The organism is Klebsiella michiganensis (assembly GCA_000963575.1).
Lineage (GTDB): Bacteria > Pseudomonadota > Gammaproteobacteria > Enterobacterales > Enterobacteriaceae > Cedecea > Cedecea michiganensis_A.
In genome coordinates this window covers 1,266,968-1,324,638 of the sequence record CP011077.1, presented here as the reverse complement: position 1 = coordinate 1,324,638, position 57,671 = coordinate 1,266,968, and the positions used below count along the sequence as shown (strand labels likewise).

The window sequence follows — 57,671 nt, the reverse complement described above, 5'->3', positions numbered from 1 at the left end:
CTGGGCTTTGCCGTCCGGCAGCAGCTTGTAGTAGTGCTGCGGTACCGGGTTACGCTCGTTCTCAACAAATTTCACGCCCTTAACGGCCTTCTTCTCCAGCGGCGGATAGTTGATACTTAGCCCAGACCCCGCAGGCAGAACCGACTGGCCCGGCTGCCAGGTTTTTGCCAGCGTATCCACGAGGCCCACCACATAATCGACGGAATCCGGCCAGTATTTATGGGTACTTGGCCAGCCGGACTTCATCTCCTGCTCGCTGAGAATATAGCCAATACTGGCGGCAATCGACGGGTAACCATAGCGAACCGCGCGAGCGGCGGCGCCGATGGTGCCGGAGTTAAGCTGCGCCACGCCGGTGTTAGGGCCATCGTTAACGCCGGAAATGACCAGGTCCGGCGGCGTCTCTTTCATTACGCCCAGCACGCCAAAATCAAGTGCGTCCGCTGGCGTACCCGGGAAGCAGTAGCGCTTATCAGCCACTTTTTTGACGTCGAAAATTTTATTCGGCTTGAAGGTAATGGCGGAGCCAATACCGCTTTGATTGGTGGCAGGGGCAACCATCCAGACATCATATCCTTTCGCCGCCAGCTTCTCCTGTAATGAGGTTGTGCCCACGGACTGGCAGCCATCGTCATTGACCAGCAGAATGCGCATTGGGCGCTCTGCGGCAAAGGCAGAGCCCGCCATTAACGTAAGCAGCAGCCCGGCGATAATGTTCTTTTTCATGTTCACTCCTTATTTATAACGTCATCAGAATAAATTAAACCGATATTCAACGCGCACGGTTCCCCCCACGCCTTTCGCGCGACGGAAGCTATGGTTATTCTCATCGAGAGAAGGCATTTTGGCAGAGGTTAATTTCCAGCTATAGCTCGGCCCAAACCCGGCGAATACGTTCAGGCCTTTTAGCTGCGGGCTATGCCAGAGGAAATAGCCGCCATATTCCCACTCCTTTAAACTCACACCTTTATATTCCATGCCAAAGCCGTAATTGCCATACAGGCCAATTAATAACTCAGGCATAAACTGGTACTGGCTGTATAAATACAGCATCTGCTCACCGTCATTGATATAATCGTTGCCTTCACCGTCGGCTTTGCTATTAAATGCGCCGCGGGTGTTTTTACCAAAGTGCCAGTAAAAATGCCCCAGACCGCTGTCCAGAGGCGCTCGCGTATGCGACCAGCCAACCCCGGATTCAGACCGCCCGGACTGATAGCCGACCAGGGCAAACAGGTGCTGTGCGCTGCGGCTAAACCCACGAGCGCCCTCCCATTCGCTGAGCCCACGGGCGTAATAGTAGGTGCTTCTTGCCAGCAGATTGACATCTTCGCCCAGCGGCACGACGGCATTGGCCTCGACCCCATGGCGAAGGAGATAGCTGTCACTTTCGGCGGCGATATAGCTGATTTTACTGCCCTGAGCGGGCACCCAGCTCAGCTCGCCGGTCGCGATATAGTCAATCTGCTTGTTGGATTTCAGGGTTCTGAAACGGCGTTTTTCCGGCTCATCTCGTTCCGAAAAGCGGTTAACGACGGCCACCCTGGCACCAAAATCATCCCAGGCAAGTTCAGAGCTGATCCCTTCCCAGGTGCTTGGTGCCGCGCGGCTACGGGTCACATTTAGCGCTGCAAATTTATAGAGCTGCCGCCAGCCAGCCCAAAGGAACAGGTGCCGCTGCGGATCGCCCCAGCGCGCTTTGGCATACCACTGCCCAAGCTTGTTGAAGCCCTGCGCTTTGCCGTTTTTATCCCGCAGTAAGTCTCTGCCATAAAATGCATCGTTGGCATACAGCTTCGCTACGCCATACCACGACGCATCGACGCCAACGTGATCCCACAGCCAGCCGCTTTGCCAATCCAGATGGAGCGCCTGAGCCCAGGCATTCTGATCGCCAATGCCCTGGTCTGACATAGCATCCGTGGTATTGAGCATCCAGACATTTTTCAGCGTGGCATCAAGATGGCTGTCCGTGAGCAGCCCGCCGTCATAACGGGAATCATCCGCCAAAGCATCGGAAATGCCTGCAAAACTCAGCAGCAGTATCACGCCGCCTGTTATTTTTGTGTGTGAGTACATGGTAAAAGTCCCTTGTTTTAATAAAAAACAAGCAAAAAAAAACCTAAGTTTCACCCCCGACAACCGGAGAGAAAACTTAGGTTTTGCCTGTTAGACAGTAACAATCCTTTATGTAATTTATGCCGTCATACTGTCATCACTCGGAAATAAGCTCCAGCTTTAAATAATAGAAAGATTAAAAATTGTGAAGCTGATTCAGAATTGAATGCAAGAAAGGAAATAGCTCAACAAAAAAACCGTCAATTAAAAGATAAATTAACGGTTTTTGTCGAAAACTTTATTTTAACGCGCCAATAACATTGGCGATTTCACCGGAGGTTTTTAATGTACGAACAACAGTAAACAGCGCCGTTGCTTCAACGTATTCTTTACGCAAATAACCGAGCCACTGTTTAATCCTCGCCACGTGATACAGCCCGGTATCGCCCTGTTTTTCCAGGCGGCTGTATTTTTGCAATAACGTAACGACATCGGCCCACGGCATCCGCGCTTCGTTGTATTTAATAACCCGGCTCAGGTTCGGCACATTCAGCGCCCCACGCCCAATTATCACCGAATCGCACCCGGTAGCCGCCAGGCAATCCTGCGCGCTTTGCCAGTCCCAGATTTCGCCGTTAGCGATGACCGGAATCGACAGCCGCTGGCGAATTTCTCCGATGGCGCCCCAGTTAATCAGCTCGGCTTTGTAGCCGTCTTCTTTTGTCCGCCCGTGAACCACCAGCTCTGTAGCCCCTGCCTGCTGTACTGCATCCGCAATTTCAAACTGCCGTGCCCCACTGTCCCAGCCGAGGCGAATTTTTACCGTGACCGGTAAATGCGCGGGCACAGCTTCACGCATGGCTTTCGCGCCGCGGTAAATGAGCTCGGGATCTTTGAGCAAAGTCGCACCGCCGCCGCTGCCGTTGACCAGTTTTGACGGGCAGCCGCAGTTTAAGTCCACCCCCCAGGACCCCAGCTCGACCGCACGAGCCGCGTTCTCAGCCAGCCACTGTGGGTACTGTCCCAGAAGCTGGACGCGTACCAGCGTTCCAGACTGTGTGCGGCTGGCGTGATTAAGCTCGGGGCAAAGTTTGAGAAAGGATTTAACCGGTAAAAGCTGATCGACCACGCGAAGAAATTCGGTGATACAGAGATCGTAGTCATTAACCTCGGTAAGAAGTTCGCGGACTAAAGAGTCGAGAACGCCTTCCATCGGGGCAAGAAGAACACGCATGACGCATCCGATAATATTTGTGTTGTTATCCCCTCACCCCGACCCTCTCCCCTAGGGGAGAGAGGGAAAACATGGGACTCAGCTAATTCCCGCCCCTAACGGGGAAGAAGAAATACAGGGCGCCTTTAATCCCCTCTCCACTTTCAGGGAGAGGGTTAGGGTGAGGGTATGAAACTTACTGCGCAGCCGCTGGTTTACGCGGTGGACGGCGGCGACGGGCATTATCCCCTGCCGGCTTCGCTGCGCCTTCACCTTGCGGTTTACCGCTGCGGCGCGGAGCGTTGTTACGTTCCCCGGCGGCATTTGCGTTCCCGCCGTTACCACCGCGACGCTGGCCCTGGCCCTGGCTTTGACCGCCGCGACCGCCCTGACCACCACGACCACCGCCGCCACGCTGCTGACGGCCATTCACGATTGGCTCAGCCGGAATTGACGGATCAACATCAAAACCAGGCAGGGCGATACGTGGGATCTCGCGCTTCAGCAGACGCTCGATGTCGCGCAGCAGCTTATGCTCGTCCACGCACACCAGAGACAGTGCCTCGCCGGTGGCCGCCGCACGACCGGTACGGCCAATACGGTGCACGTAGTCTTCCGGTACGTTCGGCAACTCATAGTTAACAACGTGCGGAAGTTCTTCAATGTCCAGGCCACGAGCCGCGATATCGGTCGCCACCAGCACGCGAATACCACCGCTTTTGAAGTCAGCCAATGCACGCGTACGGGCGCCCTGGCTCTTGTTGCCGTGGATAGCCGCCGCGGTAATACCGTCTTTTTGCAGCTGCTCCGCAAGGTGGTTAGCGCCGTGTTTGGTGCGGGTGAACACCAGCACTTGCTGCCAGTTACCTTCGCCAATCATCTGCGACAGCAGTTCCCGCTTGCGCTTTTTGTCCACAAAATGAACATGCTGGGTGACCTGCTCAGACGCCGTGTTGCGGCGAGCCACTTCCACTTCTTCCGGGTTATGCAGCAGCTTTTCGGCCAGCGCTTTAATGTCGTCGGAGAAGGTGGCGGAGAACAGCAGGTTCTGGCGGCGCGCAGGGAGTTTAGCCAGCACGCGACGGATGTCATGAATGAAGCCCATGTCCAGCATACGGTCGGCTTCGTCCAGCACCAGGATCTCGATTTGATCGAGTTTTACGGCGTTCTGGTGTTCAAGATCCAGCAGACGACCAGGGGTTGCCACCAGCACATCCACGCCGCCGCGCAGCTTCATCATCTGCGGGTTAATGCTCACGCCGCCGAAAACAACCAGCGAGCGGATATTTAAATATTTGCTGTAGTCGCGGACGTTCTCACCAATCTGCGCCGCCAGTTCGCGGGTTGGGGTGAGGATCAGCGCACGCACAGGGCGACGGCCCTTCTGGTGAGGTGCGCTGTCGGTCAGACGCTGTAACAGCGGCAGGGTAAAACCTGCGGTTTTGCCGGTACCGGTTTGGGCACTGGCCATCAGGTCACGGCCTGATAAGACTACCGGGATTGCCTGCCGCTGGATTGGGGTAGGCTCACGATAACCCTGCTCTTCCACCGCACGCAAAATATCGGCATTCAGGCCGAGAGAATCAAAAGACATAGGAACTCCAGAACCGCCCTGACCGCATTGTGCGGTGTAGTTTCCAGGGGGAACATCACGCGCCAGCGCTAAGCTGGCGAAGAGAGGAGGCGCAAACCACGGCGCCGTTCGCGAGCAGTGTAGCAGTTTTTGTGATCTTCCGCATAAATTCTCACTTTCTGTGCCACCGGCAGAATAAAGCCTCGCGCTGGACAGGGTTGATAACTTTGCTTACTCTTAATCAATCGATTGATTAATATTTTAAGAGGTCGGTATGACACCTTCGCCGACGCCCGTCACCAGCCGGGGCGAACAGGCTAAAAATACGCTAATCAGCGCCGCCATTGCGCAATTTGCCGAGTACGGCTTGCACGCCACAACGCGAGATATCGCCGCACAGGCCGGGCAAAACATAGCCGCGATAACCTATTACTTTGGCTCCAAAGAAGCGCTTTATATGGCTTCCGCGCAGTGGATTGCTGACTTTATCAGCGGTAACTTTCACGAGCATGTTGCGGCCGCAGAAGCCTTGCTGTGCCAGCCCGCCCCCGACAAAGAGAAAATACGGCATCTGATCCATACCGCGCTCGGGCAAATGCTAGCCCTGTTGACCGCAGACGATACCCTCAACCTGAGTAAATTTATTTCCCGCGAACAGCTTTCCCCCACCGCCGCTTATCAGCTTATTCACCAGCAGGTTATCGACCCGATGCACTCCCTGCTAACCACGCTGGTGGCGCATTACACCGGGCGGGATCCTTTTGATACCGACACCATCTTGCATACCCACACGCTGCTCGGCCAGGTGCTGGCCTTCCGGCTTGGGCGAGAAACCATCCTGTTGCGTACCGGCTGGCCTCAGTTTGACCAGGCAAAGGTGCAGCAAATAAGCCGCGTGGTGCTGAGCCACGTTGATTTCATCCTGCAGGGATTATCCGTAAACAGAGGAAACGCTAGTGATGAACAATAAGAAGCCGGTGATTGCCGTCATTGTGATAATAGCGCTCGTGGCCGCGGCGTTTGGCGGCTGGAAGTGGTATCAGAGTCAGCAAAACAGCGAGCTAACGCTTTACGGCAACGTGGATATTCGCACCGTTAACCTCAGCTTCCGCGTGGGAGGTCGACTCGCGGCGCTTGAGGTCGATGAAGGCGATGCTATCAAAACCGGTGAACCCCTTGGGCTGATAGATAAAGCGCCGTATGAAAATGCTTTGCGTCAGGCCGAGGCCAACGTTGCGGCCGCCCAGGCCAAATACGATTTAATTATTGCGGGCTACCGCGACGAAGAAATAGCCCAGGCAGCGGCGCAGGTTAACCAGGCGCAGGCGGCCTATGATTATGCGCAAAACTTCTATCAGCGCCAGCAGGGACTGTGGGCGACCAAAACCATCTCGGCGAATGATTTAGCCAACGCCCGTTCATCAAGCGACCAGGCAAAAGCCACGCTGAAAGCGGCCCAGGATAAGCTCAGCCAGTACCGCAGCGGCAATCGCCCGCAGGAAATTGCTCAGGCGCAGGCCAGCCTTCAGCAAGCCAAAGCGCAGCTGGCTCAGTCGCAGCTTGATCTGCAGGACACCACGCTGCTCGCCCCTTCTGACGGCACGTTGCTCACCCGGGCAGTTGAGCCAGGCAGCATGCTTAATGCGGGCAGTACGGTGCTCACCCTTTCACTCACTCGCCCGGTGTGGGTTCGCGCCTATATTGACGAAACCAATCTGGGGCAGGCCAAACCCGGCAGCGAACTGCTGATTTATACCGATGGCCGCCCGAACAAGCCTTACCACGGCAAGGTGGGCTTTGTGTCCCCGACGGCGGAGTTCACCCCCAAAACTGTTGAAACCCCGGATCTGCGCACCGATTTAGTCTATCGCCTACGCATTATTGTTACCGATGCAGATGACGCACTGCGTCAGGGCATGCCCGTTACGGTGAAATTCAACGGTGGAACCCAGCATGAGCAGCAATGACGCAGTCATTCGCCTGCAGGGGCTGGTTAAGCGTTTCCCTGGCCTTGAAAAACCGGCCGTCGCCAGCCTGGATTGCGAAATTCACGCCGGGGCTGTCACCGGACTGGTAGGCCCAGACGGCGCGGGGAAAACGACGCTCATGAGGATGCTTGCCGGGCTGCTGCAGCCGAGCGAAGGCACCGCCTCAGTTATCGGCCTCGATCCGATTAAAGACGATCGTGCCCTGCATGCCGAACTGGGCTACATGCCGCAGAAATTTGGCCTGTACGAAGATTTAACGGTCATGGAAAACCTCACCCTCTATGCGGACCTGCGGGGCGTTACCGGAGAGCAACGTAAGAGCACATTTGCCCGGCTGCTGGAATTCACCTCACTGGGGCCATTTACCGAACGGCTGGCGGGCAAGCTCTCGGGGGGGATGAAACAAAAGCTAGGCCTCGCCTGTACCCTTGTCGGCCAGCCGAAAGTACTGTTGCTGGATGAGCCTGGTGTGGGCGTAGACCCTATATCCCGGCGAGAATTGTGGCAAATGGTGCACGAGCTGGCGGGCGAAGGCATGCTGATCCTCTGGAGCACATCGTATCTCGATGAAGCCGAGCAGTGCCGGGAAATTCTGCTGATGAACGAAGGCGAGCTGCTTTACCACGGGGCGCCGAAAGCGCTGACGCAGAAGATGGCCGGGCGTTCGCTGCTGGTCAGCCATGAGCAGGAGAATAACCGCCAGCTTCTTCAGCGCGCTCTGAAGCTACCGCAGGTCAGCGACGGCGTGATTCAGGGGCGCTCGGTGCGGCTGATCCTTGCCAAAGAGGCAAGCGTGAGTGACCTGGCTACCGCCCTGAACGTGCCCGAGTCTGGCCTGAAAGAGACCGATCCACGCTTTGAAGACGCCTTCATTGATTTGCTGGGAGGGGCCGCCGCGAACGAATCTCCGCTCGGCGATATTCTTCATACCATTGACGGCGAGTCCGGGGAGACGGTGATTCAGGCCGAAGAGTTAACCAAAAAATTCGGCGACTTTGCAGCAACCGACCACGTTAACTTTGCCGTTAAGCGGGGAGAAATCTTCGGACTGCTTGGCCCCAACGGGGCCGGCAAATCCACCACCTTCAAGATGATGTGCGGTTTGTTAGTCCCCACTTCGGGCAAAGCGCTGGTGCTGGATATGGACCTGAAGACCAGTTCCGGAAAGGCGCGCCAGCGTCTGGGCTATATGGCACAAAAATTCTCCCTCTACGGCAACCTGACGGTGGCGCAAAACCTACGTTTCTTCTCCGGGGTGTATGGCCTTCGCGGACGTGCTCAGCAGGATAAAATTGCCCGCATGAGCGAAGCATTTGCGCTGAAGCCTATCGCCAATAGCACCACGGATTCGCTGCCGCTGGGCTTTAAGCAGCGGCTGGCGCTTGCCTGCTCGCTGATGCACGAACCGGATATTCTGTTTCTCGACGAACCCACTTCCGGCGTGGACCCTATTACCCGCCGTGAATTCTGGCTGCATATCAACAGTATGGTTGAGAAAGGCGTGACTGTGATGGTGACCACTCACTTTATGGATGAGGCCGAATACTGCGACCGCATCGGGCTGGTGTATCGCGGCAAGCTGATTGCCAGCGGCACGCCGGACGATCTGAAGCAGCAGGTGGCGGATAGCGAGACGCCAGACCCTACCATGGAGCAGGCGTTTATTGGGCTGATTCACGAATGGGATAAGGAACACAGCGATGAGCGAACATAGCCCAGGGATATCGTGGCGCCGCGTGCGCGCCCTGTGTGTGAAAGAAACCCGGCAAATCGTGCGCGATCCCAGCAGTTGGTTAATCGCCGTGGTTATCCCACTTCTGTTGCTGTTTATCTTCGGCTACGGCATTAACCTTGACTCCAGTCGCCTCCACGTCGGCGTGCTGATTGAGCAGCAGAGCGAAGACGCGCTGGACTTCACCCACGCCATTAGCGCCTCGCCGTTTATTGAGCCCACCATCAGCGATAACCGTGAGCAGTTGATTCAGCTGATGCAGGCCGGAAAGATTCGCGGCATGGTGACTATCCCTCCCGATTTTGCGCAGAATATGGCTCGCCCCGGCGCAACGGCCCCGATTCAGGTGATCACCGACGGCAGCGAGCCCAATACGGCTAACTTTGTTCAGGGGTATATGCAGGGGATCTGGCAACTTTGGCAACAGCAGCGGGCAGAAGATCGCGGGGAGCATTTTGAACCCTTAATCGACGTGCAGCTGCGCTATTGGTTTAACCCCGCCGCCATCAGCCAGCACTTTATTATTCCCGGCGCGGTGACCATCATCATGACGGTCATTGGCGCGATACTGACTTCTCTTGTGGTGGCTCGGGAATGGGAGCGCGGCACCATGGAGGCTCTGCTTTCCACCCAAGTTACGCGGGCTGAACTGCTGCTCTGCAAGCTGGTGCCCTATTATGTGCTGGGGATGTTAGCCATGCTGCTTTGCATGCTCGTGACGGTGTTTATCCTCGGTGTCCCCTGGCGCGGCTCGCTGGTGCTGCTGTTTCTGATAACCAGCCTGTTTTTACTCAGCACGCTGGGCATGGGGCTGCTGATTTCCACCATTACGCGTAACCAGTTCAACGCCGCCCAGGTCGCACTGAACGCCGCATTTTTACCTTCTATTATGCTGTCAGGCTTTATTTTCCAGATAGACAGCATGCCGGCCATTATCCGGGCAGTGACCTACGTCATCCCGGCGCGCTACTTCGTCAGTACCCTGCAAAGCCTGTTTCTGGCGGGGAATATCACCTCAGTGCTGATCGTCAATACGCTGTTTTTGATTGCCTCGGCGGTGATGTTTATCGGCCTCACGGCGCTGAAAACCAAACGCCGGCTCGATTAAGGGAGAAAGCATGTTTTATCGTTTATGGACGTTAATTCGCAAAGAGCTGCAGTCGCTGCTGCGCGAGCCTCAGACCCGCGCCATTCTGATTTTGCCGGTGCTGATTCAGGTGCTTTTGTTCCCGTTTGCCGCCACGCTTGAGGTGACCAATGCCACCATCGCTATCTATAACGAAGACAACGGCAACCACTCGATTGAGCTAACCCAGCGCTTTGCTCGCGCCAGCGCCTTCAGCCACGTACTGCTGCTAAAAAGCCCTCAGGAGATACAGCCGACTATAGACAACCAAAAAGCGCTTCTGCTGATTCGCTTCCCGGCGAACTTTTCGCGGGATATTGCCAGTCAGAATCCGGCGAAACTGCAAATTCTGCTCGACGGGCGTAACTCAAACAGCGCGCAGATTGCCGCGAATTACCTCCAGCAAATCGTCAATAACTATCAGCAAGAGCTGATGGCCGGCATGCCTGAACCCAACAACAGCGAGCTGACAATCCGCAACTGGTATAACCCTAACCTCGATTACAAATGGTTTGTGGTACCGTCGCTGATTGCGATGATAACCACCATCGGGGTGATGATTGTGACCTCCCTCTCGGTGGCTCGCGAACGCGAGCAAGGCACGCTCGATCAGCTGTTGGTTTCCCCGCTGGCTACCTGGCAAATTTTTGTTGGCAAAGCGGTTCCCGCCCAGATTGTCGCGCTGGTACAGGCCACCATTGTGCTGGCGGTGGGTATTTGGGGTTATCACATCCCCTTCTCCGGCTCGCTGCTGCTGTTTTACTTCACGATGATTATCTATGGGCTGTCGCTGGTGGGGTTTGGGCTGCTGATTTCCGCCCTCTGCGCAACCCAGCAGCAGGCGTTTATTGGCGTGTTTGTCTTTATGATGCCGGCGATTCTACTTTCCGGCTATGTCTCACCGGTGGAAAACATGCCGGTGTGGCTGCAGGATTTAACGTGGATAAACCCCATTCGTCATTTCACCGACATTACCAAGCAGATTTACCTGAAGGATGCGAGCTTTGGGATTGTCTGGCAGAGTCTGTGGCCGCTCCTGGTCATTGCGGCCACAACGGGATCAGCGGCGTACTGGATGTTTAGGCGAAAGATTGCGTGACTTGTCTTTCGCGAGCAGGGAGAAGATAGCCGGTCCGGCGAGCATTGCCAGGCCGGCGAGCGCCAGAATCAGGTGACTCTGCACCACGCGTGACAGCAGCCACAATGCAATCATCGCGTTGCCAAAATACCAGGTGGTGGTCAACTCTTCGAGGAAATCACCAATGTCGCGCAGCAGGCCGGTGTGAAAACGCTGGAAGATAAACATCATCACCACGGTGGCAACATAAAGCAGGCACAGCCCCACGCCCACGGGGATCAGGGTCGCGGTTTTCCAGCCAACGAGCAGCGCAGCGACCACCGCAAGATGCAGCATAATCTGCCAGCAACCCAGTCCGGTTCTCACTCTTACACGTTGTTGCCACTTCATGCTTTATCTCCTGGAATATTTCTTCCTGTTAATCAGAGTACGCAAGTGTACGGAAATTTCCTCAATACGCCCCCTTTTTGTGACAGATATTGCAATATATTTCCGTTCAGACAGGCAAAAGTACCGGGAGGAAATGCAAAACTGCGGGGAAAACCCCTCTCCCGAAGGAGAGGGAGGGGCATATTAACGGCGATTGCCAAAGATACGCAACAGCATCAGGAACAGGTTGATGAAGTCGAGATACAGCGTCAGGGCACCCAGAATCGAGTACTTCCGCAGCATTTGCGCGTCGCGGGTATCAATTTGCTCGCCGATGTTTTTCAGTTTCTGCGTGTCATAAGCGGTTAAGCCCACAAACACCACCACGCCGATGTAGGTGATGGCCCACATGAGCGCATCGCTTTTCAGCCAGAAGTTAACCAGCGAAGCCAGAACAATGCCGATCAGCGCCATAAAGAGCATGTTGCCGAAGCCGCTCAGGTCACGTTTGGTGGTATAGCCGTAGAGGCTCATAGCGCCAAACATCCCACCGGCCACCACAAACGTGCTGGCGATAGACGAATAGGTGTACACCAGGAAAATGCTCGCCATGGTCAACCCGGTCAGCGCCGAGTAAAGCATGAATAGCGAAGTCGCCACGCCGGCGCTAAGCTTATGCACCATGCCGGAGAGCACAAAAACCAGCCCCAGTTGAACGATAATCAAACCAAAGAAGGTGATTTTGCTGGAGAAGACAAATTCCATAACCGCCGGGGTATTCGCCGCGTACCACGCGATAAAGGCGGTTAAAAGTAGACCGCAGGTCATCCAGCCGTATACTTGCGCCATAAAGGTCTGAAGACCCGTATTGGCGCGCTGTACGATAGTCTCATTGGGACGCGGGAATCGGTCCATGATGCTTCCTCTGTGTTGTGAATTAAGCTTCTAACGCGAGCTGTTTGGCTCACCCGCTTTAAGATTAACACATCCCACAAACCGCGTAGACTACCAGCGTTTAGCCGCCTGCTTATCGCTGTCTCTGGCTTCGACCCAGCGATCCCCTTCGGCGGTCGCCTCACGTTTCCAGAACGGGGCGCGGGTTTTCAGGTAATCCATGATGAACTGGGCGGCTTCAAACGCCGAGCTACGGTGCGCGCCCGTCACGCCCACAAAGACGATTTCATCCCCAGGCCACAGCTCACCGATGCGGTGAATCACCGTCACACGCTGCAGCGGCCAACGGCTTCTGGCCTCGGCCACAATTTCCGCCAGCGCTTTTTCGGTCATTCCCGGGTAATGCTCAAGCGTCAGGGCACTGACGCTATCGCCGAGGTTATGATTGCGAACTTTACCGGTGAAGGTCACGACCGCGCCATCTTCATCGCACTGCGAAAGCCACTGATACTCTTCGCCGACGTTAAAATTCTCGCGGCCAACAATGATTCGGGTGCTGTCCATTTAACCTCCGGTCACCGGTGGGAAAAAGGCCACTTCGTCGCCCTTCGCCAGCGGATGATCGAAGCTCACCAGCGTTTGATTGACCGCGGCCAGCAGCTTGCCGGACTCCAGCGCCAGCGCCCAACGGCTGCCTTTGTCGGCCAAAGCCGCGCGCAACTGCTCCACATCGCCGTAGGCTTCATCCAGCGTCAGGCTGTCGCAGCCAACCAGTTCACGTACCTGGGCAAAAAACAGGACATTAAGCATGGTTTTCCACCTTAAAATCGCCGGATTTTCCGCCGCTTTTTTCAAGCAAGCGTACCGGGCCGATGACCATGTCTTTTTGCACGGCCTTGCACATGTCATAAATGGTCAACGCGGCGACGGAGGCCGCAGTCAATGCTTCCATTTCTACACCGGTTTTTCCCGTCAGGCGGCATACGGACTCGATGCGAACGCGGCTGTGCTCGGTCTGAGCCTCGAGCTGTACTTCTACTTTGCTTAGCAAAAGCGGATGGCAAAGCGGGATCAGTTCCCAGGTGCGTTTAGCGGCCTGGATCCCCGCGATACGCGCGGTGGCAAAAACGTCACCTTTGTGGTGGCTGCCATCTACAATCATCGCCAGCGTGTCCGGGAGCATGGTGACAAACGCTTCGGCGCGGGCTTCACGTACCGTTTCAGCCTTGGCGGACACGTCCACCATGTGCGCTTCCCCGGCGGCGTTAATATGGGTCAAGTGCGACATAACTTACTTCTTAATATGTGGGTGGAAATTGCACGGGCGCTGACGGGCATCCAGCTGAGGCTGAATGATATTTTCCCAGGCCGTTCGGCAGGCCTTGGTTGAGCCCGGCATGGCAAAAATCAGCGTTTTGTTAGCCATGCCCGCAACGGCGCGAGACTGCAGTGTGGATGTGCCAATCTCTTCAAAGGAGAGCATACGGAACAGTTCGCCAAAACCTTCAACTTCTCGATCAAAAAGCGGAAGAAGCGCCTCAGGGGTCTGGTCTCCGTCGGTAAATCCGGTGCCGCCGTTAATCAACACCACCTGAACCTGCTCATCGGCAATCCACTGTGAAACTGCGGCCCGGATGGCATACCGGTTTTCTTTGACGATAGCTTTGTCTACCACCTGATGCCCCGCTTCCGTGGCAACCTCACTCAGGTAGTGGCCCGAGGTGTCGTCATCTTCACCACGACGGCTGGACACCGTCAAAATAGCAATACGTGCCGGGATAAACTCTGCGCTTACCTGACTCATCGATATTCTCCTTGTGGGCAGGCTCTAGCCGCCGATATACGACAGATTTTGGGTGATGCCGGTATTACCGTCATGCAGGAAATGGGTTTGCTTTTTCTGCGCCAGCGCGGAAGAAATACGCCCTTCCAGCTCGCTTTGCTGGGCGTCATCCGCTAACAGATCGCGAAGCGCAATCCCCTGCTCGCCGAACAGGCAAAGATGAAGGTTGCCGATGGACGAAACGCGCAGCCGGTTACAGCTGGCACAGAAATCTTTCTCATACGGCATGATGAGCCCGATTTCCCCTTTATAGTCGGGGTGGCAGAAGACCTGGGCGGGGCCATCGCTACGCTGGCGAAGCTGATGCACCCAGCCGCGTTCAAGCAGCTGGTCACGAATCGTTTTGCCGGAGATATGGTGTTTACGGAAAAGCGTGCCGCCATCGCCGGTTTCCATCAGCTCAATGAAGCGGAGCTGAATAGGACGAGGTTTAATCCAGGCGAGAAAGGTCTCGAGCTGATTGTGGTTTACGTCGCGCATCAGCACGGTGTTCACTTTTACTCGCTCAAACCCCACGCTAAAAGCGGCGTCAATCCCTTCCATCACCTGCCGAAATTTATCCTGGCCGGTGATGGCGTGAAACTGGCGGGCATCCAGGCTGTCGACGCTCACGTTAAGGGCGGTAAGCCCCGCATCACGCCATGCGTTCACATCCCGGGCCAGGCGATAGCCGTTGGTCGTCACTGCAAGCTGGCGAATCGACGCGTTTTCGCGCACCGCGGCGATTATCTCGGTAAAGTCGCGGCGCAAAGAGGGTTCCCCGCCGGTCAGGCGCACCTTTTCTGTTCCCAGGGCGGCAAAAGCCCGGGTTATGCGGCGGATTTCATCGACGTTGAGGAAGCTTTTATTGGCCACACCGTGTGGCTTGTAGCCGTCGGGCAGGCAATAGCTGCAGCGAAAGTTGCAGACGTCGGTAATTGATAAGCGCAAGTAATAGAACTTACGCGCAAAAGCATCGGTAAGCTGGGACACTGAATACACCTTTCCAAATACGGGAGATGCAGTCATTTCTTCCTGCACCCTGGCAACCTCAAGGGCTGCGGCCAGGGCACCTTATCTTGTGACTTAGGTACCAGGGCTTGAGTGTGTGTTACTGCGATAGTAGCGCGACATCTTGCTTCGCGCTATATCAGTTTTCGCTATATAAATCCATACATAACGAGATGATTGCTTAATTTCGCTACAGAGTACTTAAAAAGCTAACTTTTACTTTGATATGCATCATTATCCACAGAGCAAGAATCGTCTTTTTGGCACTTTTACGCTACCTTAAGCGCCTGTATGCCTCTTAAGGATTATCTTTTCTATGCGTAATCGCACGCTTGCAGATCTTGATCGGGTTGTCGCGCTGGGCGGCGGGCACGGCCTGGGTCGCGTAATGTCATCCCTCTCCTCTCTTGGCTCACGTTTAACCGGCATTGTCACCACTACCGACAACGGCGGCTCAACCGGACGCATTCGACGCTCTGAAGGTGGGATTGCCTGGGGAGATATGCGCAACTGCCTGAACCAGCTAATCACCGAACCAAGCGTGGCATCAACAATGTTTGAGTACCGTTTTAGCGGTAACGGCGAACTTTCAGGACATAACCTCGGAAACCTGATGTTAAAGGCGCTGGATCACCTCAGCGTGCGCCCCCTGGAGGCAATCAATTTAATTCGTAATCTGCTGAAGGTGGATGCACAGCTGATTCCAATGTCGGAACATCCGGTCGATTTAATGGCTACCGACGATCAGGGCAACACCGTTTACGGCGAAGTGAGTATCGACCAGTTGCTCAATCCACCACAGGATCTGGCGGTCTACCCGAAAGTTCCCTCCACGCGTGAAGCCTTAGAGGCCATCGCCGAGGCCGATTTAATTCTGATTGGTCCCGGCAGTTTTTACACCAGCCTGATGCCGATACTGCTGCTGGAAGAGATGGATCAGGCGCTGCGCCGCACGCCAGCCCCAATGGTGTATATCGGGAACCTGGGCAAAGAGCTCAGCCCGGCTGCAGCCAGCCTTTCCCTGCGCCAAAAACTTGAATTAATGGAACAACACATCGGAAAACGCGTTATCGATGCCCTGTTGGTTGGCCCGCAGGTAGACGTCAGCGAAGTGGGCGACCGGCTGGTAATTCAGCAGCCGCTGGAAGCCAGCGACATCCGGTATCGCCACGACCGCCAACTGCTGCGAGCGGCCCTCGAACAAGCCGTGCAGCAGCTCGGTTAAGCTTTGTCGATTATGACGCGGCGATAAACAGTTCGCGCAGCTTGTGGAGTTGGTCGCGAATCTGCGCCGCCTCTTCAAACTCCAGATTCTGCGCGTGCTCCAGCATTTTGGTTTCGAGCTGGTGAATTTTCTGCTGCAGCGCTTTCGGCGTCATCACTACTTCATCATCTTCAATCACGCTGCGCGCTTTGGTTTTAACCCGCCCTTTGGTTTTCGCCATGCCTTCGCCAAGCTGCAGGACGTCCACGACTCGCTTATTGAGGCCCTGCGGCGTAATGCCATTTTCTTCGTTATAGCGCTGCTGCTTCTCACGGCGGCGTTCGGTTTCACCAATCGCTTTCGCCATCGACGGCGTTATTTTATCGCCGTAGAGAATCGCCTTACCGTTAACGTTACGCGCCGCACGGCCAATGGTCTGAATAAGCGACCGTTCGGAGCGCAGAAAACCTTCTTTATCGGCATCAAGGATCGCGACCAGCGACACCTCCGGCATATCAAGACCCTCTCGCAGCAGGTTGATCCCCACCAGGACGTCAAACTCACCGAGGCGTAAATCGCGGATAATCTCCATGCGCTCCACGGTGTCGATATCCGAGTGCAGGTAGCGCACGCGCTCACCGTGCTCTTCCAGATATTCGGTCAGGTCTTCCGCCATCCGCTTGGTTAAGGTCGTCACCAACACACGTTCATTGATTGCCACACGCTTGCGAATTTCTGAAAGCAAATCGTCTACCTGCGTTGCCACCGGACGAACTTCAATCACCGGATCAAGCAGCCCCGTCGGACGAACAACCTGGTCAACTATGTCACCGCCGGATTTCTCCAGCTCGTAGTTACCCGGCGTCGCTGACACGTAGATGGTTTGCGGCGCCAGTGCTTCAAACTCTTCAAATTTTAACGGCCGGTTGTCCAGCGCCGACGGCAGGCGAAAACCGTATTCCACCAGCGTTTCTTTGCGGGCGCGGTCACCGCGATACATGCCGCCAATTTGCGGAATGGTGACGTGAGACTCATCAACCACCAGCAGGCCATCGGCCGGAAGATAGTCAAAAAGCGTCGGAGGCGGTTCGCCAGGCCCTCGCCCGGACAGGAAGCGAGAGTAGTTTTCAATCCCCGAGCAGTAACCCAGCTCGTTCATCATCTCAAGATCAAACTGAGTACGCTGCGTAATACGCTGCTCTTCCAGCAGCTTGTTGTTGGCCAGCAGCACTTTGCGACGGTCCGCCAGCTCAACTTTGATGTCTTCCATCGCCTGCACAATACGCTCGCGCGGCGTCACGTAGTGCGATTTAGGGTAGATGGTAAAACGCTGAATGGTCTGATCGATTTGCCCGGTAAGCGGATCAAACAGCGACAGTCTTTCAACTTCTTCATCAAACAGCTCCACGCGCAGCGCAAGATCGTCTGATTCTGCCGGGAAGATATCGACCACTTCCCCTCGGACGCGGAACGTACCGCGCTGGAACGCCTGATCGTTACGCGTGTATTGCAATTCAGTGAGGCGACGCAGGATCGAACGTTGATCGATGATCATGCCCTTCGTCAGGTGAAGCATCATCTTCAGGTACAGATCAGGATCGCCCAGACCGTAGATAGCCGACACGGATGCCACCACGATGACGTCCCGGCGTTCGAGCAGCGCTTTGGTCGCCGACAAACGCATCTGCTCGATGTGTTCGTTCACCGAGGCATCTTTTTCAATGAAGGTGTCAGAGCTGGGCACATAGGCTTCAGGCTGATAGTAGTCGTAATAGGAGACAAAAAACTCAACCGCATTGTCCGGGAAGAACTCTTTCATTTCGCCGTAAAGCTGCGCCGCCAGGGTTTTGTTCGGCGCCAGCACCATCGTTGGACGCTGGAGGTCGGCTATTACGTTTGCCACGGTGAAGGTTTTGCCTGACCCCGTTACACCCAGCAGCGTCTGGTGTGCCAGCCCATTTTCTAGCCCGTCTTTCAGGCGAAGGATTGCTTCCGGCTGGTCGCCAGAAGGTTTAAATGCGGAATTCAGTTTGAACGCTTTACTCATGAACGGGCTACCTGATGAAGAAACGAGCGGGCCGGAGAGTAATTTTACCCGGCAGCACGATTTTTGCCAGTAGAAAACTGTATAAAACACCAGTTATCATTTTTACTACGCCCGCTAACGACCGTTTTTACCGCGTTGTTTGCCCACAATTTGCTCCTTAGGCAGATAAATCTCCAGCCGCTAGCGGTTATCCCCAAATTTTTTCGTCTTTTAACATTTGTCAAGCGAGGTAAGGAAACCTCTGGCTAATGTTTGACAGTTTTATTGCAGTGGTTGCTTTTATTTAACAACTTGAATTTAAATGAATATTTCGCAAAGACCGGTTTCGCGTCAATTTGCCCGCAGGCCGCGTCCGCTCTCGCTTTCTTCAAGTTTTCTAACTCTAATACACAAGGTTATCCACAGGAATGGTGGATAACTGCATCAAGCCCTTTTGCTTAGCCACTCGGAAAAATCCCTGATCTTTCTGTGTTGGGGGCAAAAAAAAAATTTTGCTAAATTTTTTGCTTTTATTCATTCGATTTCGCTATACCCCGGCGCTTTGAGCAAGATCCCGAAATGAAGATATATCCTGAGGTTAAACGGCGTTTTATTGCACCAAATTCGTTCTTTTTAGCACCTGCCAGGTGCAGTAAAGTTAACGCCTGCATGTCTCTTTCACCGTTACCGGGAAGCAATACTCAGTTTTATCCTGAACTGAGAGGTTCTTTCAGGTGTTATCACCAAGCTGGCAAGCTAATTGCAGCATATCAAGGGGGGAAACGACTCCCCAACCCTGGAGATGAGCCATGCTTAGCTTACACGCTGTTAATCAGTTTTACGGTGATAATCACATATTGTGGAACCTCGACCTCGAACTGACCCCGGGAGAATGCACCTGCGTGCTTGGCGCGCCGGGCCAGGGAAAAACCACGCTCGTAAACTGCATTACCGGCTATTTGCCGGTACAAAGCGGCAGCATGCTGTGGCAACAGGCGGGTCAGCCGCCGGAGGAGCTGGTCAATAAACCCGTTGAGCGCCGGACTGCGCTGGGTATCGGCTATGTTCCACAGGACAGGCGCATCTTCTCCCAGCTTAGCGTTGAGGAAAACCTTCAGATAGCGATGATGGCGGGTCATCAGTCACCCCGGGTCATTCCTGCGCTGATTGATGACCTGTTTCCCGAACTCTACAGCCTGCGACAGGTGAAAAGTGGCGAACTCGGCGGAGATATACAGCAGCAGTTAGCGCTTGCCCGGGCGCTGGTCTTAGAACCTAAGCTGCTGATCCTGGATGAGCCCACTCTCGGCGGAGGGCATCGGTTTATTACGGAAATGGGCAACCTGATTCGGCGCTTAAACCGCGATTTCGGGTTGACGATTCTGCTGGTTGAACAGCGACTGCCGTTTATACGCCGGGTAGCGGACAAGTTTTGCCTGCTGCATAAAGGCCGAAATGTCGCACAAGGGAATGTTTCGCAGCTGGACGACAATCTCGTTGCAGGCTGGCTTGAACCCTGAGCAAGGTCTCTGCTAGAGGTTTTTCAGCTTGGTCTGAAATGCTGGATTGAGATCCGCCATCGCGCGATGCAGGTTGCACTGCCGGGTCACTTTTGCGATATCCAGCAAAGGCGAAGGTATGGCCTTCACGCCTGAGCTGTTCATCCAGCGTAAAACCGCCTCGAGATTCCACAGCGCGGTTTTCCCGTCATGTACCGGCGCTGGAAATGCCTCCCGGGAAACCATGATCTTGCGTATATACTGCCGGGACACGCCCAGCAGTTCCGCTACGTCACTCAACCCCACCAAATCAGGAGCCGCCTCAGCCAATAAAGCGCCAGGAATAATGCCTGAAACGTCCTTCAGCGCGCTGAGCAAGGCATCTTCTGCGGTGTCGGCCTCGCGGATGAAATTCAGGGCAATACGCCCCGTCACACCGATACCAACCAGAGCATCATCACACCCCCCGGCGCCCAGCGCACCAACCCACTTCTCCGGATCTTTTTGCCCTTTGGGTAGCGTAAAAATAAGCGTAAACGTGTATGCCGCCATGGCCTTCTCCTTGTTAATGCAGGGCGCTGCGTGGGGCCATATTTGCACATCCATCCACAAGCCTGCGAATTTGTCTGGCATGGTTCTCTGCGCTGCGAGGCGTGCCCCAGACACAGCTGATGCAAAACTCCCCGCACCGGCATGCTTTATCATTCCATGGGCAATAAAGTTTTCCCCAGCAATGCGAGCCGCCCTCTTTCACCCGCCAGCCCTGACATTCTGCGTAGCTTAATGCCGCCTCTATCTCTTTTTGCGGGTGCCGTTTTCTTGCCATATCTCCTCCGGCTAAAAAAGCATCTCATAAAGGTTGTCACATGACAACTGAAATCATGAAATACTCTATCGACGTTGCTACCGGGAAAGAATCCTTGTCTTTAGGGAAAATGTTAAAGCGGGAGCCAGCCCGAGGCTTCGCTGCGGGCGTGGCTTTTGTTGCAGTCGCCTTGCGGCTTAGGCCGTAATAACGGTGAGATTGAGGTAGTGGCCAAGCGCGGTTTGATCGCCGATATCCTCAAGCCAGGGAATCTCTCCCAGCAGCGGGGCCGGCAGCCGCTGTTTGAGGGTGGCAAGATATTCTGCGTGCCTTTTTCCGGCTGGTTGAACGCCGTTTGCTATCCAGCCTGCCAGCGGCAACCCGGCCGCCAGCACCGCCTGCGCCGTGAGCATCGCATGATTAATGCAGCCAAGCTTCACGCCCACGACCAGAATGACCGGCAGCTGCTCGCTGATGGCCCATTCGGCAAATGTCGTGGTGTCTGATAGCGGCGTAAACCAGCCTCCCGCTCCCTCAACCTGAATCCAGTCGGCTTTGTGAGCCAGTTTTTCCAGCCCTGCGGACATAGCAGAAAAGGTAATCGGGCGTTGCTCTTCAGCACTAATGATGTGCGGAGAGGTCGGCTCAAGAAAAGCCAGCGGATTGATCTCCTCATACGGCAGTTTGACCGCACTATTGCGCTGCAGCGCTAACGCGTCGCTGTTGCGAATGCCCTCAGGCGTCATTTCACTGCCAGAGGCCACGGGCTTATAGCCCACGGAACGATAACCGGCAGTATTCGCCGCCTGCAGCAGCGCACAGCTAGCGACGGTCTTTCCTACTTCGGTATCGGTGCCGGTCACAAACCATTTTTTAATCACGTTCAATTACTCCAAAAATTATCTGCCAGCTAAGAGAGTACTGCCCGTCTTGCCGGGGCCACGCTGCGCTCAGCCGCTGCAGCTGCCCGCGCGTCAGCAGGGTATTTTTGCGACCATCGTGCAGGTGGGTGGCGCCTACGCCTTTCAGCGAGCGCATAGCGCTCATGGCGTCGGGAAAGCGCTGGCTGACCGTGCGGCTGGCTAATACGCAACGCCACGGTCGACACGCCTGTTCTATCTCGGTCAAGGATAAAAACTGGTTGGCATGCGCCCGTGTATCGATCCCACGCCAGGCCTCATGCAGTTCAGGCAGTGAACCTGCCGCAAGCGTAGTAAATGCAACGCACCCACCCGGTTTTGTCACGCGGTAAAGCTCGGATAAACCTTGCTGCAGATTGCCACACCACTGAACGGCAAGATTGCTCCACGCCAGGTCGACCTGCTCATCGTCCAGCGGAACAGACTCAATATCTCCTTCCAGGAAACGATGCGCCGACTGGGTTTGCCGGCACCGCTCAAGCATCGCTTTCGAAATATCCAGCGCCAGAACTTCGCTTCCTCTATCCCGCCAGATTCGGCTGTACCAGCCGGTGCCGCAGCCCGCATCCAGCACGCTGGCTGCGGGGCGGTTTGTCACCTCTGCCAGCAGGTTATCGCCGCAGACACGCTGTAACTCGGCAAAGCGCTCATAGCTGCCGGCAGCCCGACTAAACGCCGCGGCAACGGCCACTTTATCAACAAGCTGAGTCATGGAGCGCCTCCAGCAATGCGTCTATGTCGCCTGAGGTGTGGGCCGCCGTGAGGGTGATACGCAGGCGGGCGCTTCCGGGGGGAACGGTAGGCGGGCGAATGGCGGTTAACCAGAAACCCCGCTCTTTCAGGCGGGAGGCGAGATCCAGCGTGCGCTGATTATCACCCACTATCAGCGGCTGTATAGCGCTGCCGGAATCCGCCAGATTCAGCGAGAGTCGGGCGGCCCCCTGTCGAAAACGTTGAATATTTTCAGCAAGTTTTGCTCGGTGTTCATCTCCCTGTTGAATCACCTTTAACGCGGCCTGAAGCGAGACGGCCTGCGCCGGCGGCATGGCGGTGCTGTATATCAAGTGTCGGGCAAACTGCAGCAGATAAGTTGCCACATCTTCGCGGCACAATACCGCCGCGCCGCTGCCGCCAAAGGCTTTCCCAAAGGTCACGACCAGAATATCTGGTTTGATTTTTTGCAGGTTGCAGCTGCCTCGCCCCTCCAGGCCCTGGACACCAATACCGTGGGCATCGTCGACCATCAACCAGCCGCCTGCCTGTCTTGTCGCCCGTGCAATGTCAGGTAAGGGCGCGGCGTCCCCGTCCATGCTAAAAATACCTTCGGTAAGGACGAGCCGCTCGCCTTCATGCGGTTTAACAAGCTGCGCCGAAAGCGCCTGAACGTCGTTGTGATGAAATCTGCGTAGCTGAGCCGGGCTTTGGATTGCCGCTTCCATCATTGAGGCATGACAAAGTTTATCGGCAATAAGCATGTCCGTTTTTTGCGCCAGCGCGGAGATAACAGCCTGGTTCGCGGTGTAGCCGGAGATAAACAACAGCGCTCGCTCAAAGCCGAGCCAGTCTGCAAGCTGTGCCTCAAATTCCTGATGCGCGCGGCTATACCCCGTGACGTGGCCAGACCCGCCGCTGCCAACGCCGAACTGCATCGCGCCTTTTTGCCAGGCCTCCACGATGTGCGGGTGGTGACTCAGCCCCAGATAGTCGTTACTGGAGAAGTTTAAATATTCCCGGCCGTTGGCCGAAAAAATACGCCCGTTACCGAGCGTATTGGCCTGCCGGGTGCGAAGGCTTGCGCTGGCTCGCCGTTCGCTTAAAGCCCCGGAGATTCGCTGCGTCCAGCTCATACCGCCGCCGCGTTGTAATAATTGTCGGTATCTGCGTTAAGGATCTGCCCGGCAAGCTGCTCCTGCTGTTCTTTGTCGCCCATTTCGGTGGTGGTTTGCTGCGGATTAAGCCCAAGCTTGCGGAATAGCTGCAGATCTTTGTCCTCTTCCGGGTTCGGCGTCGTCAGCAGTTTGCAGCCGTAGAAAATGGAGTTTGCCCCGGCCATAAAACACATCGCCTGCGTCTGCTCGCTCATCTGCTCACGGCCTGCGGAAAGGCGCACGTATGAGGTTGGCATCATGATACGGGCCACCGCGATGGTACGAATAAAATCAAAGGCATCCACGTCTTCGTTATCCGCCAGAGGTGTGCCTTTGACTTTCACCAGCATGTTGATAGGTACACTTTCTGGCGGCGTGGGCAAATTCGCTAATTGCAGCAGCAAACCAGCGCGGTCGGTGACGGTTTCACCCAGCCCGACAATCCCCCCGGAGCAAACTTTGATTCCCGCATCACGGACTTTATCCAGAGTGTCCAGACGTTCCTGATAGGTTCGGGTAGTGATGATGTTGCCGTAGAATTCCGGGGAGGTGTCCAGATTGTGGTTGTAATAGTCCAGCCCTGCGGAGGCCAGACGCTGCGCCTGTTCCTCGGTCAGCGTTCCGAGCGTCATGCAGGTTTCCAGCCCCATAGCGCGAACGCCCTGCACCATCTGCTCAAGATAAGGCATATCCCGCTCATGCGGATTCTTCCAGGCGGCCCCCATACAAAAACGGGTCGAACCTGCGTTTTTAGCCTTGCGGGCGGAGTCCAGCACCTGCTCAACTTCCATCAGGCGTTCGGCCTCCAGGCCGGTTTTGTAGCGGGCGCTTTGCGGGCAATATTTACAGTCTTCCGGGCAAGCGCCGGTTTTGATCGACAGCAAGGTACTGACCTGTACCTGCCGGGGGTCGAAATGCTGGCGATGCGTTTGCTGGGCTTCAAACAGTAAATCCAACAAAGGTTTTTTAAATAAAGCAGTGACCTGCGACATTGTCCAGCGTGCGTGGTGAGCCATGGGGCCTCTCCAAAAAGGGTGTTATGGGAAATCGATTGACGTTATACTTGTAAACCTAAATGTTTTTCAAATGGTTTACAAGTTACCCTATGACCCCTGCTGATTTAGCGTTCGACCAGCGACATATCTGGCATCCGTACACCTCAATGAGCCAGCCGCTCCCGGTTTATCCCGTTATTGCCGCGGCGGGCTGTGAGCTGCAGCTGGCTGACGGGCGTATGCTCGTCGACGGCATGTCTTCCTGGTGGGCGGCTATCCATGGCTACAATCACCCGCGTCTGAATCAGGCAATGAAGGCCCAGATTGACAGCATGTCGCACGTCATGTTCGGCGGTATCACGCATCCGCCGGCCGTTGAGCTGTGCCGCCAACTGGTAGCGATGACGCCTGCCCCGCTGGAATGTGTGTTTCTGGCGGATTCCGGTTCGGTAGCCGTTGAGGTCGCCATGAAAATGGCGCTGCAGTACTGGCACGCAAAGGGCCAGCCGCGTCAGCGTTTTCTGACGTTCCGTAACGGCTATCACGGCGATACTTTTGGCGCGATGTCGGTCTGCGATCCCGATAACTCGATGCACAGCCTGTGGCAGGGCTATTTGCCTGAACATCTTTTTGCGCCGGCGCCGCAGTGTGGCTTTGGGGATGAGTGGAACGAGATGGATATCGTGCCGTTTGCACGCCTGATGGCCGCACATCGCGAAGAGATTGCCGCCGTGATTCTGGAGCCTGTCGTCCAGGGCGCGGGCGGGATGCGTTTTTACCACCCTGAATGGCTTCGCCGCCTCCGCCGCATGTGCGACCGGGAGGGGATTCTGCTGATTGCCGACGAGATAGCTACAGGCTTTGGCCGCACCGGGAAACTGTTTGCCTGCGACCATGCAGGTATTTCACCGGACATTATGTGTCTCGGTAAAGCGCTGACCGGCGGCACAATGACGCTCTCCGCGACGCTTGCTACCCGCCATGTCGCGGAAACCATCAGCGACGGTGAAGCCGGGTGTTTTATGCACGGCCCAACCTTTATGGGGAATCCGCTCGCCTGCGCGGTTGCCAGTGAAAGCCTGGCGCTACTGGCGCAAGGAGACTGGCAGCAGCAGGTTCAGGCGATTGAACATCAACTTCGGAAAGGTTTGCTGCCGCTCACCGCGAGCGAAAACGTAGCCGATGCGCGCGTGCTGGGTGCTATTGGCGTGGTGGAAACACGCAGACCTGTCGATATGGCCGCTTTACAGCGTTTCTTTGTCGAACAGGGCGTCTGGATCCGTCCCTTTGGCCGCCTGATCTACCTGATGCCGCCTTACATCATCAGCCCTGAGCAGTTGAATAAATTGATTATGGCCGTCACGCACGCGGTAAAAAACCCTGCGTTTTTCCGCTAGCTTCTGCCCAGACCAGGCCGGCATCGCTTGCCGGCCTGGTCTGCCCTTCGCTAATCGATTTCTGAAATTAATTTACACAAATAAATCCGGTTAAGTTATTAATCCCTTCCCGTCTCGCTGCCGATTAACGTTTCACCAGACCCACATCACAGAGAGACAGAAATGAAGAGAACCGTTGTACTCAGCTTCTGCCTGATGGCAGGCAGTGCCTTTGCCGATACCGGCTCGCCCCAGCTAAAGGCGGAGTCACAGTCAGTGATTCGCCAGGCGGGTTATCAGTGCGATACCGTGAACAGCGTTTACCCTGCCGCATTCGGGGGTTCACTTACCGTCTCCTGCGATGATGACCACAAATATATTATTCGCAAAAAGAACGGCCAGTACTCTGTAGAAAAAGAATAACGAAACGCTTTTTCATCGCCGGAAAATACTCACTTCCCCCTTTCTGAAGCCGATTTGCACAATCGGCTTCCCGTTTCGCTCAACTTAGTATAAAAAGTCAGGCTTTGAGATAACCCTCTATTCCACCGTACAGCAAGGAGCAACCTTGAACACATTATCGGTTTCTCGTCGCGCCGCAGCCCTGGCTTTCGCAATGGCGCTGAGTGCATGTAGCTCAACCCCACCCCAGGACAAACCGTCTACTCAGGCGGCGCCGGGAACCCAGTCCCGCCCGATCCTGGCGGCTGACGAAGCACAGAATTTTGTTGCAGCGCGCTACTTCACCGCGATGAACCCAAATGAAGCCCCGTGGACACCGTCCTCGATTCGCACGCCTCAGCAGCCTGATTTCGTGGTGGGCCCTGCCGGTACACCTGGCGTCACCCACACATCAGTCCAGGCCGCGGTGGACGCAGCGATTATTAAGCACAGCAGCTCTCGCCTGTATATCGCCATTATGCCGGGTCAATATGAAGGTACGGTTTATATTCCTGCGGCTTCCGGCAGCGTGACGCTGTACGGCACTTCTGGCAACGCGGACGATGTCAAAATCGGCCTGACGCTGGACTCTGAAACCGACCCGACAACCTGGCGTCGCACCGTTAATCCGGGCGGAAAATACATGCCAGGGAAACCAGCCTGGTACATGTTTGATAACTGCCAGAGCCGCCGCGGCGCGACCGTGGGCGTGATGTGTTCCGCAGCCGTTTGGTCACAGAATAATGGCCTGCAGCTCCAGAACCTGACCATCCAGAATACCCTGGGCGACAGCGTGGATGCCGGTAATCACCAGGCCGTTGCACTGCGCAGCGATGGCGATAAAGTACAGCTGAATAACGTTCACCTGCTGGGCCGTCAGAACACATTCTTCGTCACCAACAGCGACGTTCAGAACCGCATGTTGACCAACCGTCAGCCGCGCACGCTGGTAACCAACAGCTATATTGAAGGCGATGTGGATGTGGTAGCAGGCCGCGGTGCCGTGGTGTTCGACAATACCGATTTCCGCCTGGTGAACAGCCGCACCAAAGAAGGTTCCGTGTTCGCGCCAGCCACTCTGCCGAACATCTACTATGGCTTCCTGGCGATTAACAGCCGCTTTACCGCAGCCGGTGACGCTCAGTTGGGTCGCTCATGGGATTTAGCCGGTGAAAACGGCCAGGCCGCGAATGGCCAGGTTGTGATCCGCGACAGCGTGATTAACGAAGGTTTCAATACGGCTAAGCCGTGGGGCGATGCGCTGGAGTCTAAGCGTCCGTTCGCTGGCAACGTTGGCACCAAAGACGATAAAGGCGCTATCAAACGCGATCTGAATGACCCGAGCTTCAACCGCATGTGGGAGTTCAATAACCGCGGAGTAGGCAGCCCGGTCGTCGAAGAGAAGTAATTTTAAACTCAGTAAGAAAAAACCTCGCCGCGGCGAGGTTTTTTTATGGCTGACAATCAGTGCGCGTTAATCACAACCCACATTGGGCCCTGCCCGACCGCGTAGCGACCTTTCTCTTCCAGTAGTCCCTGCTCGCCATTAATTTTGTACACTGCGGCATGATGGGATTTCTGCCCGACGGCCACCAGGTACTTACCGCTGTGGTCAACATTGAAGCCGCGAGGCTGCTCTTCCGTCGGCTGGTAGCCTTCGATGTTCAGCACGCTACCGTCTTCTGATACGCTGAATACGGTAATAATGCTGGCGGTGCGGTCACAGGCATAAAGATGACGACCGTCCGGTGTGATGTGGATATCGGCAGCCCAGCGGGTACCGGTGAAACCTGGCGGCATAAAGTCCAGCGTCTGAACACATTCAATTTTGCCGTGCGGGTCGCGCAGTTCCCAGACATCAACGGTGCTGTTCAGCTCGTTGACGCAGTACGCATATTGCTGGTTCGGGTGAAACGCCATATGACGTGGGCCCGCGCCCTCAACCGTCGTGACCTCAGCAGGCGTTTGTGCCACCAGCTTGCCGTCGTCGGACAGCGTGAACAGACAAATACGATCCTGCTTCAGGGCCGGCGTCCAGAGCGTGCGGTTATCCGGGGAGATATTCGCCGAGTGGCAGCCGTCCAGCCCTTCGACCAGGTCAACGGTTTCGCCCGGCAGCCCCTCATTTTCAAGGCTAATCACCGCCACGTTTGCCGCGTTGTATGAAGCGCTGAACAGGAAGCGGCCTTTACGATCGGTAGAAATATGGGTTGGGCTGCCTGGCAAAGGCGCCACGCCGGCTTCCGTCAGAGAGCCATCATCCGGCGTAATACGGTAAGCCACTACGCGAAACTCAGGGCGTACGCCAACGTACAGGAAGCGTTTATCCGGGCTGATGACCATCGGCTGTACTTGCCCCGGGGCATCAACCACCTGCACAAGGGTCATTTCGCCGCTGGCGTGCAGCGTCCAGACGTGGATCTGCTGGCTTTCCGGGCTGGCGGTATAGACTGTCTGTTTCATGACTTTACTTTCCTCCTGACGTCGTAAGTAAGCATCATAAGGCCGGCTCACGGCTCGGGCTATTTTGCGCTACAGCGTGAGCGGTGTACCATCGGAACGAACCTTATGAATAATGACTGGAACCCTAAATGAGTTATCGCGTAATTGCTCTCGATCTCGATGGCACCCTGCTGACCCCGCAAAAAACTATTCTCCCGGAGTCCATTACGGCCCTTCAGCAAGCTCGCGAAGCGGGCGTGAAAGTGGTTATCGTAACGGGTCGCCATCATGTCGCCATACATCCTTTTTATCAGGCACTGGCTCTGGATACACCTGCAATTTGCTGTAATGGCACTTATTTGTATGATTATCATGCAAAAAAGGTTCTGGCGTCCGATCCTCTTCGTCCGGAGCAGGCGACGCAAATGGTCGATTTGCTGACCGCTCACCGCGTACATGGCCTGATGTACGTCGACGATGCGATGCTCTATCTCGAAAGCTCAGAACACGTCAAAGCTCACGTCGCCCGCACCCAAACCTGGGCGCAATCATTACCTGAACACCAGCGTCCCGTTTTCCGCAGCGTGCCCTCACTGAAAGAGGCGGCTCAGAATGTCGGGTCTATCTGGAAATTCGCCCTGACGGATTCAGACATTCCTAAGCTCAAGCAATTTACCCTTGAGGTAGAGCGCGAACTGGATCTCGCCTGCGAATGGTCCTGGCACGATCAGGTTGATGTCGCCCAGCGCGGCAACAGTAAGGGCGCACGCCTGGCCCAGTGGGTGGCATCTCAGGGGCTGGCAATGGATCAGGTGATTGCATTTGGCGACAACTACAACGATCTGAGTATGCTGGAAAGCGCCGGAATGGGCGTGGCCATGGGCAATGCCGACGACGCGATAAAATCTCGCGCTAATATGACTATCGGCACAAATCTGGAAACCGGGATCGCCGAAACGCTTTATAAGTACGTGTTGTAATCAGGTTGCGATCGACACGCTTTTCACTTGCGCATACAGCCACTGGCCTGGTTTTACCGCCAATTCGTCTCTGGCCCAGGGGCTGATGCGCGCCCACAGCGTGCGGGAACCTACTTCTAGCTGAACCTCCACCTGCCCTTCGTCGTCAAAGCACTGGGCAACCCTCGCCCGCAGCACGTTACGAATACTGCTGTTAATCGGCGGCTGAAGCACCAGCGAGACGTCAGACGCCTGGATGCGAATGCGCAGCGGAGCCTGCACCGGTTTGTCGATTTTGTTCACCCACAGATGCTGATCGCCAAGCGCCAGCGCCGTCATGGCGTAATGAGGATGGTGCTCCAGTACGGTGACTTTCAGCACGCTGCTTTGCTGCTCTTTAGGCAGCCAAGGGTGCATCACGCTGCTGCCCCAAACCTCTTCAAGGTTGCCGAACGCCTTCACGTTTCCCGCATCCAGCACCAGTACTTTGTCCGCCAGATGTAGGATCTCCTCCAGCGAGTGGCTCACGTACAGCATGGGGATGTTGATCTCGCGGGCGAGCCGTTGGAGATAAGGCAATAATTCGCGTTTACGGGGAATATCCAGCGAGGCAAGCGGTTCGTCCAGCAGCAGCAGCTCCGGCGCGGTCAGAAGAGCTCGCCCAATGGCAACGCGCTGTTTTTCACCGCCGGAAAGACTCCAGGGAAAACGCTCCAGCAAATCTTCGATGCCGAGCAATGCCACCAGCTTATCGAACTGCCCGGCCATCGTTTTGGCCATGCCGTATTTCAGGTTCCCCCGTACACGGTAGTGCGGGAACAGACGCGCATCCTGGAACACATAGCCTACCCGGCGCTTTTCCGGCGGCAGGTAAAGTTGTTTTTCAGCATCGCTCAGAACGCGATCGTTTAGCACGATACGCCCCTGCTCAGGCTTAGTCAGGCCGCTAATCGCATTAATTAGTGAGGTTTTCCCTGCGCCCGAGACGCCAAAAACTGCAGTGATCCCCTGGCCCGGCAGGGTTTCATTGATTTCCAGCCGATGCGTACCCAGCGTTTGCACGAAGTTAAGTTCAAGCATCAGTTTGCCCCCATACGTTTACGGCTGACTCTCGCCAGCCATTCAGCCACCAGTAGCGAGGCCATCGCCAGCGCGATAGCTATCAGGCACAAACGTGCGGCGGCGCTTTCTCCGCCGGGGGTTTGAATCAGGGTATACATGGCCGAAGGCAGCGTTCGGGTTTCCCCGGGAATGTTGGAAACAAAGGTGATTGTCGCGCCAAATTCCCCCAGCGAACGGGCAAAGGCCAGCACGGTACCGGCAATAATGCCCGGCAGCGTTAACGGTAAAGTGATAGTGCAAAAGACGCGCCAGCGGCCTGCGCCCAGGGTTCTGGCCGCCTGCTCAAGACGGAGATCAACCCCTTCCAGCGCCAGGCGGATCGCCCTAACCATCAGCGGGAAAGACATAACGGCCGCCGCCAGCACCGCCCCTCGCCAGCTAAACGCGAAGGTAATGCCAAACCAGTCATACAGCCAGGCGCCAATAAAACCGCGGCGGCCAAAGGCCACCAAGAGCAGATACCCCACCACGACCGGCGGCAGGACTAAGGGAAGATGAATCAGGCTGTCGAGCAAGGCTTTGCCCGGGAAACGACAGCGAACCAACACCCAGGCAAAGAAGATCCCGATAGGAAGACTGAACAGTACCGCAATGGATGAGACTTTTAGGCTTAGCAGTACTGCCTGCCACTCGGGATCGCTCAATATCATTGTTTCGTCGTAAATCCGTATTTTTGGAAGACTTTCGCCGCTTCCGGTCCTTTCAGATAGCTATAGAACGCGGTCACTGACGGGTTATCGTGGCCTTTAACAATCGCAATCGGGTATTCCACTTTTTTGTGGGAATCTTCCGGGAAGGTCCCCACCACTTTCACACCTTTTCCGGCAACGGCGTCAGAGCCGTAAACGATGCCCAGCGGAGCTTCATCACGCTCAACCAGCGCCAGGGCACCACGAACGTCTTCGGCCGGAGCAAGTTTACTGGATAAGCTGTCCCAGGCACCCAGTTTTTGCAGCGCTTCTTTGGCGTAAATGCCCGCCGGAACATGATCGGGATCGCCCACGGCCAGACGGCCGCCTTTTAACAGCGATGCCCAGTCAGTTTTCGCATCAATGGCGATGTCGCCCTGCTTGCTGGCGGCCGGTGCGACGACGACCAGACTGTTGCCCAGCAGCGTTTCGCGGGTGTCCGTTTTAATGGTGTCTTTCTCAACAGCATAATCCATCCACTTCTGATCGGCAGAAATAAACAGATCGGCTGGTGCCCCCGCTTCAATCTGGCGAGCCAGCGTGGAAGAAGAGGCAAAAGAAGAAGCGATCTCAACGTTCTTCTCTTTCTGATATTGCGTGGCAATATCCTGCATCGCATTGGTTAACGATGCTGCCGCAAAGACGGTAATTTTGTTGCCTTCAGCCAGTGCCTGACCGACCAGAGAAACCGATAAAGCCGCACCCAGGGCGAGGCGAACCCAACATTGATTCATGTTTTCACTCCGTTTGTTTCGTTATGTAACCTGAAATATAACGATTGCAATGCGGAAGATACAGAATTTATCGGCAGAAAAAAGAAGGGCTTTAAAGTTCTTGACGAGGATCAAGAGAAAGCGCGCGTTTACTGGAGAAGGCAGAAGAAAGAGAAAGCCCGGCAAATGCCGGGCCTTCAGGGAATCAGTGATGCTGTTTCGGCTGTTGGTCGCGATGACCCACTTTTGAAAAGACGTTAAACACTTCACCCAATCCGTAGATGAGACCGAGGATCACTGCCATCACAACCGGCACCATGACCACAGCAAACACCAGGCTTTTCAATAACTCGAACATAGTTGCCTCCGGCAAAAGCGAGAATGATTATTCTAGCGGCAGTTGAGAAAAACGCACTCTCCTTTTGTGCCATTTGCCCGGATCGGCACAATAGAGGAAAATAAGGGTTTTTCTGGCACGGAGAGACCATGCAAGCTGAAATTTTGTTAACGCTGAAACTCCAGCAACGGCTGTTCGCCGACCCGCGACGCATTGCGCTGCTTAAACAAATTCGCCACACGGGCTCTATTAGCCAGGGGGCGAAACTGGCAGGCATCAGTTACAAAAGCGCCTGGGATGCGATTAACGAAATGAACCAGTTGGCAGAATCAAGCCTGGTTGATCGCGCCACCGGCGGCAAAGGCGGCGGCGGCGCCGTACTCACCCGTTACGGTGAGCGCCTAATTCAGCTCTACGATCTGCTAGCGCAGATTCAGCAAAAAGCGTTTGATGTCCTACAGGATGATGCTCTGCCTTTGGACAGCCTGCTCGCCGCCATCTCCCGCTTTTCGCTGCAAACCAGCGCCCGCAATCAGCTGTTTGGTACCGTGCTAAAGCGCGATGACGAACAGGTTCAGCAGCACGTCGATATTCTGCTGGCTGACGGCGAAACGCGCCTGAAAGCAGCGATTACCCGCCAAAGCGCAGAGCGGCTGGGGCTGGACGAAGGCAAAGAAGTGCTGGTGCTCATCAAAGCACCGTGGATAGACGTCACGACAGATGCTCATGCAGCGGGCAATGCCGATAACCAGCTGCCGGGGAAAATCAGCAGCATTGAGCAAGGCAAAGAACAAAGTGAAGTGCTGGTTCAACTAGCCGATGGCCAGACGCTGTGTGCCACCCTGCCGAATACTCATGTAGAACAACAGGCGCTGGTAGAAGGTGCTAAGATCACAGCATATTTCAATGCGGACAGGGTGATTGTCGCCACACTCTGCTAAAAGTCCGCTTCTCATTGACATCAACGCAGACAGGCCGTATTTCTGTAGTTTTATCGCTGCAAAAAATGGGATAAAACATGTCTGCGTTGCAAATTTCGCAAGGTACGTTTCACCTTAGCGACATAAAAACCCTTACCCTGAACGACCTTACCCTTCGCGCCGGAGAAAGCTGGGCGTTTGTTGGGGCGAACGGCAGCGGCAAATCCGCTCTTGCCCGTGCGCTGGCCGGTAGCCTGCCCATAATGAAGGGCGAGCGCCGCTGCGACTTTACCCGGATTGCTCATCTCTCTTTTGAACAGCTGCAAAAGCTGGTCAGCGATGAGTGGCAGCGCAATAACACCGATATGCTTAGCCCCGACGAGGACGACACCGGCCGCACCACCGCAGAAATTATCCAGGCAGAGGTGAGCAATGAAGCCCGCTGTGGCGAGCTGGCCGCGCTGTTTGGCATTGAACATCTGCTCGTCCGCCGCTTTAAATATCTGTCGACGGGGGAAACGCGTAAAACGCTGCTTTGCCAGGCGCTGATGTCGGAGCCAGAGCTGCTTATCCTGGATGAGCCGTTCGACGGGCTGGATGTAAAATCTCGCCAGCAGTTGGCCGGTCTGCTGGCGCAGCTTAGCGCCCAGGGTTACACCCTTGTACTGGTACTCAACCGGTTCGATGAGATCCCGGAATTTGTGCAATTTGCCGGCGTGCTGGCGGACTGTACGCTGACGGAAAGCGGTGAAAAGCAGGCGCTACTCGAACAAGCGCTGGTTGCACAGCTAGCCCACAGCGAGAAGCTGGCGGGGGTAGCGCTTCCGGAAGCTGACGATCCGTCCGCCCGCTATACCCTGCCGGAAAACGAGCCTCGTATTGTGCTCAACGATGGCGTAGTGGAATACAACGATCGCCCTATCCTGCACAAACTCAGCTGGTCGGTGAATCCCGGTGAGCACTGGCAAATTGTGGGCCCGAACGGAGCCGGAAAATCAACGTTACTGAGCCTGATCACCGGCGATCATCCGCAGGGATACAGTAATGACCTGACGCTGTTTGGCCGCCGCAGGGGCAGCGGCGAGACAATATGGGATATCAAAAAACATATTGGTTACGTCAGCAGCAGCCTGCACCTGGATTACCGGGTCAGCACCACGGTGCGAAACGTTATTCTGTCAGGCTATTTCGACTCCATCGGGATCTACCAGGCGGTTTCAGATCGCCAACAAAAGTTGACCCGCGAATGGCTGCATATGCTGGGAATGGATAACGCCACCGCCGATGCACCTTTCCACAGCCTGTCCTGGGGCCAACAGCGCCTGGCGTTGATCGCCCGCGCGCTGGTTAAGCATCCAACATTGCTGATCCTCGATGAGCCTCTGCAAGGGCTGGATCCCCTGAACCGGCAGCTCATACGCCGCTTTGTCGATATTTTGATTGGCGAGGGAGAAACGCAGCTGCTGTTTGTGTCTCACCACGCCGAAGATGCGCCGCAGTGCATTACCCACCGGCTGACGTTCGTACCGGACGGCGATAAATACGGCTACCAGCTGGAAAATATTCTTCCCACCTAATCACTCAAACTGCGACGGCTATTCCCGACCTGACTTTCGGAATAGCCGTACACTTTTATTCTACCTATTTGTTTTACAATGCCTTGTATACTTCTTTAACTGTATTAAGGACGCTGTGTAAACGATACCACTAATCCGGCGTATATCACATTTTTCAGCCATCTGTTATGCTATGGTTATCTTAACCCATAGGCTATATGGAGCGAAAAATGAGAGTCTTAGTTACGGGTGGTAGCGGTTACATTGGAAGTCATACCTGCGTCCAATTGCTGCAAAGCGGTCACGACGTAGTGATCCTCGATAACCTATGCAATAGCAAACGCAGCGTACTGCCGGAAATTGAACGGCTGGGTGGCAAGCATCCTCTGTTTATCAACGGCGATATCCGCGATGAAGCCCTGCTGGCAGAAATTTTCCACGACCACCGTATAGATGCCGTTATCCATTTTGCCGGCCTGAAAGCCGTCGGTGAATCGGTCAATAAGCCGCTGGAGTATTACGACAATAACGTGACCGGCACCCTGAAGCTTATCGCCGCGATGCGGGCAGCAAACGTGACTAACTTCATCTTCAGCTCATCCGCCACCGTTTACGGCGACCAGCCGCAAATCCCTTATGTAGAAAGCTTCCCTACCGGTAAGCCAGCCAGCCCTTACGGGCAAAGCAAGCTGATGGTTGAGCAGATTCTTACCGACCTGCAAAAAGCGCAACCTAACTGGAGCGTTGCTCTGCTGCGCTACTTCAATCCGGTCGGAGCCCATCCGTCAGGCGATATGGGGGAAGATCCTCAGGGTATTCCAAATAACCTGATGCCGTACATTGCGCAGGTTGCCGTAGGCCGCCGCGACTCGCTGGCTATCTTTGGTAACGATTACCCAACCGAAGACGGCACCGGCGTGCGTGACTACATCCACGTAATGGATCTTGCCGACGGCCACGTCGCCGCTATGCAGGCGCTGAACGGTAAACCTGGCGTGCATATTTACAACCTGGGCGCAGGCGTCGGCAGCAGCGTGCTCGACGTGGTGAACGCCTTCAGCAAAGCCTGCGGCAAACCGGTGAACTACCACTTTGCCCCGCGCCGTGACGGTGACCTGCCGGCCTACTGGGCAGACGCCACCAAAGCAGACAAAGAACTCAACTGGCGTGTCAGCCGTTCGCTGCAGGAAATGGCAGACGATACCTGGCGCTGGCAATCACGCCATCCACAAGGTTATGAAGATTAAGGATATGTGATGGAGCAGTTTAACCCGGTCGATCATCCGCATCGCCGCTATAACCCGCTAACGGGTCAATGGATTTTGGTTTCACCGCATCGGGCGAAACGCCCCTGGCAGGGTGCACAGGAAAACCCTGCACAAGAAAAGCTTCCGGCACACGATCCGGACTGTTTTCTTTGCCCGGGGAATACGCGCGTAACCGGGGATAAAAACCCCGAGTACACCGGCACTTTCGTTTTTACCAACGATTTTGCGGCGCTGATGACGGACACGCCTGATGCCCCAGCGAGCCATGATCCCTTGATGCGTTGCGAAAGCGCGCGCGGTACCAGCCGGGTTATCTGCTTCTCTCCCGATCATAGCAAAACGCTGCCAGAGCTCACGCTTCCCGCTCTGGAAGAAGTCGTACAAACCTGGCAGCAGCAGACCGCTGAGCTGGGGCAAAAATATCCGTGGGTTCAGGTATTTGAAAATAAAGGCGCGGCCATGGGCTGCTCCAACCCACATCCTCACGGACAGGTTTGGGCAAACAGCTTTTTGCCCAACGAGGTCGCCCGTGAAGATGCCCAACAACGTGAATATTTCGCCCACCAGGGCACCCCTATGCTGCTCGACTATGTGCAGCGTGAACTGGCGGACGGTAGCCGCACCGTGGTTGAAACCGAGCATTGGCTGGCCGTCGTCCCCTACTGGGCAGCATGGCCGTTCGAAACCCTGCTGCTGCCCAAAACCCACGTTCTGCGTATCACCGACCTAAGCGCAGAACAAAGCGCTGACCTCGCGTTAGCCCTGAAGAAACTCACCAGCCGCTATGACAACCTCTTCCAGTGCTCCTTCCCCTACTCAATGGGCTGGCACGGTGCGCCGTTCAACGGGGAGAGCAATCAGCACTGGCAGCTTCACGCGCATTTCTACCCGCCGCTGCTGCGCAGCGCTACGGTGCGTAAGTTCATGGTCGGCTATGAAATGCTGGCCGAAACCCAGCGAGATTTAACCGCAGAGCAAGCCGCAGAACGCTTGCGTGCCGTTAGCGATATCCATTTCCGCCAGTCAGGAGCGCCATTATGAGTCTGAAAGAGAAAACCCAGCGTCTGTTCGCTGAGCAATTTGGTTACCCGGCAACCCACGCTATTCAGGCTCCGGGCCGCGTAAACCTGATTGGCGAGCACACCGATTACAACGACGGTTTTGTGCTGCCTTGCGCCATTGATTATCAGACGGTTATTAGCTGCGCCAAACGGGAGGACCGCATTGTGCGGGTTGTTGCCGCCGATTATGACAATCAGCAGGACAGCTTTTCCCTCGATGCCCCTATCGTCTCGCACGATACTCAACAGTGGGCTAACTACGTTCGCGGCGTGGTGAAGCACCTGCAAAAACGCGATAAAAATTTTTCCGGCGTGGATATGGTGATCAGCGGCAATGTGCCGCAGGGCGCCGGGCTGAGCTCTTCCGCCTCGCTGGAAGTCGCAGTAGGTAAAGTATTCCAGCATCTTTATCATCTCCCTCTTGATGGCGCGCAGCTGGCGCTCAATGGCCAGGAAGCAGAGAACCAGTTTGTCGGCTGCAACTGCGGCATCATGGATCAGCTGATTTCCGCCCTTGGCAAGAAAGACCACGCCCTGCTCATTGACTGCCGTTCCCTGGGAACGAAAGCCGTCTCTATGCCAAAAGGCGTTGCGGTGGTGATAATCAACAGCAACTTCAAGCGCACGCTGGTTGGGAGCGAATACAACACCCGCCGTGAACAGTGTGAAACCGGCGCTCGTTTCTTTAGCCAGAAAGCGCTGCGCGACGTTGAGCTGGCAAAATTCAATACGGTGGCGCATGAGCTGGATCCGATCGTTGCCAAACGAGTTCGTCATGTGCTGACCGAAAATATCCGCACCGTGGAGGCGGCGGACGCACTTGCCAAAGGTGACCTGGTGCGTATGGGCCAACTGATGGCCGAATCTCACGCCTCCATGCGCGATGACTTCGAAATCACCGTGCCGCAAATCGACACCCTTGTGGAGATAGTTAAAGCCACCATTGGTGAGAAAGGCGGCGTACGTATGACCGGCGGCGGATTTGGGGGCTGCATTGTCGCGCTGGTGCCTGAAGATCTTGTTCCGGCCGTTAAACAGGCGGTTGAGGAGCAGTACGAGCGCAAAACAGGCATTAAAGAGACGTTCTACGTTTGCAAAGCCTCCGAAGGAGCGGGTCAATGCTAAAAGAGACGCCGAAGCTGGCGCCGGACGGCCAGCCTTTTCGCCTTACCACCCTGCGCAACGGCGCGGGGATGGTGGTCACGCTGATGGACTGGGGCGCGACCCTGCTCTCTTGCCGGGTACAGCTAAAAGACGGCAGCGTGCGGGAAACGTTACTGGGCTGCGCTTCCCCAGAGCACTATTTGCAGCAAAGTGCCTTTATGGGCGCAACTGTCGGACGCTACGCTAACCGTATTGCGGGGGGGAAACTCACCGTTGGCGGTGAGACGCTCCAGCTTGAGATTAACCAGGGCGCAAATCAGCTTCACGGCGGGCCGGAGGGCTTCGACAAACGCCGCTGGCGCATTGCCATACAAAATGAGCAGGAAGTGATTTACGAACTGGACTCGTGCGACGGCGATCAGGGTTTTCCCGGTAAATTATGCGCCACGGCGCACTATGCGCTGACGGAAGATAACCGCATCAGCATCGAGCTCCGTGCCACCGTCGATAAGCCGTGCCCGGTCAGTCTCACCAATCACGCCTACTTCAACCTCGACACCGTTCAAAGCGATGTGCGTCAGCATAAACTTCAGCTGCTGGCCGACAGCTATTTGCCGGTCGACGCCAGCGGCTTGCCCTCGGGTGACCTGAAAAACGTGGCCGGCACCAGCTTTGATTTCCGTGAACCCAAAACACTTGCGCAAGATTTTCTGTCCGATACCGATCAGCAAGCTACCAAAGGCTATGACCACGCTTTTCTGCTGCAGGCTAAGGGCGATCTTAGTCAGCCGGTTGCACGGGTCTGGTCCGCCGACGGTGCGCTGGAAATGCGAGTGTTCACAACGGCACCTGCGTTACAGTTCTACAGCGGGAACTATCTGGCGGGCACGCTTGCCCGCGATAAAGCAAGCTACAGTGACTGGAATGGCCTGGCGCTGGAAAGCGGCTTCCTGCCGGACAGCCCAAATCATCCTGAATGGCCACAGCCCGACTGCTGGTTAAAGCCAGAAGAAACCTACCTGACCGTCACGCAATACCAGTTTCTGCCCAGCTAAAGCCCCTTGCCCTTTTCATTAAGGGCAATTCCTCACCAAATCGCTGACTTTACCGCCAGATCGCGCCAAAAATATAACAACCTTTTACAACCACCTTACACTCCACGCGCTTTTTCGCTATGTTAAACGTTTATCATTGCCGTGGCTTATGGCGCGGCAATATAATGATAATTGTTATCATTAATCCCAGGCTCATTAAGGAGTAAATCATGGCTGTTACTAAGCTGGTTCTGGTTCGTCACGGCGAAAGCCAGTGGAACAACGAAAACCGCTTCACTGGTTGGTATGATGTTGATCTGTCTGATAAAGGTCGTACCGAAGCTAAAGCTGCCGGTAAGCTTCTGAAGGACGAAGGCTTCACTTTCGACTTCGCTTACACCTCTGTGCTGAAACGTGCCATCCACACCCTGTGGAATATCCTCGATGAACTGGACCAGGCCTGGCTGCCGGTCGAGAAATCCTGGAAACTGAACGAGCGTCACTACGGCGCGCTGCAGGGTCTGAACAAAGCTGAAACCGCTGAAAAATACGGTGACGAGCAGGTTAAACAGTGGCGTCGCGGCTTCGCGATCACCCCACCAGAGCTGTCTAAAGACGACGAGCGCTTCCCTGGCCACGATCCACGTTACGCAAAACTGACCGACAGCGAACTGCCAACCACCGAAAGCCTGGCGCTGACCATCGACCGCGTAACACCGTTCTGGAATGAGTCCATTCTGCCACGCATGAAATCCGGCGAGCGCGTCATCGTTGCTGCTCACGGTAACTCCCTGCGCGCGCTGGTTAAATACCTGGATAACCTGAGCGAAGATGAGATCCTCGAGCTGAACATCCCTACCGGCGTGCCGCTGGTTTATGAGTTTGATGAGAACTTCAAACCGCTGAAACGTTACTACCTGGGCAACGCTGACGAAATCGCAGCGAAAGCCGCAGCAGTAGCCAACCAGGGTAAAGCGAAGTAATTCGCCGCCCATAAAAAAAGGCGTGGTAAGTACCACGCCTTTTTTATTGATCAAATCAGGCCGTTAGCCGCGACGTGCCTTTACCGCAGCGGCAAGTTTGCGCAGCGCCACTTCTGTATCGTCCCAGCCAATGCAGGCGTCGGTAACGCTTTTGCCGTAGACCAGCGGCTCGCCGCTCTCCAGGCTTTGATTGCCTTCCACCAGATGACTTTCAATCATCACGCCGATGATAGCCTTCTCGCCACCGGCAATTTGGCCACAAACGTCGGCAGAAACATCCATCTGCTTTTTAAACTGTTTGCTGCTGTTGGCGTGGCTGAAATCGATCATCACCTGTGGTTCAAGACCCGCTTTCACCAGGCCCGCTTTCACCTCTTCCACATGCTTCGCGCTGTAGTTAGGCTCTTTGCCGCCGCGCAGAATAATGTGGCAGTCACCGTTCCCGCTGGTGTTGACGATGGCGGAATGGCCCCACTTGGTCACGGACAGGAAGCAGTGTGGCGCCCCTGCGGCGTTGATAGCATCAATCGCAACTTTGATAGTGCCATCGGTACCGTTTTTAAAGCCGACCGGGCAAGACAGGCCGGAAGCCAGCTCGCGGTGCACCTGTGATTCAGTGGTACGCGCGCCGATAGCTCCCCAGCTCATCAGATCCGCCAGATACTGAGGGGTGATCATATCAAGGAATTCCCCTGCGGCAGGCAGGCCGGAATCGTTGATATCCAGCAGCAGCTTGCGCGCAATGCGCAGGCCGTCGTTAATTTGATAGCTGCTGTCCATGTGCGGATCGTTAATCAGGCCTTTCCAGCCCACCGTGGTGCGTGGTTTTTCAAAATAGACACGCATGACCACTTCCAGCTCACCCTGAAGTTCCTCACGCAATGCCAGTAGGCGCGCGCCGTACTCTTTGGCAGCCTTCGTGTCGTGAATGGAGCAAGGGCCGATCACCACCAGCAGACGATCGTCGCTGCCTTTAAGGATTTTGTGAATCGCTTTGCGGGCCTGAGAGACGGTGTGGGCGGCTTTTTCAGTGGCGGGGAATTTTTCCAGCAGCGCTACAGGGGGGAGAAGCTCGTTGATCTCTTTGATTCTTAAGTCGTCGTTCTGATAATTCATGATAGTTCCGGGGTCATCCTGATATTTTTCTTCGTTGCAATCCTTTCAATCTAACTCGCATAACCACAAGTGTAAACGGGCTTTTACACTTCTCACAGATTAATCCTGAAAACTCGAAAAAAACAGTGAAAACGTGGTGAACACGCTCCTGTTAACTACACTTCCCAACTGTTAACGCTGAAAAATATTAAATTTTCAATATGTAATACTATTTTGAAAATTAAAGCCCGGTGCAGACAGCTGCCCTGCAGGATTTTTCAGCATTTTGCACTGCACTGTTGGAAGAAGTTATCCAGCAATAACGACCAGAACAGGAGCACAAGATGAAAAAATTAACCACGCTGCTATTAACCGCCACGCTGACTCTGGGCAGCGGAATCGTATATGCCGCAGACTCAACGTCGAGCGCAAACAACGGGCAGGCAAACGCCAGCGCCGAAGCGGGACAGGTCGCACCTGACGCACATCAGAAAGTGGCTCCAAACGGCGTCAGCAATGACAAAATAAACGGTTCTCACCATAAAATGAGCAAAAGCGAAGTGCACAAAAACAGCATGTGCAAAGATGGGCGCTGTCCGGACACCAACAAAAAAGTTGAGACCGGCAGCGGGCAAGAGGTGAACAAAAAAGTCGACGGAACCTCGCAGTAGTTCCCTCATAAAAAATCATGAGAAGAGAGCCAGACGGCTCTCTTTTTTTATCGGCATCTTTCAACAAGTTGACGTCAGGAAGCGGTTATAATTAGCTCACCGCGACTGATATTTGTGAGAGATTATGGCGCATTCACACCCACACACACCTTCCGACAGTAACGCAAAACGCCTGTTGTTCGCTTTCCTCATCACGGCGATTTTCATGGTTGCCGAAGTTATTGGCGGCCTGCTTTCCGGCTCGCTGGCCCTCCTGGCTGACGCCGGACATATGCTCACCGATGCAGCCGCCCTGCTGTTTGCCCTGCTGGCCGTACATTTTGCCCGTCGCCCACCCAACGCCCGGCATACCTTTGGCTGGCTGCGCCTGACCACGCTTGCAGCATTTGTAAATGCCATTGCTCTGGTGGTGATTACCATACTTATCGTCTGGGAAGCGATTCAGCGCTTCTCAAATCCTCAGCCTATTGCCGGCTGGGCCATGCTGACAATTGCGGTCGCCGGGCTGTTGGCCAACCTTGTCTCTTTCTGGATCCTGCATAGCGGCGGCGGAGAGAAAAACCTCAACGTTCGCGCAGCGGCGCTGCACGTGCTGGGGGATTTGCTGGGTTCTGTGGGGGCAATTGTAGCGGCGGTGGTGATTCTCTGGACCGGCTGGACACCTATTGACCCGATCCTTTCGGTGCTGGTTTCCTGCCTGGTACTGCGCAGCGCCTGGAGTCTGCTGAAAGAGAGCGTCAATGAGTTACTGGAAGGTGCGCCGAGCGCCATCGACATTGCCGCCCTGAAACGGAATCTTTCTCGCTCAATACCGGAAGTGCGGAACGTGCATCACGTTCATATTTGGCTGGTTGGCGAAAAGCCGCTGATGACGCTGCATGTTCAGGTCGTGCCGCCCCACGATCACGATGCCCTGCTGGAGTGCATACATCACTTCCTGGCGCACGAGTACCAGATAGAGCACGCCACGGTACAAATGGAGTATCAGGTTTGCCACGGGCCAGACTGCGACCTGAATGAGCATGACCACCACGCCGGCCATGCCCATCATCACTCTTGATCAGGAGAAGGCGCGCGAACCGGACTGTCGCGCGCTTTTGATCCACATCCGGCTGCCATTCAGCGCAATGAACGTCAGAATGAGATACTCCAGCGACATCGCGTAAACCCCCTGCAGGGCAAAGATAACCACGCTGATCACGTTAATGATTGTCCACAGCAGCCAGTTTTCCACGTATTTACGGGTCATCAGGATCATCGCCACAATCGACAGCACCATCATGCACGAATCCCAGAACGGGTAAGCGTCAGGCTGCAGCTCTGGCAGGGTAACGTTCAGGCCCATGCTCTGCATCACCGTCACGGCAACCCGGGTCAGGAAGGCAAAGACCGGGTCGATAAACAGCGTCATCAGCCCAATTGCCGCGATAATAATCACCAGCCAGGCAATCGCTTTTGGCAAAGGCAGCCAGCGGATTTGCAGCAGCGACTGATTATTACTGCTTTGCCGTGACCAGGCATACCAGCCGTAAATATTCGCCACAAAAAAGAACAGTTGCAAAAGAAGGCTGGCGTAGAGCTGGATCTGAAAGAAAATAATGGCAAACAGCGTGACGTTAATTAACCCGAAAGCGTAATTTCCAATCTTCTCCAGGCTTGCGAGCCAGATACAAAGCAATCCCGCCAGCGTTCCCACGGCCTCAATCCATGATAAGTCATACCCGCCGGCTCCGATTGGGATGTGGACGAGAATGTTCTGCGTGCTAAAAAAATCCATGTGTTCCCCTGAGCGTAATGTCTTTACGCGTTGCCTTTAACCGTCCGACGCAATTCAGCCGCAAAATCGAGCATGCGGTTAAGCGGAATCAGTGCGCCCTCACGTAGCGCAGCATCCACTTCTATCGTGTGTGCAGTTCCGCCCTGCTCCAGCCCCTCTGCAATTGCTTTAAGCCCGTTCATCGCCATCCACGGGCAATGCGCACAGCTGCGGCATGTTGCCCCTTCTCCTGCAGTCGGCGCCTCCAGCAACTCTTTATCCGGGCACGCCTGCTGCATTTTATAAAATATCCCGCGATCCGTGGCCACAATAAGCTGCCGGTGAGGCAGCGTTTTAGCGGCGTTAATCAACTGGCTCGTCGAGCCCACGGCATCGGCCATATCAACCACCGCCTGCGGCGACTCAGGATGTACCAGGACGGCTGCGTTCGGGTAAAGCGCCTTCATGCGCGCCAGGGCCTGGGTTTTAAATTCATCATGCACAATACAGGCTCCCTGCCAGCACAGCACATCGGCTCCGGTCTGCTTTTGAACATAGCTGCCAAGGTGGCGATCCGGTGCCCAGATAATTTTCTCACCCAGGCTGTCCAGGTGTTCAATCAGCTCTACCGCAATACTGGACGTCACAACCCAGTCAGCCCGGGCTTTTACCGCAGCAGAGGTATTAGCATAGACGACCACGGTGCGATCGGGGTGCTGGTCGCAGAAAGCGTTAAACGCCTCAATCGGGCAGCCGAGATCCAGTGAACATTCGGCATTCAGGGTTGGCATTAGAATTGTTTTTTCGGGGCTGAGGATTTTCGCCGTTTCCCCCATGAAACGAACCCCGGCTACCAGTAGCGTGGACGCAGGGTGGTTGGCACCGAAGCGAGCCATTTCGAGCGAGTCAGAAATACACCCGCCGGTCTCTTCCGCCAGCGACTGGATTTCCGGGTCGGTGTAGTAGTGCGCCACCATCACCGCATCCCGCTCTTTAAGCAGGCGCTTAATTTTTTCACGGTAGAACTGCTTTTCGTCCCTGTTCAGGGGAGTGGGTTTAGGCGGGAAAGGATAAATCGCGGTTTCCGGGTCAAACATTACGCTCATCATGCAATCTCGTTTTACTGACTTAACATTACAGGCCTTAAAAAGCGTAATTTACGCCATAGCCCGCACTCATTGTTTTATATGCTAAACAAGATAGCGAAATTTAATCAGGATGTCGTGGGTTATTGCCCGATGAACTGAGAGAAAGAGAAACGGGGGGTGTTAAACAGGATAAAAAGCAGGATTTCAAATCGCAGATAGCAAAAAGGCGCCTTTAGGGCGCCTTTCTACATTGGTGGGTCGTGCAGGATGATTATCACCCTTTGGGCCGTTGTTATCACAACGTTGTTTCGCTTTCGCTCAACTCAAACCTGCTGCAGGCTCGAACCCTGCCCGAATCGCAGATAGCAAAAAGGCGCCTTTAGGGCGCCTTTCTACATTGGTGGGTCGTGCAGGATTCGAACCTGCGACCAATTGATTAAAAGTCAACTGCTCTACCAACTGAGCTAACGACCCGCTGTATGCGGTTGCTGCTTTTTACTTTAAAGCGGTGGGTCGTGCAGGATGATTACCACCCTCCGGGCCGTTGCTATCACAACGTTGTTTCGCTTTCGCTCAACTCAAACCTGCTGCAGGTTTGAACCCTTCACGCCTGACTACAGCTTGCTACTTTAAAGTGGTGGGTCGTGCAGGATTCGAACCTGCGACCAATTGATTAAAAGTCAACTGCTCTACCAACTGAGCTAACGACCCGCTGTGCGGCTTACTGCAAACTTCTTTACTGCTTCTGCTTTAAAGTGGTGGGTCGTGCAGGATGATTATCACCCTCCGGGCCGTTGCTATCACAACGTTGTTTCGCTTTCGCTTAACTCAAACCTGCTGCAGGTTCGAACCCTTCACGCCTGACTACAGCTTCTTACTTTAAAGTGGTGGGTCGTGCAGGATTCGAACCTGCGACCAATTGATTAAAAGTCAACTGCTCTACCAACTGAGCTAACGACCCACTTTTGCGTCACTTTGGGTTTGTTTCGTATCCCTTGGCAACGGCGGCATATATTACTGATTTAAGATTTTGACGCAACAATAATTTTGACGCAGATCGCTCAACTGCTTATGTTTCGCACGGCGAGACCAGAAAAACGACGATATCTGGTCAGGCCGCAAGCATTATTGCGCATTCAGACGTTTTTGAGCCTGCTTTGCACCGTCAGTATTGGGATACTGTTTAACGACCTGCTGGTATACGGCTTTCGCTTTTGCGGCGTCGCCTTTGTCCTGCATGATCACGCCAACCTTAAACATGGCATCCGGTGCTTTAGGGGATTTCGGGTAGTTTTTCACCACTGAGGCAAAATAAAACGCCGCATCATCCTTTTTGCCTTTGTTGTAATTCAACTGACCAAGCCAGTAATTGGCGTTAGGTAGATAAGTTGAATCCGGATACTTCTTCACAAAGGACTGAAACGCGTTGATAGCATCGTCCTGACGCGATTTATCCTGCACCAGCGCGATAGCAGCGTTGTAGTCGCTATTAGCGTCACCGCCTTGCACCGGGGCAGCAGGAGCCGCGTTAGAGGCCCCAGCGTCCGGCGTGGCAGTCTGGGAGGCACCGGCAGCAGGCTGTTGCCCTGCTCCCGCGGCAGCGCCGCCAAGGCTATCCATCTGCAGCAAAATTTGCTTTTGACGTTCCACAACCTGATTCAGCTGATACTGACTTTCCTGGATCTGACCGCGCAGGGAATCAATGTCATTCTGGTTATCGGAGAGTTGCTGCTGGAGTTGGGTCAAAAGCTGACTGTGAGCGTTAGAAATACGCTCGAGTTGGGTGACACGGTCTTCGACCGAGCCTGAGCCGACACTACTGATTGGCGCCTGAGCATTAGCGGCCCAGGGGGCCGCTATGCCAACCAGTAACGACAGACTCAACAAGTGATGTCTGAAGTTACTGCTCATGCGATTCTCTTAGTAAACCAGTACGGCACGACGGTTTTTAGCGTAAGCCGCTTCGTCATGACCCAGTACTGCAGGTTTTTCTTTACCGTAAGAAACGATGGAGATCTGGTCTGCAGAAACGCCTTTACCTTGCAGGTACATTTTAACAGCGTTAGCACGACGTTCGCCCAGTGCGATGTTGTACTCTGGGGTACCGCGCTCATCCGCATGACCTTCTACGGTCACTTTGTAAGACGGGTTGCTACGCAGGAAGTTAGCGTGCGCATCCAGCATTGCAGCGAATTCAGAGCTAACATCGTATTTGTCCAGACCGAAGTAAACGATGTTGTTCTGCTGCAGCTGTTGCATCTGCAGACGAGCCTGCTCTTCAGAAGACATGTTGCCGTGGCCGTTAGCGTCCATACCAGTGCCGGCACCCAGCATACCTTCACCGCTCTGACCATTGTTGGCGCTCTTGTTAGAAGAACACGCCGCGATAGCCATAACCGGCAGAGCAATCATCAGCCCTTTCAGCACTTTGTTCAGTTGCATTTCTTTGATCCTTTAATAATCAATATTGTTATCACAGATACGGCGACCAGGCAGGGAATTTGACCTGTCCATCAGTTGCCGGAAGACGCGCTTTGAAACGCCCATCTGTTGAAACCAAATTCAGCACGGATCCCATCCCCTGAGAAGAGCTGTAGATTACCATAGTGCCGTTAGGTGCCAGACTTGGCGTTTCATCCAGGAACGTTGACGATAAAGTTGTTACGCCACCCGCTACCAGATCCTGTTTGGCAATGTGCTGCTGACCGCTCGCGGAGCTGACCATTACCATAATCTTACCGTCGGCACTGACATCGGCATCCTGGTTCTGAGAACCTTCCCAGGACAGACGCTGCGGAGCACCGCCATTAATACTGACTTTATAAATCTGTGGACGACCCGCCTGGTCCGAGGTGTAGGCCAGAGTTTGGTTGTCCGGGAACCAGGTTGGTTCGGTGTTGTTGCTACGACCCTCAGTCACCTGACGAATCTGACCAGAACCCAGGTCCATCACGTACAGCTGCAGGCTGCCGGTTTTAGACAGCGCGAACGCCAGCTTAGAACCATCCGGTGAAAACGCCGGCGCACCGTTGTGCTGCGGGAACGAAGCAATCTGACGCACTGCACCGTTAGCCAGCGTCTGCACAACCAGAGCAGAACGGCCGCTTTCGAAGGTCACGTAAGCCAGTTTACTGCCATCCGGAGACCAGGCTGGAGACATCAGCGGCTGCGGAGAACGGTGAACCACAAACTGGTTGTAGCCATCGTAATCAGAAACACGCAGCTCATAAGGGAACTGGCCGCCATTGGTCTGCACTACATAAGCAATACGGGTACGGAATGCGCCTTTAATCCCGGTCAGCTTCTCAAACACTTCGTCGCTGGCGGTATGGCCGGCGTAGCGCAGCCACTGCTTGTTCACTTTGTAGGAGTTCTGCGCCAGCACCGTGCCCGGCGCACCAGAGGTGTCTACCAGCTGGTAAGCAACGGTATAGCTGCCGTCACCGTTTGGTGTAACCTGACCGACTACCACGGCGTCAATGCCCAGAGCAGTCCAAGCCGCTGGCTGAACTTCCTGAGCAGAACCCGGCTGCTGTGGCAGACGAGATCTGTCGAGTGGATTGAATTTCCCGCTGTTACGCAGGTCAGCGGCAACAATGCCACCGATATCTTCTGGGGCAGCACCAGGGCCGGCCCAGGTAAACGGAACCACACCAATCGGACGAGCGGAGTCGACACCCTGGGTGATCTCGATACGAACTTCTGCGTGCAGCACCGCTGCCCACAGCATTAAGAAACTTAACGCTACACGAAATGCCTGCTTCATCATATCTCCCTTATCCGGGCGGAAAGCCCACGATAATTTAGCAGAATGTTAACAAACCCAAATACACAAAACTACCAAAACCCTGTAACTCAGCTTAGTGTGCTTTCCCCACCGTGGCGGGGAAAACCGCGTTAAGGCTTAAAGTCGATCGGTGCGTTCTTGAAGACTTCATAAACAGCTTCGCTTGGCGGCTTAGGAATCTTCGCCAGACGCGCTGCCGCAACGGCAGCCTGGCAAAGTGCTGCATCGCCACCTTCTGGCTTGATATCAAGCAGAAGGCCGTCCGGAGCCAGTTTGATCCGCAGCGAACAGGTCTTACCGGCAAACGAAGGATCGTTATAGAACTTACTCTCGATCGCTGCCTTTATCTGACCTGCGTAGCCGTTGATCTCTGCCCCGCTTGCGCCGTTGTTTTTATTATTCCCTTTTCCAGCGGCGGCTGCGGCATTACCTTTCGCCCCACCGCCTGTTTTCGGTGCATTCTTACCTGAGCTTAAATCACCGAACAAATCGTCTACGCCCTGCGCTGCAGCCTTGTCAGAAGCGGCTTTCTCAGCAGCAGCTTTTTTCTTCGCGTCTGCGGCTGCTTTCTTATCTGCTGCGGCTTTCGCGGCGGCAGCTTTGTCAGCGGCGGCCTTTTCAGCCGCTGCTTTGTCGGCAGCAGCCTGTTTAGCCGCTTCTGCTTTTTCGGCTGCGGCTTGCTTGGCTGCTTCAGCGGCGGCTTTCTTCTCCGCTTCCTGCGCAGCTTTCTTAGCGGCAGCATCTGCAGCTTTTTTCTCAGCATCCTGCTGAGCTTTTTTCGCCGCAGCAGCAGCGTCAGCGGCGGCCTTTTTCTCTGCGTCGGCGGCTTTTCTGGCTGCTTCTTCAGCGGCTTTCTTCTGAGCATCCGCAGCAGCTTTCTTAGCGGCTTCTTCCGCAGCCTTCGCCTGGGCATCAGCCTGAGCTTTTGCCTGCGCGTCAGCCTGGGCTTTCGCCTGAGCATCCGCTTTTGCCTTCGCCGCAGCCGCAGCAGCTTCTGCCTGCTTCTGCTGCTCCTGAGCCTGCTTCGCGGCCGCTTCAGCCTGCTTCTGCTGTTCAGCCTGCGCTTTTGCCTGCTCCTGAGCGGCTAAACGCTCTTTCTCCAGCTCTTTCAGGCGCTGTTGTTCTGCCGCCTGTTTTTGCTGAAGTTCTTCGGCCTGCTGCTGCGCCTGTTTCTCGCGCTGTTCAGCGGCGCGTTTGCTGCTTGCCTGCTGCTGCTGTTGGCGATTGTAGTTTTCCACTACCGCACCCGGGTCAACCATCACCGCGTCAATAGAAGAACCACCGCCACCGCCAGCGGATGCATCAATGTGCTCATCAAACGAGCTCCAGATCAGGATGGCAATCAAAATGATATGCAGCACCACTGAAACGATGATCGCTCGTTTTAATTTAGCGTTCTCTTCTGTTGCCTTTGACACTATCGGTTCCCAAACGTTTTAAGCGAGATGGATCAGATTGGCTGCGTCATCAAACCGACGGACTTCACGCCCGCCTGATGCAACAGATTCAGCACTTTGATGATCTCGTCATACGGAACATCTTTTGCACCGCCGATCAAAAATACCGTTTTCGGGTTTGCCTGCAGACGACGCTGCGCTTCGGCCACAACCTGCTCTGACGGCAGTTGATCCATACGATCTTTCTCAACCACTACGCTGTACTGCCCTACCCCGGACACTTCAATAATGACCGGCGGTTCATCGTTACTGCTGACGGTCTGAGAGTCTGTCGCATCCGGCAGATCCACCTCGACGCTTTGGGTGATGATTGGCGCCGTTGCCATAAAGATCAGCAGCAGCACCAACAGCACGTCCAGCAAAGGAACGATGTTAATTTCTGACTTCAGCTCACGACGACCACGTCCGCGTCTGGCCATGACTTACCCCTTGTTACTGCTTTTCGCTGCTGGTAAAAGCCTGACGGTGCAGGATAGCCGTGAACTCTTCCATGAAGTTGTCGTAATTCAATTCCAGTTTGTTCACGCGTTGGTTAAGACGGTTGTACGCCATAACGGCCGGAATAGCAGCAAACAGGCCGATCGCAGTCGCGATCAGCGCTTCAGCAATCCCTGGCGCAACCATCTGCAACGTTGCCTGCTTCACCGCGCCCAGAGCGATAAACGCATGCATGATCCCCCACACCGTACCAAACAGGCCGATATACGGGCTGATGGAACCGACGGTGCCAAGGAAAGGAATATGGGTTTCCAGCGTTTCCAGCTCACGGCTCATCGAGATACGCATCGCTCGAGATGCGCCCTCAACCACGGCTTCTGGCGCATGGGTATTGGCGCGGTGCAAACGCGCGAACTCTTTAAAACCGGAATAGAAGATCTGCTCAGAACCGCTCAAGCTGTCGCGGCGGCCCTGGCTCTCCTGATACAGGCGAGACAGTTCGATTCCGGACCAGAACTTGTCTTCGAACGCCTCGGCTTCACGGCCGGCGGCATTAAGGATACGCGTTCGCTGAATGATGATTGCCCATGATGCGATGGAAAAACCAATCAAAATCAACATGATAAATTTGACCAGAAGGCTTGCCTTCAGGAACAAATCAAGGATATTCATGTCAGTCACTGCTTGAACTCCGCGACAATAGACTTGGGAAGCGCACGAGGCTTCATTAGGTGTGGATCAACACAAACAATCAGCACTTCAGCTTGGTTAAGCAACTGATTTTCAGCGTTGACTATTCGCTGCGTAAACACCATAGAAGTGCCGCGCATCGATGTAATTTCACTTTGGATTTCGAGTAAATCGTCGAGTCGGGCAGGCGCAAGATAATCAACCGTCATCCTGCGTACGACAAAGGCGACACGCTCCGCCAACAGGGAATGCTGGTTAAAGTTGTGCTGGCGCAGCATCTCTGTGCGTGCTCTTTCATAAAAAGCAACATAACTGGCATGGTAAACCATACCACCGGCGTCAGTGTCTTCGTAGTAAACACGAACCGGCCATCGAAACAGCGTTGTACTCACTTTACATCCCGGTAATGCAATTTAACGCTGCTTACTATACGCAAGAGCATGAGGGTTTGGAATGGATTGTTTTAAACGTTAAGTAAATTTTTATGGGCTTGTTAAAGCCCATAATTTCTGTTTCAGGCGGGGGAATGCACGCAGGCATTCAGAAGAAGAAAAACAGCAGTCCAGCGATGAGCACTAAATCGGCAATCAGCGGGCAGAAAACGCCCTGCCAAAGAACTTTGGTTGGGCGGAAACCCACGCCATGAATGATCCCGGCACAAACGCCCCACATCAGCAGGAAGCCATGCCAAATCTCCAGCTCACTCGTTTTTGCGGCGAAACGAGACGGGTCCCAAAAAATACACCCGGCCAGGGCCAGCGCCATCACTAAGGAAAGAGCCCGCAAGGGGCTCTTATCCATTACCGCGTACAGCTTCGCGATAACGTATTCCATTAGTGCTCTTCTTTTCCGGCTTTGCTCGCCTCAACGTGCTCGAGAGCCAGCGCGGTAATAATCCCGAATGCACACGCGAGAAGCGTGCCCAGAATCCATGCAAAGTACCACATAATCAGCTCCTTATTAGTACAGAGAGGTGGAGTTGCTTTCGATGTGTTCTTTCGTGATACGGCCGAACATTTTCCAGTAACACCAGGTGGTGTAGAGAAGAATGATTGGCACGAACACGATAGCGACATAGGTCATCACATTCAGCGTCAGCTGGCTGGATGTCGCATCCCACATGGTCAGGCTAGCGTTCATCATGGTGCTGGAAGGCATCACGAACGGGAACATCGCGATACCGGCAGTCAGGATCACACAGGCCAGCGTCAGCGAGGAGAAGATAAACGCGAGGGCGCCTTTCTCCAGACGAGACATGAGAATGGTCAGCAGCGGCAGCACAACGCCCAGAGCAGGAATCAACCACAGCGCAGGCGTATTGTTGAAGTTCACCAACCAGGCCCCAGCCTGACGCGCTACTTCTTTGGTCAGCGGGTTAGAAGCAGCATGATGATCCAGAGCGGAGGTCACCACATAGCCATCAATGCCGTAGATAACCCAGACACCGGCCAGCGCGAAGCAAACCATCATCACCAGCGCAGCAATCTGAGCAGCCGATTTAGCACGCAGATGTAACTCACCCACGGTACGCATCTGCAGATAGGTTGCGCCCTGAGCCACAATCATCGACACGCTGACAACGCCCGCCAGCAGACCAAACGGATTCAGCAGCTGGAAGAAGTTACCGGTGTAGTAAAGGCGCAGGTATTCATCAACGTGGAACGGTACGCCCTGCAGCAGGTTACCGAACGCCACGCCGATTACCAGCGGCGGCACGAAGCTACCGATGAAAATGCCCCAGTCCCACATGTTACGCCAGCGGGTATCTTCAATCTTCGAGCGGTAGTCAAATCCTACCGGACGGAAGAACAAGGCAGCCAGCACCAGAATCATCGCGACATAGAAGCCGGAGAAGGCAGCGGCATAAACCATTGGCCAGGCGGCAAACAATGCGCCACCAGCGGTGATCAGCCAAACCTGGTTCCCGTCCCAGTGCGGCGCAATGGAGTTAACCATGATGCGGCGTTCAACATCAGTCCGGCCAATCACGCGTGACAGCATGCCCACGCCCATATCGAAGCCGTCGGTGACGGCGAAGCCAATCAGCAGAACGCCAACCAGCAGCCACCAGATAAAACGCAATACTTCATAATCGATCATTTGACGACTCCTGTCTTAGCGTGCCGGCTGAGAAGCCACGTTGGACTGCTCAAAGTGATAGCGCCCTGTTTTCAGGCTGCTCGGCCCAAGGCGAGCAAATTTGAACATCAGGAACAGTTCCGCCACCATAAACAGCGTGTAAAGGCCGCAAATCAGTATCATGGAGAACAGCAGGTCACCCACGCTCAACGAGGAGTTCGCAACGGCGGTTGGCAGAACCTCACCCACTGCCCAAGGCTGACGCCCGTACTCCGCGACAAACCAGCCGGATTCGATAGCGATCCACGGCAGTGGAATACCGTACAGCGCGGCGCGCAGCAGCCATTTTTTCGAACCAATGGCGTTACGGGTCACGGTCCAGAACGACACCGCGATAATGAACAGCATCAGGAAGCCACAGGCCACCATGATACGGAACGCGAAGTACAGCGGCGCTACGCGAGGAATGGAGTCTTTGGTCGCTTTCTGAATCTGCTCTTCGGTCGCGTCAGTGACGTTATCCGTATAGCGCTTCAGCAGCAGACCATAACCAAGGTCTTTCTTAACGTGGTTGAAGTTATCACGCACGCTTTGATCGGTTGAACCACCGCGCAGCTGCTCAAGCAGGCTGTAAGCCTTCATCCCGTTACGGATACGCTCTTCGTGCTGCACCATCAGCTCTTTAAGGCCGGTTACTGGCTTATCCACCGAACGGGTAGCAATGATGCCCAGCGCGTAAGGGATTTGAATAGCGAAGCGGTTTTCTTGCTTATCCTGATCGGGAATACCAAACAGGGTGAACGCTGCCGGCGCTGGCTGAGTTTCCCATTCGGCTTCAATCGCAGCCAGTTTGGTTTTCTGCACGTCACCCATTTCGTAGCCAGACTCATCGCCCAGTACGATAACGGAGAGAATAGCGGCCATACCGAAGCTCGCGGCAATCGCGAAGGAACGTTTAGCAAAAGCGACGTCACGGCCTTTCAGCAGGTAGTAAGAACTGATACCGAGAACGAACATCGCGCCACAGACATAGCCGGACGCTACGGTGTGAACGAATTTAACCTGCGCTACCGGGTTCAGGACCAGCTCGGCAAAGCTGACCATTTCCATTCGCATGGTTTCGAAGTTGAAGTCGGAAGCGATAGGGTTCTGCATCCAGCCGTTAGCAACCAGAATCCACAGCGCGGAGAGGTTGGAGCCTAATGCGACAAGCCAGGTGACGGCCATATGTTGGACTTTGCCGAGGCGATCCCAGCCAAAGAAGAACAGACCAACGAAAGTAGATTCGAGGAAGAATGCCATCAGGCCTTCGATAGCCAGCGGCGCACCGAAGATATCCCCGACATAGTGAGAATAGTAAGACCAGTTAGTCCCGAACTGGAACTCCATGGTCAAACCGGTTGCCACCCCCAGCGCAAAGTTGATTGCAAACAACTTGCCCCAGAATTTGGTCATATCTTTATAAATCTGCTTACCTGACAGGACGTAGACCGTTTCCATGATGGCCAGCAAAAACGCCATACCGAGCGTTAATGGCACAAACAGGAAGTGGTACATCGCGGTCAAGGCAAACTGTAAGCGCGACAGTTCGACAATATCAAACATCTTGACTCCTTGCTCTTCGTATGAAGACTTCGACTGTGGTTCACCGGGAGGTTTCTCACAAGCATGCCCTAATACAAATACATTCGCTTCCAGTCCCCTTTTTCTCGCCCACTTTATTCAAATGTGAAATCAAAAGGTAAAAGGTTACAAACACGTTAATTAAATCAAAAATAACCCGTAATTATATTACCCTGCAATTCCCTTACAATAAACAGTTTTTTCTTAATGTTTTTTACGTTTTACGACGGCGATCAATTTATAGCTAAAACACCGTTATTCGGCCAGTTTGATCTGCAGCAATTTTGCCCCTTTATACCCCGCAACGCCAGCTTTAAACATTGATCCAAAACAATTTACACTGGCAATGTTAATTATTTTTCAATAGAGAATTAATCGTGAATTTGTTGTTAACGATATGTTTTAACGCTTCGCTCGAGGTTAATATCATGACGCTTATTCTCAACATTAAGCGGATATTTAAACCTGAAGCTTAAATTCGCCCCGTGCCAGCCAGGCCATCTTTACACTATTTATGCCGCGTCACTTTCGTCTTTTTAGCGTCCCTCCTTTAATTTTCACAAATAATTCACTTTTAGCGTAAATTAAATTAACAAATCATTATTTTTTATAAGGTTACAGGGGGAAAATATTGCGAAGAGAAATTATCCCGGAAAAGAATAAAGGCGAGGAAGTGCGCGACGCAGCGCAAGGAGGCGCCAGGATATCAAGAGAGAAACATAAAAAAAGGCCACCCAGGGTGGCCAACCATGTCGAACACTTATTATTACTGTCTCCCCCACTTGCGCGGGGGGCATCTGCTTACTGCGGCAGAATTGCTTTCAGCGCATCGCCGATGTCGGCGAGGCTGCGAACGGTTTTCACGCCAGCGGCTTCCAGAGCAGCGAATTTCTCATCCGCAGTCCCCTTCCCACCCGCAATGATGGCGCCCGCGTGGCCCATACGCTTGCCTTTAGGCGCTGTAACGCCGGCAATGTAGCCCACTACAGGTTTGGTGACGTGCTCTTTAATATAGGCCGCCGCTTCTTCTTCTGCGCTCCCGCCGATTTCACCGATCATTACGATGGCTTCGGTTTTTGGATCTGCCTGGAACATCTTCAGGATATCAATGAAGTTGGAGCCAGGGATCGGGTCACCGCCGATACCAACGCAGGTTGACTGGCCGAGGCCGATGTCGGTCGTCTGCTTAACGGCTTCATAGGTCAGCGTCCCGGAACGGGAAACGATGCCTACTTTGCCCGGCAGGTGAATGTGGCCCGGCATGATGCCGATTTTGCATTCGCCTGGGGTGATAACACCCGGGCAGTTTGGCCCGATCATGCGCACACCTGCTTCATCCAGCGCCACTTTCACGGTCAGCATATCCAGCGTAGGGATGCCTTCAGTGATGGTGATGATAAGCTTAATGCCCGCATCAATCGCTTCCAGGATAGAGTCTTTGCAGAACGGAGCCGGAACATAGATAACGGAAGCCGTCGCGCCGGTAGCTTCTACGGCTTCACGCACGGTATTGAATACCGGCAGGCCCAGATGTTCAGTACCGCCTTTGCCTGGCGTCACGCCGCCAACCATTTGCGTACCGTATGCAATCGCCTGCTCGGAGTGGAAAGTCCCCTGGCTGCCGGTAAAGCCCTGGCAAATTACCTTGGTGTTTTTATCGATCAAAATGGACATTATTTCCCCTCCACGGCAGCAACAACCTGCTGTGCTGCGTCCGTCAGACTTTTCGCTGCAATGATGTTCAGGCCGCTATCTGCCAGTTTTTTCGCACCCAGTTCGGCGTTGTTACCTTCCAGACGCACCACAACCGGCACGTTAACGCCCACTTCGGCTACCGCGCCAATGATGCCGTCGGCAATCAGGTCGCAGCGTACGATGCCGCCGAAGATGTTGACCAGAACGGCTTTTACTTTGTCGTCTGACAGGATGATTTTGAACGCTTCGGTTACGCGCTCTTTGGTTGCACCGCCGCCCACGTCAAGGAAGTTAGCCGGCTCGCCGCCGTGCAGCTTAACGATGTCCATGGTGCCCATTGCGAGGCCCGCACCGTTAACCATGCAGCCGATGTTGCCGTCCAGCGCAACGTAGTTGAGTTCCCACTGTGCAGCCTGAGCTTCACGAGGATCTTCCTGAGACTGGTCGCGCATTTCACGCAGATCAGGCTGGCGGAACAGCGCGTTGCCGTCGGCCCCCAGTTTGCCGTCGAGGCAGACCAGATCGCCCTGCTTAGTGATCACCAGCGGGTTGATTTCGATTAGCGCCAGATCGCGCTCAAGGAAGATGGTCGCCAGACCCATAAAGATCTTGGTGAACTGTTGAACCTGTTTACCTTCCAGACCGAGTTTGAACGCCAGTTCACGTCCCTGGTAAGGCATTGGGCCAGCCAGCGGATCCAGCGCAACTTTGTGGATCAGGTGCGGAGTTTCTTCCGCCACTTTTTCAATTTCCACGCCGCCTTCGGTGGAGGCCATGAAGACTACGCGGCGAGAGCTACGGTCAACCACCGCGCCCAGATACAGCTCTTTGTCGATGTCGGTTGCAGCTTCCACCAGAATCTGGTGTACAGGCTGGCCGTTGGCGTCCGTTTGGTAGGTTACCAGACGCTTGCCCAGCCAGTGCTCAGCAAAAGCACGAATGTCTTCTTTACTGTTAACCACTTTCACACCGCCCGCTTTACCGCGGCCACCGGCATGAACCTGACATTTCACCACCCAAGGACCCGCGCCAATTTTAGAGGCGGCTTCTTCCGCTTCACGCGGTGTGGTGCAGGCGTAACCGACGGGTGCCGGCAAACCATACCG

General features: G+C 54.7%; 57 protein-coding genes and 3 tRNA genes (2 of these 60 running past the window's edge). 20 read left to right on the top strand and 40 right to left on the bottom strand.

All coding sequences use genetic code 11. The features are described 5' to 3' along the window. From VW41_06300 to VW41_06285, 4 genes are all read right to left on the bottom strand, one after another. On the bottom strand, positions 1-726 hold the 5' portion of the coding sequence (locus VW41_06300) for a 5'-nucleotidase (GenBank protein AJZ88669.1). Its footprint begins 165 nt before the window's first position; 726 of the gene's 891 nt are visible here — the first part of the coding sequence; its start codon is at positions 724-726; its stop codon lies off the left edge, out of view. A 24-nt stretch (positions 727-750) separates the two neighbouring features. Continuing rightward, entirely contained in the window at positions 751-2,079 is a 1,329-nt protein-coding gene (locus VW41_06295; protein AJZ88668.1) for an outer membrane porin, OprD family protein, read from the bottom strand. Positions 2,080-2,356: 277 nt separating this feature from the next. Continuing rightward, on the bottom strand, positions 2,357-3,292 hold the full coding sequence (locus tag VW41_06290; GenBank protein ID AJZ88667.1) for a tRNA-dihydrouridine synthase C: 936 nt from the start codon (positions 3,290-3,292) through the stop codon (positions 2,357-2,359). A 175-nt stretch (positions 3,293-3,467) separates the two neighbouring features. Further along, positions 3,468-4,865, bottom strand: coding sequence for an ATP-dependent RNA helicase RhlE (locus tag VW41_06285; GenBank protein ID AJZ88666.1), 1,398 nt, complete (start codon positions 4,863-4,865; stop codon positions 3,468-3,470). A gap of 253 nt (positions 4,866-5,118) precedes the next feature. Between VW41_06285 and VW41_06280 the strand changes: the two genes are divergently transcribed. The 5 genes from VW41_06280 to VW41_06260 are packed head-to-tail and all read left to right on the top strand — an operon-like array spanning position 5,119 to position 10,789. After that, the gene (locus tag VW41_06280) at positions 5,119-5,814 is read left to right on the top strand and encodes a transcriptional regulator (GenBank protein ID AJZ88665.1); all 696 of its coding nucleotides are present in this window, start codon (positions 5,119-5,121) and stop codon (positions 5,812-5,814) included. Beyond that, a complete protein-coding gene (locus tag VW41_06275; protein AJZ88664.1) occupies positions 5,804-6,811 on the top strand; it encodes a membrane protein in 1,008 nt (335 codons plus the stop codon). Before VW41_06280 ends, VW41_06275 begins: the two co-directional genes overlap by 11 nt. Continuing rightward, positions 6,798-8,546 carry a multidrug ABC transporter ATP-binding protein gene (locus VW41_06270; GenBank protein AJZ88663.1) on the top strand — a complete coding sequence of 583 codons (1,749 nt, stop codon included), beginning with the start codon at positions 6,798-6,800 and terminating at the stop codon, positions 8,544-8,546. Before VW41_06275 ends, VW41_06270 begins: the two co-directional genes overlap by 14 nt. After that, entirely contained in the window at positions 8,533-9,672 is a 1,140-nt protein-coding gene (locus VW41_06265; protein AJZ88662.1) for a membrane protein, read from the top strand. The genes VW41_06270 and VW41_06265 overlap by 14 nt, the downstream gene beginning before the upstream one ends. 10 nt (positions 9,673-9,682) lie before the next feature. Next, complete coding sequence (locus VW41_06260; GenBank protein ID AJZ88661.1) at positions 9,683-10,789, top strand: membrane protein; 1,107 nt, start codon at positions 9,683-9,685, stop codon at positions 10,787-10,789. Here the strand turns inward: VW41_06260 and VW41_06255 are convergent. From VW41_06255 to moaA, 7 genes are all read right to left on the bottom strand, one after another. Beyond that, entirely contained in the window at positions 10,751-11,158 is a 408-nt protein-coding gene (locus VW41_06255) for a membrane protein (protein ID AJZ88660.1), read from the bottom strand. The two genes, VW41_06260 and VW41_06255, sit on opposite strands and share 39 nt — an antisense overlap. 183 nt (positions 11,159-11,341) lie before the next feature. Continuing rightward, entirely contained in the window at positions 11,342-12,052 is a 711-nt protein-coding gene (locus tag VW41_06250; protein ID AJZ88659.1) for a membrane protein, read from the bottom strand. A gap of 90 nt (positions 12,053-12,142) precedes the next feature. Next, positions 12,143-12,595 (bottom strand): molybdopterin guanine dinucleotide biosynthesis protein MoaE, encoded by a 453-nt coding sequence (gene moaE / locus VW41_06245; protein ID AJZ88658.1) that lies wholly within the window; start codon positions 12,593-12,595, stop codon positions 12,143-12,145. Beyond that, a complete protein-coding gene (gene moaD, locus VW41_06240; protein ID AJZ88657.1) occupies positions 12,596-12,841 on the bottom strand; it encodes a molybdopterin synthase small subunit in 246 nt (81 codons plus the stop codon). It lies immediately after the preceding gene. Next, the gene (gene moaC, locus VW41_06235) at positions 12,834-13,319 is read right to left on the bottom strand and encodes a molybdenum cofactor biosynthesis protein MoaC (GenBank protein AJZ88656.1); all 486 of its coding nucleotides are present in this window, start codon (positions 13,317-13,319) and stop codon (positions 12,834-12,836) included. The genes moaD and moaC overlap by 8 nt, the downstream gene beginning before the upstream one ends. A gap of 3 nt (positions 13,320-13,322) precedes the next feature. Then, entirely contained in the window at positions 13,323-13,835 is a 513-nt protein-coding gene (locus VW41_06230; GenBank protein AJZ88655.1) for a molybdopterin biosynthesis protein B, read from the bottom strand. Positions 13,836-13,859: 24 nt separating this feature from the next. Beyond that, a complete protein-coding gene (moaA, locus tag VW41_06225) occupies positions 13,860-14,882 on the bottom strand; it encodes a molybdenum cofactor biosynthesis protein A (protein ID AJZ88654.1) in 1,023 nt (340 codons plus the stop codon). Between the two features lie 298 nt (positions 14,883-15,180). On the opposite strand from moaA, the gene VW41_06220 reads away from it, so the two are divergent. Next, positions 15,181-16,089: a hypothetical protein gene (locus VW41_06220; protein AJZ88653.1), complete on the top strand. Its 909-nt coding sequence runs from the start codon at positions 15,181-15,183 to the stop codon at positions 16,087-16,089. 10 nt (positions 16,090-16,099) lie between these two features. Here VW41_06220 and VW41_06215 read toward each other — a convergent pair whose 3' ends face one another. After that, positions 16,100-18,115, bottom strand: a complete 2,016-nt coding sequence (locus VW41_06215) for an excinuclease ABC subunit B (protein ID AJZ88652.1) — start codon at positions 18,113-18,115, stop codon at positions 16,100-16,102. A 788-nt stretch (positions 18,116-18,903) separates the two neighbouring features. On the opposite strand from VW41_06215, the gene VW41_06210 reads away from it, so the two are divergent. After that, positions 18,904-19,614 carry a branched-chain amino acid ABC transporter ATP-binding protein gene (locus tag VW41_06210; GenBank protein AJZ88651.1) on the top strand — a complete coding sequence of 237 codons (711 nt, stop codon included), beginning with the start codon at positions 18,904-18,906 and terminating at the stop codon, positions 19,612-19,614. A 12-nt stretch (positions 19,615-19,626) separates the two neighbouring features. On the opposite strand, the gene VW41_06205 is transcribed toward VW41_06210, so the two are convergent. From VW41_06205 to VW41_06185, 5 genes are all read right to left on the bottom strand, one after another. Continuing rightward, entirely contained in the window at positions 19,627-20,145 is a 519-nt protein-coding gene (locus VW41_06205; GenBank protein ID AJZ88650.1) for a DNA-binding protein, read from the bottom strand. Positions 20,146-20,595: 450 nt separating this feature from the next. Next, positions 20,596-21,279 carry a dethiobiotin synthetase gene (gene bioD / locus VW41_06200; protein AJZ88649.1) on the bottom strand — a complete coding sequence of 228 codons (684 nt, stop codon included), beginning with the start codon at positions 21,277-21,279 and terminating at the stop codon, positions 20,596-20,598. Continuing rightward, positions 21,272-22,030, bottom strand: coding sequence for a biotin biosynthesis protein BioC (locus VW41_06195; GenBank protein ID AJZ88648.1), 759 nt, complete (start codon positions 22,028-22,030; stop codon positions 21,272-21,274). The genes bioD and VW41_06195 overlap by 8 nt, the downstream gene beginning before the upstream one ends. Continuing rightward, positions 22,014-23,165, bottom strand: coding sequence for an 8-amino-7-oxononanoate synthase (locus VW41_06190; GenBank protein ID AJZ88647.1), 1,152 nt, complete (start codon positions 23,163-23,165; stop codon positions 22,014-22,016). Before VW41_06190 ends, VW41_06195 begins: the two co-directional genes overlap by 17 nt. Continuing rightward, positions 23,162-24,202, bottom strand: coding sequence for a biotin synthase (locus VW41_06185; protein ID AJZ88646.1), 1,041 nt, complete (start codon positions 24,200-24,202; stop codon positions 23,162-23,164). Before VW41_06185 ends, VW41_06190 begins: the two co-directional genes overlap by 4 nt. Before the next feature lie 59 nt (positions 24,203-24,261). Here VW41_06185 and VW41_06180 point away from each other — a divergent pair, with 59 nt between their 5' ends. The 3 genes from VW41_06180 to VW41_06170 all read left to right on the top strand — a co-directional run bounded on the left by VW41_06180 (position 24,262) and on the right by VW41_06170 (position 27,406). Beyond that, positions 24,262-25,578, top strand: a complete 1,317-nt coding sequence (locus tag VW41_06180) for an adenosylmethionine-8-amino-7-oxononanoate aminotransferase (GenBank protein ID AJZ88645.1) — start codon at positions 24,262-24,264, stop codon at positions 25,576-25,578. Between the two features lie 162 nt (positions 25,579-25,740). After that, entirely contained in the window at positions 25,741-25,980 is a 240-nt protein-coding gene (locus VW41_06175; protein ID AJZ88644.1) for a hypothetical protein, read from the top strand. A 145-nt stretch (positions 25,981-26,125) separates the two neighbouring features. Beyond that, the gene (locus VW41_06170; GenBank protein AJZ88643.1) at positions 26,126-27,406 is read left to right on the top strand and encodes an acyl-CoA thioesterase; all 1,281 of its coding nucleotides are present in this window, start codon (positions 26,126-26,128) and stop codon (positions 27,404-27,406) included. 56 nt (positions 27,407-27,462) lie between these two features. Here VW41_06170 and VW41_06165 read toward each other — a convergent pair whose 3' ends face one another. After that, positions 27,463-28,461, bottom strand: coding sequence for a 6-phosphogluconolactonase (locus tag VW41_06165; protein AJZ88642.1), 999 nt, complete (start codon positions 28,459-28,461; stop codon positions 27,463-27,465). A gap of 128 nt (positions 28,462-28,589) precedes the next feature. Between VW41_06165 and VW41_06160 the strand changes: the two genes are divergently transcribed. Further along, entirely contained in the window at positions 28,590-29,420 is an 831-nt protein-coding gene (locus VW41_06160) for a pyridoxal phosphate phosphatase (protein ID AJZ88641.1), read from the top strand. On the opposite strand, the gene modC is transcribed toward VW41_06160, so the two are convergent. The 4 genes from modC to VW41_06140 all read right to left on the bottom strand — a co-directional run bounded on the left by modC (position 29,421) and on the right by VW41_06140 (position 32,281). Then, entirely contained in the window at positions 29,421-30,479 is a 1,059-nt protein-coding gene (modC, locus tag VW41_06155) for a molybdate transporter ATP-binding protein (protein ID AJZ88640.1), read from the bottom strand. Beyond that, positions 30,479-31,171: a molybdate ABC transporter permease gene (gene modB / locus VW41_06150; protein AJZ88639.1), complete on the bottom strand. Its 693-nt coding sequence runs from the start codon at positions 31,169-31,171 to the stop codon at positions 30,479-30,481. The genes modC and modB overlap by 1 nt, the downstream gene beginning before the upstream one ends. Further along, positions 31,168-31,944, bottom strand: coding sequence for a molybdate transporter (gene modA, locus VW41_06145; protein ID AJZ88638.1), 777 nt, complete (start codon positions 31,942-31,944; stop codon positions 31,168-31,170). The genes modB and modA overlap by 4 nt, the downstream gene beginning before the upstream one ends. Positions 31,945-32,128: 184 nt before the next feature. Next, positions 32,129-32,281 (bottom strand): membrane protein, encoded by a 153-nt coding sequence (locus tag VW41_06140; GenBank protein AJZ88637.1) that lies wholly within the window; start codon positions 32,279-32,281, stop codon positions 32,129-32,131. A gap of 128 nt (positions 32,282-32,409) precedes the next feature. Between VW41_06140 and VW41_06135 the strand changes: the two genes are divergently transcribed. From VW41_06135 to gpmA, 7 genes are all read left to right on the top strand, one after another. Next, the gene (locus VW41_06135) at positions 32,410-33,201 is read left to right on the top strand and encodes a transcriptional regulator (GenBank protein AJZ88636.1); all 792 of its coding nucleotides are present in this window, start codon (positions 32,410-32,412) and stop codon (positions 33,199-33,201) included. A gap of 77 nt (positions 33,202-33,278) precedes the next feature. Continuing rightward, positions 33,279-34,757 carry a molybdenum ABC transporter ATP-binding protein gene (locus VW41_06130; protein ID AJZ88635.1) on the top strand — a complete coding sequence of 493 codons (1,479 nt, stop codon included), beginning with the start codon at positions 33,279-33,281 and terminating at the stop codon, positions 34,755-34,757. 209 nt (positions 34,758-34,966) lie between these two features. Then, positions 34,967-35,983 (top strand): UDP-galactose-4-epimerase, encoded by a 1,017-nt coding sequence (locus tag VW41_06125; GenBank protein AJZ88634.1) that lies wholly within the window; start codon positions 34,967-34,969, stop codon positions 35,981-35,983. Between the two features lie 9 nt (positions 35,984-35,992). Next, the gene (locus tag VW41_06120) at positions 35,993-37,045 is read left to right on the top strand and encodes a galactose-1-phosphate uridylyltransferase (protein AJZ88633.1); all 1,053 of its coding nucleotides are present in this window, start codon (positions 35,993-35,995) and stop codon (positions 37,043-37,045) included. Beyond that, on the top strand, positions 37,042-38,190 hold the full coding sequence (locus VW41_06115; GenBank protein AJZ88632.1) for a galactokinase: 1,149 nt from the start codon (positions 37,042-37,044) through the stop codon (positions 38,188-38,190). The genes VW41_06120 and VW41_06115 overlap by 4 nt, the downstream gene beginning before the upstream one ends. Next, on the top strand, positions 38,184-39,224 hold the full coding sequence (galM, locus tag VW41_06110; protein AJZ88631.1) for a galactose-1-epimerase: 1,041 nt from the start codon (positions 38,184-38,186) through the stop codon (positions 39,222-39,224). The genes VW41_06115 and galM overlap by 7 nt, the downstream gene beginning before the upstream one ends. 209 nt (positions 39,225-39,433) lie before the next feature. Further along, on the top strand, positions 39,434-40,186 hold the full coding sequence (gene gpmA / locus VW41_06105) for a phosphoglyceromutase (GenBank protein AJZ88630.1): 753 nt from the start codon (positions 39,434-39,436) through the stop codon (positions 40,184-40,186). Between the two features lie 63 nt (positions 40,187-40,249). Here the strand turns inward: gpmA and VW41_06100 are convergent, their stop codons facing one another. Next, complete coding sequence (locus VW41_06100) at positions 40,250-41,302, bottom strand: phospho-2-dehydro-3-deoxyheptonate aldolase (GenBank protein ID AJZ88629.1); 1,053 nt, start codon at positions 41,300-41,302, stop codon at positions 40,250-40,252. 323 nt (positions 41,303-41,625) lie between these two features. Here VW41_06100 and VW41_06095 point away from each other — a divergent pair, with 323 nt between their 5' ends. Together VW41_06095 and VW41_06090 are read left to right on the top strand one after the other, a co-directional pair. Next, positions 41,626-41,952 (top strand): hypothetical protein, encoded by a 327-nt coding sequence (locus tag VW41_06095; GenBank protein AJZ88628.1) that lies wholly within the window; start codon positions 41,626-41,628, stop codon positions 41,950-41,952. Between the two features lie 124 nt (positions 41,953-42,076). Then, on the top strand, positions 42,077-43,012 hold the full coding sequence (locus VW41_06090) for a zinc transporter ZitB (protein ID AJZ88627.1): 936 nt from the start codon (positions 42,077-42,079) through the stop codon (positions 43,010-43,012). Here VW41_06090 and VW41_06085 read toward each other — a convergent pair whose 3' ends face one another. From VW41_06085 to sucC, 17 genes are all read right to left on the bottom strand, one after another. Then, positions 43,013-43,729 (bottom strand): nicotinamide riboside transporter PnuC, encoded by a 717-nt coding sequence (locus tag VW41_06085; GenBank protein ID AJZ88626.1) that lies wholly within the window; start codon positions 43,727-43,729, stop codon positions 43,013-43,015. A gap of 23 nt (positions 43,730-43,752) precedes the next feature. Then, positions 43,753-44,814 carry a quinolinate synthetase gene (locus VW41_06080; GenBank protein ID AJZ91877.1) on the bottom strand — a complete coding sequence of 354 codons (1,062 nt, stop codon included), beginning with the start codon at positions 44,812-44,814 and terminating at the stop codon, positions 43,753-43,755. Between the two features lie 380 nt (positions 44,815-45,194). Beyond that, a tRNA-Lys gene (locus tag VW41_06075) sits at positions 45,195-45,270 on the bottom strand. Positions 45,271-45,431: 161 nt separating this feature from the next. Further along, positions 45,432-45,507 (bottom strand) — tRNA-Lys (locus VW41_06070). Between the two features lie 174 nt (positions 45,508-45,681). After that, positions 45,682-45,757 (bottom strand) — tRNA-Lys (locus VW41_06065). A gap of 164 nt (positions 45,758-45,921) precedes the next feature. After that, a complete protein-coding gene (locus VW41_06060; protein ID AJZ88625.1) occupies positions 45,922-46,707 on the bottom strand; it encodes a tol-pal system protein in 786 nt (261 codons plus the stop codon). Positions 46,708-46,716: 9 nt separating this feature from the next. Next, complete coding sequence (locus VW41_06055) at positions 46,717-47,238, bottom strand: peptidoglycan-associated outer membrane lipoprotein (GenBank protein AJZ88624.1); 522 nt, start codon at positions 47,236-47,238, stop codon at positions 46,717-46,719. A 31-nt stretch (positions 47,239-47,269) separates the two neighbouring features. After that, entirely contained in the window at positions 47,270-48,562 is a 1,293-nt protein-coding gene (tolB, locus tag VW41_06050) for a translocation protein TolB (GenBank protein ID AJZ88623.1), read from the bottom strand. 131 nt (positions 48,563-48,693) lie between these two features. Beyond that, complete coding sequence (tolA, locus tag VW41_06045) at positions 48,694-50,001, bottom strand: membrane protein (protein ID AJZ88622.1); 1,308 nt, start codon at positions 49,999-50,001, stop codon at positions 48,694-48,696. A 32-nt stretch (positions 50,002-50,033) separates the two neighbouring features. Beyond that, positions 50,034-50,459 carry a colicin uptake protein TolR gene (locus VW41_06040; GenBank protein ID AJZ88621.1) on the bottom strand — a complete coding sequence of 142 codons (426 nt, stop codon included), beginning with the start codon at positions 50,457-50,459 and terminating at the stop codon, positions 50,034-50,036. A 13-nt stretch (positions 50,460-50,472) separates the two neighbouring features. Beyond that, positions 50,473-51,150, bottom strand: a complete 678-nt coding sequence (locus VW41_06035; GenBank protein AJZ88620.1) for a colicin uptake protein TolQ — start codon at positions 51,148-51,150, stop codon at positions 50,473-50,475. Positions 51,151-51,155: 5 nt separating this feature from the next. After that, complete coding sequence (locus VW41_06030) at positions 51,156-51,560, bottom strand: acyl-CoA thioesterase (protein ID AJZ88619.1); 405 nt, start codon at positions 51,558-51,560, stop codon at positions 51,156-51,158. Positions 51,561-51,708: 148 nt separating this feature from the next. After that, entirely contained in the window at positions 51,709-52,002 is a 294-nt protein-coding gene (locus tag VW41_06025; protein ID AJZ88618.1) for a cytochrome bd biosynthesis protein, read from the bottom strand. 126 nt (positions 52,003-52,128) lie between these two features. After that, entirely contained in the window at positions 52,129-53,268 is a 1,140-nt protein-coding gene (locus VW41_06020; GenBank protein AJZ88617.1) for a cytochrome d ubiquinol oxidase subunit 2, read from the bottom strand. Between the two features lie 15 nt (positions 53,269-53,283). Further along, entirely contained in the window at positions 53,284-54,852 is a 1,569-nt protein-coding gene (locus VW41_06015; GenBank protein ID AJZ88616.1) for a cytochrome d terminal oxidase subunit 1, read from the bottom strand. An 819-nt stretch (positions 54,853-55,671) separates the two neighbouring features. Beyond that, positions 55,672-56,544 carry a succinyl-CoA synthetase subunit alpha gene (locus tag VW41_06010; protein AJZ88615.1) on the bottom strand — a complete coding sequence of 291 codons (873 nt, stop codon included), beginning with the start codon at positions 56,542-56,544 and terminating at the stop codon, positions 55,672-55,674. Then, positions 56,544-57,671: the 3' portion of a succinyl-CoA synthetase subunit beta gene (sucC, locus tag VW41_06005; protein AJZ88614.1), read on the bottom strand. The gene runs 39 nt beyond the window's last position; 1,128 of the gene's 1,167 nt are visible here — the last part of the coding sequence; its start codon lies off the right edge, out of view — the gene reads right to left on this strand; the stop codon is at positions 56,544-56,546. Before sucC ends, VW41_06010 begins: the two co-directional genes overlap by 1 nt.

Coding starts and splice junctions, on each gene's coding strand:
- VW41_06295 (AJZ88668.1), bottom strand. CDS start 2,079: ATGTACTCACACACAAAAATAACAGGCGGCGTGATACTGCTGCTGAGT.
- VW41_06290 (AJZ88667.1), bottom strand. CDS start 3,292: ATGCGTGTTCTTCTTGCCCCGATGGAAGGCGTTCTCGACTCTTTAGTC.
- VW41_06285 (AJZ88666.1), bottom strand. CDS start 4,865: ATGTCTTTTGATTCTCTCGGCCTGAATGCCGATATTTTGCGTGCGGTG.
- VW41_06280 (AJZ88665.1), top strand. CDS start 5,119: ATGACACCTTCGCCGACGCCCGTCACCAGCCGGGGCGAACAGGCTAAA.
- VW41_06275 (AJZ88664.1), top strand. CDS start 5,804: ATGAACAATAAGAAGCCGGTGATTGCCGTCATTGTGATAATAGCGCTC.
- VW41_06270 (AJZ88663.1), top strand. CDS start 6,798: ATGAGCAGCAATGACGCAGTCATTCGCCTGCAGGGGCTGGTTAAGCGT.
- VW41_06265 (AJZ88662.1), top strand. CDS start 8,533: ATGAGCGAACATAGCCCAGGGATATCGTGGCGCCGCGTGCGCGCCCTG.
- VW41_06260 (AJZ88661.1), top strand. CDS start 9,683: ATGTTTTATCGTTTATGGACGTTAATTCGCAAAGAGCTGCAGTCGCTG.
- VW41_06255 (AJZ88660.1), bottom strand. CDS start 11,158: ATGAAGTGGCAACAACGTGTAAGAGTGAGAACCGGACTGGGTTGCTGG.
- VW41_06250 (AJZ88659.1), bottom strand. CDS start 12,052: ATGGACCGATTCCCGCGTCCCAATGAGACTATCGTACAGCGCGCCAAT.
- moaE (AJZ88658.1), bottom strand. CDS start 12,595: ATGGACAGCACCCGAATCATTGTTGGCCGCGAGAATTTTAACGTCGGC.
- moaD (AJZ88657.1), bottom strand. CDS start 12,841: ATGCTTAATGTCCTGTTTTTTGCCCAGGTACGTGAACTGGTTGGCTGC.
- moaC (AJZ88656.1), bottom strand. CDS start 13,319: ATGTCGCACTTGACCCATATTAACGCCGCCGGGGAAGCGCACATGGTG.
- VW41_06230 (AJZ88655.1), bottom strand. CDS start 13,835: ATGAGTCAGGTAAGCGCAGAGTTTATCCCGGCACGTATTGCTATTTTG.
- moaA (AJZ88654.1), bottom strand. CDS start 14,882: ATGACTGCATCTCCCGTATTTGGAAAGGTGTATTCAGTGTCCCAGCTT.
- VW41_06220 (AJZ88653.1), top strand. CDS start 15,181: ATGCGTAATCGCACGCTTGCAGATCTTGATCGGGTTGTCGCGCTGGGC.
- VW41_06215 (AJZ88652.1), bottom strand. CDS start 18,115: ATGAGTAAAGCGTTCAAACTGAATTCCGCATTTAAACCTTCTGGCGAC.
- VW41_06210 (AJZ88651.1), top strand. CDS start 18,904: ATGCTTAGCTTACACGCTGTTAATCAGTTTTACGGTGATAATCACATA.
- VW41_06205 (AJZ88650.1), bottom strand. CDS start 20,145: ATGGCGGCATACACGTTTACGCTTATTTTTACGCTACCCAAAGGGCAA.
- VW41_06195 (AJZ88648.1), bottom strand. CDS start 22,030: ATGACTCAGCTTGTTGATAAAGTGGCCGTTGCCGCGGCGTTTAGTCGG.
- VW41_06190 (AJZ88647.1), bottom strand. CDS start 23,165: ATGAGCTGGACGCAGCGAATCTCCGGGGCTTTAAGCGAACGGCGAGCC.
- VW41_06185 (AJZ88646.1), bottom strand. CDS start 24,202: ATGGCTCACCACGCACGCTGGACAATGTCGCAGGTCACTGCTTTATTT.
- VW41_06180 (AJZ88645.1), top strand. CDS start 24,262: ATGTTTTTCAAATGGTTTACAAGTTACCCTATGACCCCTGCTGATTTA.
- VW41_06175 (AJZ88644.1), top strand. CDS start 25,741: ATGAAGAGAACCGTTGTACTCAGCTTCTGCCTGATGGCAGGCAGTGCC.
- VW41_06165 (AJZ88642.1), bottom strand. CDS start 28,461: ATGAAACAGACAGTCTATACCGCCAGCCCGGAAAGCCAGCAGATCCAC.
- VW41_06160 (AJZ88641.1), top strand. CDS start 28,590: ATGAGTTATCGCGTAATTGCTCTCGATCTCGATGGCACCCTGCTGACC.
- modC (AJZ88640.1), bottom strand. CDS start 30,479: ATGCTTGAACTTAACTTCGTGCAAACGCTGGGTACGCATCGGCTGGAA.
- modB (AJZ88639.1), bottom strand. CDS start 31,171: ATGATATTGAGCGATCCCGAGTGGCAGGCAGTACTGCTAAGCCTAAAA.
- modA (AJZ88638.1), bottom strand. CDS start 31,944: ATGAATCAATGTTGGGTTCGCCTCGCCCTGGGTGCGGCTTTATCGGTT.
- VW41_06140 (AJZ88637.1), bottom strand. CDS start 32,281: ATGTTCGAGTTATTGAAAAGCCTGGTGTTTGCTGTGGTCATGGTGCCG.
- VW41_06135 (AJZ88636.1), top strand. CDS start 32,410: ATGCAAGCTGAAATTTTGTTAACGCTGAAACTCCAGCAACGGCTGTTC.
- VW41_06130 (AJZ88635.1), top strand. CDS start 33,279: ATGTCTGCGTTGCAAATTTCGCAAGGTACGTTTCACCTTAGCGACATA.
- VW41_06125 (AJZ88634.1), top strand. CDS start 34,967: ATGAGAGTCTTAGTTACGGGTGGTAGCGGTTACATTGGAAGTCATACC.
- VW41_06120 (AJZ88633.1), top strand. CDS start 35,993: ATGGAGCAGTTTAACCCGGTCGATCATCCGCATCGCCGCTATAACCCG.
- VW41_06115 (AJZ88632.1), top strand. CDS start 37,042: ATGAGTCTGAAAGAGAAAACCCAGCGTCTGTTCGCTGAGCAATTTGGT.
- galM (AJZ88631.1), top strand. CDS start 38,184: ATGCTAAAAGAGACGCCGAAGCTGGCGCCGGACGGCCAGCCTTTTCGC.
- gpmA (AJZ88630.1), top strand. CDS start 39,434: ATGGCTGTTACTAAGCTGGTTCTGGTTCGTCACGGCGAAAGCCAGTGG.
- VW41_06100 (AJZ88629.1), bottom strand. CDS start 41,302: ATGAATTATCAGAACGACGACTTAAGAATCAAAGAGATCAACGAGCTT.
- VW41_06095 (AJZ88628.1), top strand. CDS start 41,626: ATGAAAAAATTAACCACGCTGCTATTAACCGCCACGCTGACTCTGGGC.
- VW41_06090 (AJZ88627.1), top strand. CDS start 42,077: ATGGCGCATTCACACCCACACACACCTTCCGACAGTAACGCAAAACGC.
- VW41_06085 (AJZ88626.1), bottom strand. CDS start 43,729: ATGGATTTTTTTAGCACGCAGAACATTCTCGTCCACATCCCAATCGGA.
- VW41_06080 (AJZ91877.1), bottom strand. CDS start 44,814: ATGAGCGTAATGTTTGACCCGGAAACCGCGATTTATCCTTTCCCGCCT.
- VW41_06060 (AJZ88625.1), bottom strand. CDS start 46,707: ATGAGCAGTAACTTCAGACATCACTTGTTGAGTCTGTCGTTACTGGTT.
- VW41_06055 (AJZ88624.1), bottom strand. CDS start 47,238: ATGCAACTGAACAAAGTGCTGAAAGGGCTGATGATTGCTCTGCCGGTT.
- tolB (AJZ88623.1), bottom strand. CDS start 48,562: ATGAAGCAGGCATTTCGTGTAGCGTTAAGTTTCTTAATGCTGTGGGCA.
- VW41_06040 (AJZ88621.1), bottom strand. CDS start 50,459: ATGGCCAGACGCGGACGTGGTCGTCGTGAGCTGAAGTCAGAAATTAAC.
- VW41_06035 (AJZ88620.1), bottom strand. CDS start 51,150: ATGAATATCCTTGATTTGTTCCTGAAGGCAAGCCTTCTGGTCAAATTT.
- VW41_06025 (AJZ88618.1), bottom strand. CDS start 52,002: ATGGAATACGTTATCGCGAAGCTGTACGCGGTAATGGATAAGAGCCCC.
- VW41_06020 (AJZ88617.1), bottom strand. CDS start 53,268: ATGATCGATTATGAAGTATTGCGTTTTATCTGGTGGCTGCTGGTTGGC.
- VW41_06015 (AJZ88616.1), bottom strand. CDS start 54,852: ATGTTTGATATTGTCGAACTGTCGCGCTTACAGTTTGCCTTGACCGCG.
- VW41_06010 (AJZ88615.1), bottom strand. CDS start 56,544: ATGTCCATTTTGATCGATAAAAACACCAAGGTAATTTGCCAGGGCTTT.